Origin of the sequence: Sulfuricurvum sp., assembly GCF_028712165.1 — a bacterium.
Classification (GTDB): domain Bacteria; phylum Campylobacterota; class Campylobacteria; order Campylobacterales; family Sulfurimonadaceae; genus Sulfuricurvum.
Genome location: NZ_JAQTQR010000010.1, coordinates 1 through 49,310 on the forward strand (window position 1 = coordinate 1; position 49,310 = coordinate 49,310).

Sequence of the window (49,310 nt, forward strand, 5' to 3'; positions counted from 1 at the left end):
AGCCGAGTATTTAAAAACTGCTCATTGATGTTTTAAGACTTTCAAAAACCCGTTCAACCGATGGCATCGAACCATCCGGTTCAAAAACAGCAGTATGCAGCGCTGTATAAGGCAAATATCGGTACGGCACAGTAGAAAAGAAGATTCCCACAGTGGCCGTATTCGATGCGATCGCCATATTGCGTATTCTCGTATCATTGCATACAACCGCCTGAGAATGGGCAAGATATTCCATCATATTGTCCAAAGGGAGTGCTTCGAGTTTTTTCACATTGGCATACTGAGAAAAATCGGTCATTACATCATCCACTTTTTCGTTGATGCCGATCCCCTCCAATACGATATGTTCATATCCCGGATATTGGTGTGCCATTTTTTGGATCAAACTGCTAAAATTCCCCTTCGGCCATTGTTTGGACGGAACCGAAGCTCCCATAAAATAGACGATTCGAGACTCTTTTTTATCTGCATTTTTATACCCGTAATCAATCTCCAAGTGTTTGGGCGCTCCAAAGATATAGAGCATATGTAGCAAAGTTTCGACCTCAGGTACCAAATCCGAACGCAACAAACTGATATCGAAAAAGAGGAAATTTTTAACTCGACGATACGGAAACCCTATTTTTACTTTAGCCTTATTCAAAAAACATATAACGCCGGACAAGCCGCTATCGGTCATATCAAATAATAAATCGTGATTACCCAACTCCCGTATTTGTTTGTAGCGTGATAAAAAGGAGGTTTTTTTGCCCTCTCTTTTTTTATGTACCGTATGTACACGATCCACCAAATCCAATGGTGCACCGTAACTGTACGTGTCAATAATACTTAAAGTGATTGTTGCATTCGGGAAAAAAGCACGTGCTTGAACTAAAAAAGGGCGCAAGACCATCATATCCCCTATTGACGCATGACGGATGATCGCAATAGAACGGACCGATTCGGGAGAGATGTCCCTAGCAATGTTTTTTGCTTTTTTAGATGCCCATGCACCTTTTTCAAACCATAATTTCATTCTTACACTTTCCGTAAAGTTTGTTGCAACAGCTTAAACTGTTTTTGACTTTCAAACATTTCCATCGCTTTGAGTTGTCCCGCTTTTGCGAACTCAAAACGTATATGAGTATCATACGCAAGTCTCTCTAATTTAACGCTCAAATCATCGCTGTCAAACGTTTTAAACAACAGCCCGTTGATCTCATTGTCAATAATCTCCAACGGCCCGCCGCTGTCACTGGCGACAACACAGACCCCGCACATCATCGCTTCGATCAGAACCAGTCCGAACGTCTCTTTTTCAGTCGCCAAAACGACCGTATCGCATACCTGCATCAACGTCTGAGCTTCATTGGTAAATCCGGTGAAAACAGCGATATCACGGTATTCTTCTTGTAAGCGGAGCAGATATGCCTCATCCATCGTATGACCGACGATCAGCACTTTGGCATCGATCCCTTTTTTGGAGAGTTTCATGAGCGCTTCGAGTACCAGATGCTGCCCTTTTTGAGCCTCTATCCGCCCCACTATTCCGACTGTAAACGATTTTCCTAATCCCAACCGTTTACGACGGGATTGCTTTTCCTCTTCGGAAATAATCGCGGGTTGATCGGCACCGATGTAGAGTACTTCTACTTTCGGCCGAACCTCCTCTGGGATAAATTTTTCAATCTGTGTTTTAACCTGCTGAGTCACTGCGAGCATCATATCCAGATTTTTATACAGATATCGGTGGTAAAAATCGTTTTTGAACCGGGTCATTGTCATATGGCGCGACTGTACGACACGAGGTTTGCGTTTGGAAATCCGTTTTGCCATAATGGCGAGAGGAAGGTCTTTTGTCCAGTGCAGATGCACGACATCAATATTTTCCTGATCAATAATTTCCGCAAGGGCACGGGCACTGAACCATGAGAAAAGTGTATTACGACGTTTCAGTGGGACAAAAGGAAGTCCATGTGTTTCGTACTGTTCTCTCAATTTCCCTTTTTCATTGATAACGCTGACGCATTCGCTATGTTCACCGAGATAATGTGAAGCTCGCATCATATAAAGTTCCAATCCCCCCAAATCGGGAGAGAGACACAGTTCGCAAATCTTATTCGCCACGTTGATTCTTTTGTTCGAGATTCAATTCATAGAGCTTGATGTATTTGTAAAAATTGGTCGCCATATGGGAAAATGCGATAATAAGCCCCGCATAACCGTCCAAAAACCCCCGTTTGAGGATATAGGTACGGAAGAATGAATAAAGCCCGTTAAAAAACGCTTTGGCGGGAGAAGAGGATTTTTTGCCGACGTTATCGGTTGCGAACAGGGTCGAATAACGATCGGCTTTGATGACAAATTCCGAAATGCTCTGATAAGGATAATGGCTGAAACTGTTATGAAGCGTATAACGGCTCAGCCCTTCACTCAAAATATGTTCATGGACGTGTTTATCGCTGTATCGGGTCGTTTTGCGGTTATAGATACGGACGATTTCATCTGCGCCCCAGCAATGGCGGATTTCAGTACTCTTGTAAAAGTTTTTACGTAACAGGGTATAAACCGTTTTCGGCTCAAGCGCCAGCGACATAATCTCACGAACAATCGCTTCGTCCATCACTTCATCCGCATCAAGGGAGAGAATCCAATCGTGCACGGCATATTCCGCCGCCGCATTTTTCGTCGGACCGAAACCGATAAACTCCCCTTCTACGAGTTGGACGTTCGAATACGTTGAAGCGATTGCGGCTGTGTCGTCCGTCGATCCGTTGTTGTAGACGACAACATCATCAAAAGCTTTCAGACTCTCCAAACACGAAGAGAGTGTTGCGGCTCCGTTTTTGACAATTATTACGACGGAAACACCCATTCTTTCAGCCTTTCAGTATCATCCAACAGAGTTTTTAGTATCATATCACACCCTCTCTTAAGGACTTTTCTAACTCCTATGAATATCCGATACGAATATAATCCGGCATTTGAATCCCTCAAACCCTCGTTTGAAGCGATCCGAACCATTTTTGCCCAAGACGATCACTCGATCCACAAAGCCCGTAATGAACTCAAAATCATTGATATTCAGGGAATTAAGACCGTCGTAAAATCGTTTAAAGTCCCACATGTGATAAACCGTATCGTCTATTCTAATTTTCGTCACAGCAAAGCCTACAAATCGTATCACAATGCTCTGCGTTTGCGAGAACTCGATATTTCGACCCCTCAGCCGATTGCTCTCATCGAGTTCTTTGAGTCAGGGTTATTAGCGGACAGTTATTTCATCAGCGAATATTTTGAGTACGATTTCACCATTCGCACTCCGCTGCTTGAACCGCTAAGCGATCGGGAAGCCATTTTCAAAGCGTTTGCCGAGTACACCTATGAACTCCATCGCAAAGGGGTATGGCATCTGGACTACTCGCCGGGCAACATTCTAATCCGACGCACAGGTGACATGTACGCATTCAGTATCGTCGATATTAACCGGATGGAGTTTCGAGAAATCACCCCGATTCAAGGATGCGAAAATTTTAATAAACTGTGGGCAAGCGATGAGGAACTCGAAATCATGGGACGTGAATACGCTCGGCTCAGCGGTCTGGACGAAAATATCGCAATCCGTGAAATGCAACGGCATAACAACGCCAACAAACGGGTCAAAAACTTCAAAAAAAGGCTCAAGAAAGCAATGAAAGGCGATTTTTCAGCTCTTTCTTAACCCTCTCAAACATCTCTGTGCGTCCCTGCGGATTGAGGGGGATCATAAAGTGATGCTGTACCTCTCCGATACTTTTCCACCGCAATGCCGAAGCAAAACGGGTATCGGCGAAAAACGTAAATGTCTCGCACCCTACTGCACTGGCCAAATGGTACGTCCCCGTCGACGTACTTATAAACAGTTTAAAACTGCTCAAAAGCTTGGCAAAATCGACCACACTTCCTACTGAGCGGTATAGGACTACCCTGCTCCCGCCCAATGCATTTTTCGCTTCGTTGTACAGTTTTTCCTCATCCGGACCGAACGTCATAACCACATCAATATTCGACTCTGCCTCTGCAATGCGAACCAGCTCTATGTACTCTTTGAACGTCCAGTTGGCATCCGAGGAACCGCCGAAACCAGGGTGAAACGCTACCACCGGTTTGGTCACTCCATATTCGGCACAAAATTCCGAATAGGCTTTTTCGGCCCCCTCAAAGTGCAAAAGCGGTTTGGGAAAATCGAGTGAAATATCACTAAAAAGTGCTTTAGTCAGCTCTAAATTGTACTCAAATTCCGCCATCTTCACTTCGCTTCGGCGTTGTGTGATGCGGCGGTTGTAAAAAATTTGGGCTATTTTTGTGGCCGGGGCGATACGCAGAGGAATACGCGCTATCCATTGCGCAAGTGCAACACGGGTGTTGGAAAACAGGGTAATAGACGCATCAATTTGGGCTTGTTTGATTTTAAAGGCAAGTTCTAAAATATCATCCCCGCTATCAACGATCACCTCATCAATAAAATCACATGACTCCGCTAATGTACGGTTCAGAGGAGCTACGAGAGCGATGATACGGTTAGAAGGGTTATGATGTTTTAAAACATACAGAGTCGGCAATGCGGTGATAAAATCACCCAGTTTGTCATTACGCACTACCAAAATATTCATTGTTCACCCTTGTTTGAATAGGGTTATTTTACCCAATATCGCTATAATCTCACCATGAAAGAACCATTCGTTTGGGATCATTATTCCGATCAGCCTGCCATCATTAGAGACAAAGCATTAAAACGTGCCATGCGGCGCAGTGCTCTTCCTTCGCTGATCAAAACATTTTGTATTGCTTTGCTCACCCTGCCGGTTGCCATTCTCATGATGCCGTTTATTCCTCGCCGTTCCATCACCGCAAAATACTTTTTCGGTATCGGGGTAAACCTCGATAAAGAACCCAATACAACCCCGTATCTGATCGAAGAGCTTGGGGTCAAAAAACTCCTGATCCGCATCCCACTGTGGGACATGGAACGACTACACGAATACGTCACCTTTATCCGCTCTTTTAAGGATAAAGAGATCACCGTTGCATTGCTCCAAGACCGTGAACATATCACGAGCCCCGATATGAGCCGAGATCATTTCATCCAAATATTCGAAGCACTGAATGGGATTTGCCATACCTATATTGTCGGTTCAACCATCAACCGTGCCAAATGGGGATTTTTCAGTGTCAATGAATATCTCGATTTTTATTCGGTTGCCTATGAACTCAAAAAAGAGCGCTTTCCCCATATCAAACTGATCGGTTCCAACGTCATCGATTTCGAATACCATTTCACCGCCCATACCCTCTTCAACCTCAAACCCATCCGATACGATGCACTCGGAACTCTTCTCTACGTCGATCGCCGCGGTGCTCCCGAAAACACCCAAATTGGATTTGATTTGAGAGGGAAAATACGTTTTCTAGCTGCTTTGATGCGATTAAGTGCCAAAACCTCTGATGAGTTAATCATTACCGAGACCAACTGGCCGATCAAAAACACCGCCCCGTATGCTCCGACCAGTGAAACAGAGTGTGTAAGCGAAGAGGATTACAGGGATTATATGGTTCGATATCATCTCCTCGCATTTGCATCACAGCAAGTGGATTGCGTTTTTTGGCATCAGCTCATCGCCCCGGGATACGGACTAATCGACAACCGCGAAGGTATACGCAAACGAAATACGTATGATGCCTATAGAACTATGCTATCGCATTTAAATGACGCCGAATTTATGCGCTATCGTACGGAAAATGAGAAGCATTTACTCGTCTGTTCCACCCCGAGAGGAGAATTGCATATTTCATGGGATCTAACTTCTACCCCACTCTACACCTATAAGGCAGCTTCGTGAAAATACTCATCATTCTCCCCAACTGGCTCGGCGACGCTGTAATGGCAACCCCCGCCATCGAAGCACTGTGTGTTGTCTACCCCGAAGCAGAGCTTACATTGGTCGGTTCGTTTGTAAGTATCGAAGCGTTGAAATATCATCCCCAATGCGTACGCCATTATGTCGATGAAACGAAAAAAGGGGGCAATCGTCTCCTCAATACCCTGAGATTTGCTCGGGAGCTGGGTCGCCATGACCTCGGGATAACATTTCGCAATCAGCTCCATTCTTCCCTTCTGCTATCATGGACGAAAACACCGGTGAGTGCAGGTCGGAAGAGCTGGCATTCAAAACTTTTTCTTACCCATGCGATCAAACCGCACCACCCTTCCCATCTGGTGGAACAGTACCGCGATATCGCCCAAAGTCTGAGTTCGTCGCCACTTATCATCAAAAACCTCAAACTGCATATTCCCCTTCATCCGTATAAACGCCCTACCCTCGGAATCAATCCGGGGGCAACCTATGGAAGCGCCAAACGATGGTATCCTGAAAAGTTTGCCGAAGTAGCGCGTGCTTTGAGTGAACGATTCGACATTATCCTTTTCGGCGGCCCCAATGAAGTAGGAATGGCCAACGATATCGAAACCCGACTAAACGGTGTAAACGTGACCAATCTCGCAGGAAAAACGTCGATTCAGGAGTTATGCAGTTTTATCGGCGGATTGGATCTGTTTATCACCAACGACAGCGGCCCGATGCACGTAGCCGCGGCCTATCAGGTACCGACGGTGGCAATCTTCGGCCCGACACGCCATTTGGAAACATCACAATGGATGAATGAAAAAAGTATTATCGTGAGACATGATATGGAGTGTGCGCCGTGTATGAAGCGTGAATGCCCGCTCGGACATCACGAATGTATGAAAAGTATTACAGCAGCAGAAGTAATTGAAGCTGCTAAAAGTCTAATCTAAGCCCGAAATACCATGAACTGTTATAGGTCACATCACGGTTTTTGATGTTGGTATCGATTTTTCGGTATCCTACTTCGACCCGGCCGTTATCGATCGGCTCAGCATCCAGATGCAAACGTGTTTCCAAATACGAATCCCCGTCTTTGAAGCTCAACACCGAAGGGGCATAATAGAGCGATCCCCCCAGGTAAAACGGAAAAGGGGTATTCAAAGGGAGTAAAAGTTCCGCTTCGGCACCCAATGGAATCGCCGCATACGTATTACCGTCGAATTTGGTGTATTCTCCCTTGATGCCGAGTCCCAGTTTCAATCCTTGAACACCTTGCACCGGTCGCATCACCATAAATGAGACCTCCATAAGCGGATCCGTATTGGCAATCGTATTGCTGTTGTTGTTATCCCCGTTTAAAAAACGTGCCCCAATATAGGTGTTTTGCATCGCATTTCCCATACGGCCCATATCTAATCGAACTTGTCCTTCAACATCCCTGCTGTTCACATTTGCTTCGATTTGGTGTGCGGCGAACGCTCCGCTACTGATCAAAGCGCATAAAATTATTTTTTTTAGCATAGTGTCCCTTCATTAATCCGAGCTATTGTAGCCGTCGTGCTTTTGCCGTCCACGAACTGCACCAGTCTCAATTCCTTAGCAAATTCCGCTCCAACAACCGATTTACCCTCATAATCTCCCCCTTTGACAAGGATATCGGGAGCAATATTCTTAATGAGTTCATACGGAGTTTCATCACTAAACATCACCACAAAATCGACCGATTCGAGCGCAGCTAAAATATAGGCACGATCCGCTTCAGAATTGACCGGACGTGTCGGCCCTTTCAGGGTACGAACCGAACTGTCAGAATTGAGCCCGACGATCAATACATCCCCGTAGCTTTTCGCCTCTTGGAGATATTTGACATGTCCGACATGGAGAATATCGAAACACCCATTGGTAAAGACGACTTTTTTCCCTTCGCGTTTTAAGCGCTCGGAAAGTGCAAAAATTTCTTCTTGCGTTTTAATATGCATTTCCGAAGTACTTTGATGCAAACTGGAGGCATATTCCTCAATTTCGGCGAGTGTGACGGTAGCCGAACCGATTTTACCGACGACAACGGCTGCAGCATGATTTGCAAAAGGGGCCGCTTCATCGATGCTCAGTCCGGCACTCAGTGCAAATGAGAGAGATGCGATCACTGTATCCCCCGCACCTGTCACATCATAGACCTCTTTGGCTACGGTTGGAAAGCGCCGCATGCTTTTGTCATAAATCGCAATACCGTCTTCGGAGAGGGTGATCATCGAACATTCCAAAGAACATGTTTCTTTGAGATTTACAAGCGCTTTTTGGAGACTCTTGTCATCTTTGATCACGATCCCTGTCGCCTCAGAGGCCTCTTTTTTATTCGGTGTCAGCAAATAGGCGCCGCGGTATTTTCGGTAATCTTTGCCCTTAGGATCCACCAACACTTTTTTCCCTGCCGCTTTTGCCGTGGCGATTATCCCGCCTGCGACGGCATCGGTAATAACCCCTTTTCCGTAATCGGAGAGGATGATAATATCGCACGTATCGATGATATCAATAATGTACGAGACGATAGCGCGCTCGCTCACTTTATCAATCGACTCTTTGGATTCCTTGTCGTAACGCAAAATTTGCTGATTCGAAGCAATAATCCGGCTTTTTTTGGATGTTTTACGCCCTGTTTGCCGTATCAAACCGTTACTGTTTACACCGATATCCGAAAGCATATTGCGTAATTCTTCGCCGTTTTCATCGTCTCCGATGACGCCGGCTACACTTACTTTGGCACCCAAAGCAATTAGATTGTTGATTACATTTCCCGCACCGCCGAGAACTGTCGTCTCACGAGAGATATCGACGACCTGTACCGGAGCTTCAGGAGAGATACGTTCACATCCTCCCCACAAATAATGGTCAATCATCAGATCACCGATTACAAGAATATGAGGATGAATATCATTTAACTGTTTCATCAGAGTTCCTGCTCAAACAGACGCTTGATTTCCGGTACGTAAGCCGCAATCCCCTCTTCAAAACTAAAGCGCGGTTCATATCCCAAAATAGCTTTTGTGGACTCGATATCGGCTTCCGTGTGGAATTGATAGCGTCCGATATACGGGTTAGGGATGTATTCGCAGCTCAAAGATGTTCCCAGTTCGCTTTGGAGGATATCCACCATCGATTGAAACGATCGCGCCTTTCCGGTTCCGACATTGAAAACACCGTTCTCTTTCGGATTCATTGCGAGGACATTAGCTTGAATGATATCTTCGATAAAGATGAAATCGCGCAGAATTTGATCTGAGTTTTCAAACAGTTTCGGGTTTTTCCCCGCCAACAGCTGATGACCGAATTGTACGACCATCGATGCGGTTTTGTTTTTGAAAAATTCTCTAGGCCCGTACACATTAAAATATCTTAATCCGACAATACTGATATGATCGTATTTCTTGGTGTATTTATGCGCCAAATGATCCATCATCAATTTTGAAAAACCGTAAACGTTTTGAGGAGCTTCCCGTCCTACACGCTGTGGAGAAGGGGCATCACCATAAGTGGCTCCGGAGGAAGCATAAATCATATTGGCACCGTGAGCCACGGCGATATCGAGGAGATCTTTAAACGCGTTGACATTGGTTTGAATCATCAAATCCTGTTCTAACGCCGTGGTATCGGAGATTGCCGCTTCGTGAAAAATATAGTCAAATTGATAATCGCGTTTGAGCTTTGAAAGCAATGTACTGTCATTGATATCACCACTGATCACTTCACCCTGAAATCCCAAAAGATTTTTAAAGTGACCGAAACTTCTGAGATTACCGTTCGATAACGTAATATTCGAGCGAAAAAGATCCAATACCACAACATGAACTTCAGGATAATTCTCCTGAAAATAAAAAGCGAGATTGGAACCGATAAAGCCCGCTCCTCCCGTGATTAAAATGGTTTTTCGATTCAAATCGGCAGAACTGTAGCGCATATATATTTCCTCTAAATACAGGTAGTAGCATATTGTAACAAAGCTTCTATTAAAGGAGAGAAATGTTAGAGTGATTTAAGATTGCTAAGACTATAATGACGACGAAATTTTTAATGGAGAAAACAAATGAAAAAAATTGCTCTCGCAATGTTGTTCGCTGGTGTATCTTTGATGGCTGCCGATGGTAAAGCCCTAACTGCTAAATGTGCTGCTTGCCATGGTGCTTCTTTCGAAAAAGCTGCTCTTGGTAAATCACCTATCGTAAAAGGTTTGTCTGCAGAAGCTATCGAAACTGCTCTTAAAGGGTACAAAGCTGGTACTTTGAACAAAGCTGGAATGGGTGCATTGATGAAAGGTCAAGTTGGAGCTTACTCTGACGCTGATATCAAAGCAATCGCTGCTTACATCGCAACTATCAAATAATACCTCACTCGCCGCACTTGCGGTGAGTCTCTTCATAATTTATTCCGGTTTATATTCCCGTTTATTCATTGCTTCTTGTTTACGCTGTTGATTGGCAGCATCGTTGAGTTCCGCTTCGTCATCAAACTGTACTTGATTCATCATCTTGGTCTCATCGTCAAACTGACCGTTTTTGATACCCCACATAAAAGCCGCCAACGCTATTCCGCCTAAAAAGATCGATGCACCGAGCATCATCGCGATTACCCAAGAGTCCATAATATTCCTTTTTACACACCAAAGGAATACATCCCTTTGGTTACATTAACACTGGGTTCTCTTCGGCAGAGAGCCCGCGTGCAGTAAACCGCACTTACAATTTTACCTTTTTATTTGTAGAGCCATCGAACCCGCATCGAATTACCGACAACGAGGAGCGAACTAAACGACATCGAAATTGCCGCAATCAACGGTATCACATACCCCATCATCGCAAGCGGAATCGTAATCGAATTGTATACCAGTGAGATACCCAGATTTTGTTTAATCAAACCGTATGTCTTGCGACTGATACCGAACGCTTCCGTTAATGACGTCAACGAATCATTCATCAGCACTACATCGCTCACTTCAATCGCAATATCACTTCCATTTCCCATCGCAATAGCAATATCAGCCGCCGCCAATGCCAACAGGTCATTTACACCGTCCCCTGCCATTACAACGATATGTCCGTCCTGATGTGCCGACGCGATAAATGCCGCTTTCCCCTCCGGAGTAAGATGAGCATGTACCTCATCAATCCCCACCTCTTTTGCTACGCGATGTGCCGCCGCTTCATGATCACCTGTAAGCATCACAACACGAAGGCTGGAGCGTTTTAATATTTCTATCGACTCATGTGCCCTTGCTTTAGGAAGATCGCGAAGTTCATAGACTGCGACAAGAAGATTATCTACCGCATAATAAAAAATACTTTTATCGCTAACGGCATCCACAGCGATGCCCAGTTCTTTCATCAGCAGCGCATTCCCTCCGGCAACTACTACACCGTTTGCACGCCCTACCATACCGCGTGCAGGAATTTCACGTACCTCTTCGAGACTGGTTGAATCTACCCCTTCCTCCGTGCGTTCCAAATATTCCAGTACCCCTCTGCTGATCGGATGTTTGGATGAAGAGACAAGCGTATGCAATACATTATGATCAAACGGATGATGGAGTGTCGCATAAACCACTTCGGGACGCCCCTGAGTTATCGTGCCGGTTTTATCCAATACCACCATCGTCGCTTTTGCCATCGTCTCGATCTGAGCTGCCGATTTAAAGAGGATTCCTCTCTTTGCCCCCAAAGCCAATCCTACCAGCGTTGCCACCGGAGTTGCAAGAGCCAATGCACACGGACAGGCAATGATTATGACTGAAATCCCGACCATAAGAGAGCGATCAAAACTGTGCGGCCAAAAGAGCCATGTCCAAAACGTCGCAATTGCCAAAAAGAGAATCGTAGAGGAAAAATGCTGCGAGAGACGATTAGCAAGCTGCTCGATCGAGGGTTTTTGCGCCATGGCGTTCTCTAAGAGATTCACCAAATTCGAAAGTGTCGAATGAGCAAAATCTTTCGTTGAACGGTAATGGATCAGGGCATCGATACTCGTCGTACCGCTGATGATTTTGTCACCGAGGCGTTTAAATATAGGTTCCGATTCTCCGGTAAGGTTGGATTCATCAAAGCTCCCCTCACCAGAGATCACTTCACCGTCGATTGCTGAACGTTCACCGCTGCGGATGACGATGACATCTCCCACTTTGACTTCGTTGACATCGACGGAACGGATAGTCTCTCCCTCTAGGATACTGACTTCGCGCGGAATATGTTTTCCTATAATATCGAGCGTATCGGCAGCATTTTTGCGACTGAGGACTTCGAGAAATTTCCCGAACAGTACGAAGGTAATAATCATCGCTACCGAATCAAAATAGGCTTCCCCTTTTTCAAACACGGTTATATAGATAGAATAGAGATATGCCAGACTCGATCCCGTAACGACGAGCAGATCCATCGTAACGGCACGATTTCGTAGCCCGTAATAGGCTCCGCGATAAAAAATCCATCCGCTGTAAAAGAGTACCGGTGTTGCTAAAAACCACTCCGCCACGTTGAGAATCGTTTTGACGTCTTGGGTAATTCCCGTAAAATATCCCGCATACTGTGCAACGGCAATCCACATCATATTCATCGTTGCAAACGTCGCTACCGCCATCCGCAGGTAATAATCTTTACGCTCTTTATTCGCACGTACTTCCTGCAATGAGGCATCATACGGAAATGCGTTGTACCCGATTGCACGGATCATATCGATAATGCCAGAGAGCTTGACACTCTCAGGATTCCAGGTAATACGGGCTTTGTTGTTCGTATAGTTGATATGAGCTTCGATCACCCCTTCCATCTTATGGAGTGCTTTTTCATTTAGCCACACACATGCGGCACAATGGATCCCCTCAATCACAAGAGAAACTTGAAAGAGTCCCTCTTTCGTTGTCGTTACAAAACGCTCATGAAAAGCAGGAGTGTCAAAATTGGTGCTTGCTTCGAACTGTTCGGTCGGAGGAGAGAGGGTCGTATCCCCCATTTTGGAATAAAAACTCTCCAACCCTTCGTCTTTGAGAAGATGAAAAATACCTCGACAGCCGTTACAGCAGAAACGGTACTCTCCGTCATGGATCATTACGTCATCGCTAAATTCCAGATGACAGTGATCGCATTTGACTTTAGACATATTCAAACTTCCCTAACCCTTTATTTTTCTTCACCTGATCGTATGGACCCATAACACCTTGCATCACAATGTGAACACCGTTTTGTGCATTCTGAGCATATCCGATTGCCATAGAAAGATTGGCCGTTGCTTCGATAGGATTAATACCAAAGGGGATCATCGCTCCGGTAAAAACAATCACTTTATCCAATCCCAGACTTGCTACGTATTCGGCACTCAGATCCATTGTATCGGTACCGTGAACGACAATAATAATTTTTTCCTCCAATGAAGAAACAGTGTGCGCCAGCACTGAGCGATCATGGTTATCCATCTCCAAAGAGTCTTTATAAAGCACCCCTTGAAGCGGGATAGAAATCACCATTGATTCTATAATTTGTTCAATAGCTAGATTGTCGTTCGGAACAAACAGCTCCCCTTTGATCGGATCATACCGTTTATTGAATGTGCCACCCGTATTGAGTATCCGCATCAGAGTAGCTCCCGCAGTGAATGAATAATCGTATTGGCTTTTGATACAGCTGCTTCAGATGAGAGGAGAATATTCATTCCGACTCCCGCTTTCAAAGCGGCTTCAATATCCCGTTCATTATCACCGATCATTACCGAGGAGGCCATATCCAATTCATATTCTTTTTGCGCAGACAAAAACATACCCGGTTCCGGTTTACGGCACTCGCATACACCGTCAATACTCTCATGATGAGGACAATGGTAGATATGGGTGATCGTAATACCAAACTCTTTGAAATGTTCTACCATCCATTGACTCAAAAGAGCAAAATCCTCTTCCGTATAGTAGCCCCGTGAAATACCCGATTGATTGGTCACGACAATAATCAAATACCCCTGTTCCTGATACCTATGACATACGTCAACAATTCCCTCCATGAGTTCAAAATCTTCGATTTTATGGAGGTAATTTTTTTCAACATTCACTACGCCGTCACGGTCGAGAAAAAGGGCTTTTTTTGACACTTATGCTACTCCGCCGCCGAAAAGCTCTTTTTCAATAATATCGCAGAGTATATGCCCGATCAGAATATGAGATTCTTGGATACGCGGTGTAGCATTGGAAGGAATAATAATCGCATAATCGGCCATTGCCGCCATTTTACCGCCGTCACGTCCGACGAGCGCCACGGTAGTTACCCCGCGGTCTTTTGCCGATTCAAACGCGTTGATAATGTTTTGCGAATTTCCGGACGTAGAGATACCGATAAACAAATCTCCTTCCTGCGCCATCCCCTCGAGCTGACGTGAAAACACTTTGTCATAACCGTAATCGTTTCCAATGGCCGTAAGGTTAGACGTATCGGTAGTAAGCGCTAAAGAAGGGATCGAAGGACGGTCAAAACCGTATCGTCCGACTAATTCTGCCGCAATATGCTGTGCATCGGCAGCGGATCCGCCATTACCTGCAAGCATCGTCTTTTTTCCCTGACGATAGACTTCAACACAGGCTTTTGCTACAGTTACGATCGTATCTAAAAGAGTCTCATTCTCTAAAATCGCTTGTTTCGTCGCCGCCGAATCGGCGATTTGTTTGATGATATAGTTTTTCATCTTGATTCCTTTAATACTTGATTCCGGTTACGGAGCGGACTTTATCGATAATCGGTTGCGCCGCTGCACTCGCTTTTGCCGCACCTGCATGCAAAATTTCCCGAACTTCATCCTGATGCGCTTCAAAATAGGCTCGGCGCTCGCGATACGGACGAAAATATTCCCAAATGACATCATGGGTATAGAGTTTGAAATGACCATGCCCCTCGCCTCCGCGCTTATAACGCTCTTGCAAGGCTTGCGTCTGTTCATAATCCAAAAAGAGTTTGGCGATATTATAAACATTACAATCTTCATACTCTTTTGGTTCTTCCATCGGAACCGCTTCGGTCACGATTTTTTTGATAATTTTCGATTGAATCTTCTCTTCCGAAAAAATCGGGATCGTATTACCGTAACTTTTCGACATCTTTTGGCCGTCAATTCCCGGAACAGTAGCAACGTTCTCATCCACACGAAATTCTGGGATCGTGAAAATATCGCCGTGTTGGTTGTTGAACTTGATTGCGATGTCGCGTGCAATCTCGACATGTTGTATCTGATCTTTCCCAACCGGAACAACTTCAGAGCCAAACAATAAAATATCTGCCGCCATAAGGACCGGATACGAAAAAAGGCTGTGATTGCTCGCGATCCCTTTGGCCACTTTGTCTTTATAGCTGTGCGCCCGTTCCAAAAGCCCCATCGGAGTAAATCCCGATAATACCCAGTAGAGTTCAAGAACTTCTTTCACATCCGACTGTACCCAAAAAGTACTTTTTTCCGGATCCATTCCAAGTGCCAAAAAGTCAGTTGCTGCCTGCATCGTCAATTTGGAAAGACGCTCTCCGTCGCTAATCGTCGTCATTGCATGATAATTTGCCAAAAAAGCAAATACTTCATGCTCTTTTTGCGATTCAACCATCGGTTTGATTGAACCAAAATAATTTCCGATATGTAAATCACCAGATGTCTGGATACCCGTTAAAACTCTCACAATAACTCCTTGAACATAAAGTAATTTTACCGCAGAGTCTCTTAAGCTTCCTCTTAAGAAAAGATATGCTATATTTTTCGATAGTTCAACATAAAAGGATTCATTATGAATGTCCAAATTCGCTCTAAAGAAGTAAAACTTACTCAGCATCTTAACGACCATATTGCTACCGCTATTGAAAATTTCAAACGTTACCATTTGGACATTACGACCGTCAATGTTATGATCACAAAAGAGAAAAAAGGGGTTGGCGTTGAATTTGATATGCATATCGCTCATGCGCAACCCGTCGTTATTTCAGATGTCGACGAAGATCTCGACACTGCAATCGATATGGCGATTGAACGGGCGAACAAAGCGCTTCGTCGACTCCATGATAAAGTAAAAGACCACCATGCCACTTCACTTCGAGAAATTGAAGTTATCGAAGAAGCAGCAGAGTAAGACGATGAGTAAAATCAACATCGTCTGCCCCCATTGCGGGGGTGTCAATGCTATCCCTGTAAAAGATTCCTACACAAAAGCTGCTTGCGGGCACTGCAAAGCTTCCCTTCTCGATACCAAGCCTATCTCTGTAGATGCTTCATCGTTTGATCGATTGATGCTCAATGATGAACGACTCATAATCGCTGATTTTTGGGCACCGTGGTGCGGACCGTGCCGGAGTATGGCACCCTCCTTCGAAGAAGCAGCTCGCCAGTTCCCTCTCAAAGCGCAATTTATCAAAATCAATACGGAAGAGCAGCAACAGCTTGGCGGGCGTTTCGGTATCCGATCCATTCCGACTGTCATCGCTTTTAGAAACAATCGTATCGTCGATCAGTTCAGCGGCGCCTTGCCGGCTCCCCAAATTATTGCCTTTGTCAAAAAGAATCTGTAACAATTAATCTTTTTTCGCTATCCTTCCATTATCTCGGTTAACGTCCGCACGCAGCAAAGCTCCGCTGGACTACGCTAACGCTGAGTTTCCTTCGGCAGGATGCCCACATGCAGTTACACCGCGCTCATTTTTTCATTTAGGATTTCATTATGTATAACTGGATTTTGTGGTTTCATATCATCTCGATGGTCTCATGGTTTGCCGTGCTTTTCTATCTTCCACGCCTTTTCGTTTACCATGTCGAAAACGGAACCAATCATGGATTTATCGAAGTGGTAGAAGTCATGGAGATGAAGATTTACAAATACATCGGCATTCCTGCATTTTGGGCAACATTGCTTTCGGGAACTGCGCTGATTATCCTGTCAACACAGCACTATAACGGGGTAAATGTATTTCAAATGGGGGGATGGATGCATGCCAAACTAACTTTGGTAGCTATCTTAACTGCCTATTTCTTCTCTCTTGGACATTACCGTCTCAAACTCAAAGAAAATACAGCCTATAAAAGCGGGAAGTTTTTTCGAATGTATAATGAAGTACCCACCCTCTTATTGATGGGTATTGTTGCACTTGTTGTTATAAAACCGTTTTAACACTCAAAAGCCATACGGCTTTTGTTTTACCACATCGACCGAGTTTTATGTGTTTTCGGTTTACGGCTTTGGTTTTTCGCTTTCGCTTTAAAGAGTACCGGAGTCCCTTCAAAATCAAACTGCTCTCGCAACTGATTCGTCAAATATCGGCGGTAGCTGAAATGAAGTCCCTGCGGTTTATTCATAATCAAAGCGATGCGCGGAGGACGGATATCGTATTGTGTTGCGAAATAGAGACGAATATTCATACCGTTGATACTCGGCAGGATATGTTTGCGCATTGCCGCTTGGATCACTTCGTTCAGTTTTCCGGTAGAAATACGCTGTGAATAGTTCTCATTGATTTTGAGGAGCATATCGAAAATCTTATGAACCCGCTGTTTGCTTTGCGCCGAGATTGTAACGATCGGAGCATAACTCAAAAATTTAAATCGATCACGGACTTCGGCAATGATTTTGTCGTAATCTTCTCGCGGAGCCATATCCCATTTATTAAGGACGATCAAACATGCGAGACGGTTTTTATCGACAAACCCGGCAATTTTCTCATCCAAGTCCATGAACGGCTGTGACGCGTCGAGTACCAGCAATGCGATATCTGCCGTTTCGAGCATCTCTTCGGTACGCATTAGAGCGTATTTTTCGATTCCGAGGATTTTTCCCCGTTTACGAATCCCTGCTGTATCGATAAAAGTAATCTGCTTATCTTGGTATTCTACCGTCTCATCGATCGGATCAATCGTTGTTCCGGCAACCGAACTGACTACTGAGCGGTCTTCTCCGAGCAATGCGTTAAGAAGTGAACTTTTCCCGACGTTGACACGGCCGATAATCGCCACTTTCATCTGGTTGACATCACCCGCTTCATACTCTTTGACGATTCCGCGATAGGCCTCTTCGAGTGCTTCTATCGATGTTTCCTCTTCTTCGTCATCCTCTTCGGGAATAAAGAATCCATCATCATCTTCATCGTCGAACTCTTCATCATCCGAAGAGGCTTTCAATGCCGCATCAAACCCGTCCATCTCATCTTCTTCTGCGACATCAGGTTCAGGGGTTACAATAGAAGAGTCTGGAAGTTCTGATGCAATCCAGTTCAAAAGCGGCAAAACCGATCGGTTATGAGCGACCGAAATTCCGAAGATACGATCCGTCCCGAATTCATAATATTCCCAAAGCTTCTCTTGCATTTTGTCATTATCGATTTTATTGACAACCAAAGCAATCGCTTTTCCCATCGATTCAAGCTCATAAAAAAGCTTTTTATCATCCTCTTCCGGAAGACTTTTACCGTCTACCATAAAGAGGATAATGTCGGCTTCATGTGCCGCTTTTAGGGATTTTTCTTTAATCCGGTCGAAAAGTTCACACCCTTCATCCAATCCACCCGTATCGAGGATTTCTACCTCTTTATCCACCACAACGGCAACCCGTTTTTTGACATCTCTCGTCGTCCCTGCCTGCTCGGAGGTAATGGCATCACGCTGTTTGAGCAAACGGTTAAAGAGAGAACTTTTGCCGACATTCGGACGACCGATAATCGCTAATTTTTTCATACATTTCCTAGTGTTTATGCCAGTATGAGATAATAACCTCGTTTGGCTGTGCGCATGGTGCGTTGATAGCTACGCTTTTAATTGATATATTATTATAGCGCAGATGCCCTTATGATATGATTTCAAAATGATATACTATGATTATAAACGATTTTGTACCGATGTTCAACACTTAAGCGAACAATGCAAACCCTTTGAAGCAGATACGATTCTCGCTGTTGCACGAGGCGGGATGAGCCTTGCTCATGCCCTTTCTATGGCGTTGGATGTCCGCAATTTGCACACTATCCGGGTAGAGAGTTATGATGGGGATTCCCAACGCGATAAGGTGAGCATTTTAAGTCAGTGCGATCTCACCGGTTCGCGACAGGTTCTGGTCGTGGATGATATTGTCGACAGCGGCCGGACACTTTTCGCGCTTCTTCCGATACTCCGTTTACAAAATCCCACTTGCGAATTTAAAGTCGCAACTCTCTTTACCAAACCGACCGCATTAATGCAACCAGACTTTTCCTTACATGAAGCTACGGATTGGATCGACTTTTTTTGGGAAAGAGATTTTTTAAAAAAGGGTTCGCTATAATCCGCTCAACCACAAATATTTTACCTTTCCTCTAAGGATTTTTATGCCTAAAGAATATATTTTCACCTCTGAATCGGTCACCGAAGGGCATCCGGACAAAATGGCCGATCAGATCAGCGATGCGATTCTAGACTATATCATCGAACATGATCCAAAAGCGCGTGTCGCCTGTGAAACACTCGTATCGAACGGTTTTTGCGTAATTGCGGGTGAGCTGAAAACCACGTCGTATGCTCCGATGCAAGAGATCGCCCGTCAAGTTGTCCGTGAAATCGGCTATACCGACGCAACTTACGGTTTTGATTACCGCTCATGCGCCGTACTCAACGGAATCGGCGAACAATCTCCCGATATTAACCAAGGCGTCGATCAAGAAAGCGGCGAAATCGGTGCAGGAGATCAGGGATTGATGTTCGGCTATGCATGTCGCGAAACGGATGTGCTGATGCCGTTGCCAATATATCTTTCTCACCGTCTTGCTGAACGTCTGGCACAAGTACGCAAAGAGGGGATTATCCCTTATCTTCGTCCAGACGGAAAAACGCAGGTAAGTATCCGCTATGTTGACGATAAACCGGTTTCTGTTGAAACCGTTGTTGTTTCTACTCAGCATGCCCCTGATATTTCACAAGAAAAACTTCATGCCGATGTCATCGAAGAAGTGATTAAATACGTTATTCCCGCAGAGCTTATGAGTCCGAATATAGTTTATCACATCAACCCGACCGGTAAATTTGTTATCGGCGGTCCTCAAGGTGATGCCGGTCTTACAGGGCGCAAAATCATCGTTGATACCTACGGCGGAGCCTGCCCGCACGGCGGTGGAGCATTCAGTGGAAAAGACCCGACCAAAGTTGACCGTTCAGCTGCCTATGCGGCGCGCTACGTTGCAAAAAATCTTGTAGCATCCGGTGCATGTGACAAAGCAACAATACAAGTTTCATATGCCATCGGTGTCGTTAAGCCTATTTCTATCATGGTCAATTCACACGGAACCGCCGTTGTCCCTGAAGAAAAACTCGAAGCGTGTGTCAAAGAGCTATTTAACCTTACGCCAAAAGGGATAATTGAATCGCTTGATTTATTACGCCCGATTTATCGAAAAACGGCAGCATACGGCCATTTTGGTCGCGAACTTCCTGAATTTACATGGGAAAAAACGGATAAAGTGGACGCAATCCGTGAGTATCTCGGCCTTTAATTCTCTTTCTGTAACACTCTATCCATAATCTCTATTCAACCCCCTATTTTTTTAGGTGGGTTTAAAATTCTTCTGTTATAGTTACCGCATATTTATTAACCAAGGAGAACCCTATGGCAGTAGTCATTAATGATACCTGTATTAACTGCGGCGCTTGCATCGACGAGTGTCCGGTAGAAGCGATCGTAGACGAGGATGATAACCCAACGGGTGAAGAGATCTATTACGTATACGCTGACAAATGTGTCGAGTGTGTCGGTCACCATGATGAGCCGGCATGTGCAACAGCTTGTCCGACTGAGGGTTGTATCACATGGGATGAAATCGGTGCAAGCCCAGCTCACCGTGATGATGTAACCGCTGAAATGCGTTCGTCAAAAGCAAACGTCGTTAACTAATACACTTAGATAACCAAAGGGGTTTATTTCCCTTTGGTTACGCTCATTTCTCCTCTTTTTCTTTCTTTTCCGATCTTTAATCTTACTTAAATTATTGTTTGGCTATAATCCCGTTCTATTTTTTACACACAAAACAGGAGCATTGATGGAACAAACGTTGTCAATCATCAAGCCTGACGCTGTAGCAAAAGGCGTCATTGGAAAAATTTTAGATCGTTTTGAGACAGATGGTCTTAAAATTGCAGCTATGAAAAAAGTTCAGCTCAGCCGTCAAGACGCTGAAGCATTCTACGCAGTACACGCTGCTCGCCCTTTCTTCAACGATCTCGTTGACTTTATGGTAAGCGGTCCTGTTGTTATTACAGTTCTTGAAGGCGAAAATGCTGTTCTACGTAACCGTGACTTGATGGGTGCAACAAACCCTAAAGAAGCTGAAGCTGGAACTATCCGTGCTGATTTTGCTGAAAACATCGATGCTAATGCTGTTCACGGAAGTGATTCAGTTGAAAATGCTAAAAATGAAATCGCATTTTTCTTTTCAGGCCGCGAAATTTCGTAATTGCCATGAAAATAGCATTTAAAAAATTGGGATCACAGCCGCTTCATTTTGAGGCAAATAGTGACAATGCCTTTTTTTCGGGTGATTTAATCATGAAAAAAAGTAATCTTGCCCAATTAAACGGTACAATTACGGGGAGTATTTCAATTCCCTGCGATCTATGTGCCGAAGAGGTAGAGCGATCTTTAAATGAAGAGATTGCTTTTTATCTTAGTGATGGGATTTATGAAGGCACTGACGAAGAGTTGGATGTCGTCGAAATCGACAAATCGATGATTGATTTGGAAGAACTTCTAAAATCAGAAATCGAACTGATTAAAAGCGACTATTTTTGTTGCGAAAACTGCGAAGGAACCTCGTTAGATCGAGAGTTCTAAAACCAAATAGAAAGGACTATAAAAGATGGCAGTACCTAAAAGAAGAGTGAGTCATTCTCGCGCCGCAAAACGCAGAACTCACTATAAAATTTCTCTTGCTCGTCCAGTCAAAGACAAAGACGGCACGTACAAATTGTCTCACTATGTCAACCCGACAACCGGTGAGTACAAGTAATCGATGATTAGAATTGCAATTGATGCAATGGGCGGGGACTTCGGTCCCGAACCGATTGTTAAAGGGACACTTGAAGCACTCAAAGAAAAGAGTTTTCAACCAATTCTAGTTGGTAAAAAAGATGAGATTTTATCTTTATTACCCAAGGGCTATAAAGATAAAATTTTAATTGTTGAAGCGGATGACGTTATTGATATGAGTGATGCCGCAACGGATGCACTCAAACGTCAGGACAGCTCAATCTATAAAGCGGTAGAGCTTGTACGTAACGGTCAAGCGGACGGTGTTGTCAGTGCCGGACACAGCGGTGCGACTATGACACTTGCTACGCTTCGTCTAGGACGTCTTAAAAATGTATTGCGTCCTGCATTGGTTACGTCAATGCCGACAAAAAGCGGAAAACGAAGTATTCTGATGGATGCGGGTGCCAATGTCGACTGTAAAGCAGAACACTTATTTCAGTTTGCAATCATGGGATATTATTACGCCCATGATATGTACAAACTGAGTGAACCTCGCGTCGGATTGCTTGCAAACGGTGAAGAAGATTCCAAAGGGAATGAAATCACTAAAGAAGCCTTTAAATTGCTCGAAGGGCAAAGAGGGTTTATCGGAAATGTCGAAGGAAATAATATCTTTGACGGAAGCTGTGACGTCATTGTGTGTGACGGCTTCATCGGGAACCTGGTACTTAAAGCCTCCGAAGGGGTTGCCTCAACAATCAGCTTCTTTATTAAAGAATATATCCGAAAATCGCCGATAGCAATTACCGGAGCATTGTTGATGCGCAAAGTGTTCCATCTTCTTAAAAAAGAGATCGATTACGCTGAAATCGGAGGTGCCCCTTTAGTCGGCATCAAAGGTTGCGCTATCGTCAGTCACGGAAAAAGCAATCCGAAAGCAATTAAGAATGCTATTTTCCAAGCTATCCGTTATGTAGATAACGGCGTAAACGAACATATCGAAAATCGTTTAGAAGAGCTAAAAAAATAAACTTCGATCCCTTATAAAGGCTAACCATGTACGCTGCGTTTCGTTCTATCGGTGCTTATGTCCCCTCTAAAATTTTGACCAATGCCGAATTAGAGGTAATGGTTGATACCAGCGATGAGTGGATCACAAAACGAACCGGGATCAAAGAGCGTCATATTGCAGCTGCTGATGAGCGAACCAGCGATATGGGTGTAAAAGCGGCAGAAATGGCAATAGAGCGCTCCGGTCTTGTAAAAGAAGAGATCGATATGATCATCTGTGCAACCATCTCACCCGATTATTTTTGTATGCCCTCGACTGCGACTATCATCGCAACTAAACTCGGACTGGGAAAAGTCATGGCGTATGACATTTCAGCCGCTTGTACCGGATTTGTTTATGCTCTCAGTATCGCAAAAGCATTTATTGAATCAGGAATGAAAAAAAATGTCCTGATCGTCGGTGCCGAAAAACTCAGTGCGATTACCGACTATACGGATCGTGGTACCTGTATTCTCTTCGGTGACGGTGCCGGAGCCGCTGTTATCAGTGCAACTGAAGCTAAAAATGAAGCGATTATCGATATCCATACCGGCTCAGACGGCTCTTTTGCCGATTTGTTGATGACACCTAACGGTGGAAGCGGGTCGGCGCACGATGAGCTGGATCGTGAAGCGGCGGGATGCTTTATGCGGATGAAAGGAAACGAGACTTTTAAAGTCGCTGTACGTACTCTTACCGCCGATGTGGTGGAAATTTTAGAGCAAAATAATATTGAATCTTCCAAAATCACCCATTTCGTCCCTCATCAGGCAAACTACCGTATTATCAAAGCAGTCGGTGATGCACTTGAGCTCACCGATGATCAAGTCGTATTAACGGTCGAAAAATACGGTAATACATCAGGTGCATCTATTCCGATGGCGATCAATGATATCTATGAGTCAGGAAAACTGCAGCAAGGTGACTTAATGCTTCTTGACGCATTTGGAGGCGGTCTCACATGGGGCAGTGCTCTAGTTCCGTTTTCGGGAAAAACTATCTAAAAAATTGCTACACTATCGAATCTTTTTAAAGGTTCGACATGATTTATTCCAACCCCCTTATTTATATCGAAATTCACGACAGTGAAATCCCCTGGCTTAAAATTTTCACCCATACTCATCACAAAGAATTTTCAGAATGTGCTCGTGAAGAAAAAGAGATGATCTGGATGTGTTTGGACATCATCGAAACCAAAATGCTCTCATTTTTCAAACCTGATAAAATTAATATCGCTTCATTCGGAAATATGTTGCCGCGAGTACATTGGCATATTATGGCACGCTTTGAAAAGGACAGTTATTTTCCGGAACCGATGTGGGGGATTAAACAAAGAGAGGGAATAGTATTAACAGCTCCGATGGAGCTGTTTATAGAGGAGTTAAAAGTCGAATTAACTTCTAGGTTTGCTGCTAGCTGAGCGATTACCGCCGCTAAAGCTACGTGAACGATCTCCACGATCGTTTCCGCCACGTTCACCACTACCGCTACGCTCACCACCGGCAGCATTACGGTCATTATTACCGCGATATCCGCCGCCGCTTGAGTTACGGTCATTGCTGCCACGATATCCACCGCCGCCGCTTCGGTTACGATTGAATCCGCCGCTTCGATTCCCGCCGCGATCACCACGGTTAGCAAGATTACTAAGAATTTTCTCCAAACGTTCTGCTGCAATACCGATATTATTTGGACCTGCAACGGTATTACGTTCCATCAATACAGAGATCAATTTGTATGCAATCTGTTCTTGATCGTAATCTTCTTTCAACAAATCCAACACTTTATGCGCTTCATCATATACGTGTTGTTTTTCAATTTCACGAACCAAACGGGTCACTTGCGCTTCTTTAACATCCAATTTGCTTGGAATATACGCATGTTCCATCGTTGTCCCTACTTTTGCACGGATACGTTGAAGTTCTTTGAACTCCATTGGAGTTACCAATGTAATCGCAACCCCTTTTTTACCTGCACGCCCTGTACGACCGATACGGTGTACATAACTCTCAGGATCAAATGGAATATGGTAGTTGAAAACGTGAGTAACATCATCGATGTGCAATCCGCGCGCCGCAACGTCAGTTGCGATCAATACATCAACCGCATCGGTTTTAAGCCCTTTGATAACACTTTCGCGTTGACGTTGCTCCATGTCGCCATGCAACCCTTTTGCCATATAACCCGCAGCTGAAAGTACATTTGAGAGACGATCAACCTCTTTTTTGGTACGACAGAATACGACAGTTTTCTTCGCATCTTCCGCATCCATCAAACGGATAATCGCATCATCACGCTCTGATTCTTCAATAACATAATACTGTTGAGTAATATCGGTATTCGTCGTTTCAGATTTTGTGATCGATGCAAAAAATGGATTCACAAGAATTCGTTCCGCCAATTGCTTGATCGGGGCCGGCATCGTTGCAGAGAAAAGCAACGTTTGACGCTCAGTCGGCAAATAGCTGAAAATTTCATTGATATCATCCAAAAAGCCCATATCGAGCATTTCATCTGCTTCGTCCAAAATAACAGTTGACGGGGTAAAGCCTTTTAACATATTACGGCTCAACATGTCCAGAAGACGACCTGGAGTTGCGATAATAACTTGTGCACCGCGCTCGATCAAATCCATTTGACGATTGTACGATGAACCGCCGTAAATGGTTACGGTACGCGCACCTAAATGTTTACCGTATTTGAAAATTTCATCACTTACTTGGTTCGCTAGTTCGCGTGTCGGAGTGATAATAAGGGTTTCAATTCCCCCTTTTAAATGCATTTTATTCAATGCAGGAAGACCGAAAGCAGCTGTTTTACCGGTACCGGTATGAGCTTGTCCTACGACGTCACGCCCTTCCATAATAACGGGAATAACCATTTGTTGAATCGGACTTGGTGTTTTAAATCCCGCGAGACGGATACTTTGCATAATCTCTTCACGGAGACCGAAATCTTCAAATGTCGCGAGATTTTCTTCTGTGATTGGTGTTTCTATTACGTTCATGATTTACCTTTATATATACGCCACCGGAAAACCTATTTCCGGCCAGTTACGCTTGCCCACTCATGGGGGAGAGAAATTTTAATGAGGATAAGTTGGATTCTCATCCGCGAGGGCACCTTTGAAAAAGATTCATTAATCTCTTTAGAAGGTACCCAAATTCAAATGGAATTATAGCTGAATTATTTATAAAATAGGCTGATAACTATACATTTCCAAAAGATAAAGATAACCTTTAGTTTCAAATCGTCAAAATTTTGTCTGATTTTTTTAAACTTTTAGAACTATACTTCCAAAAAATCGATCTAAACTAATTAGGAGACAAATATGTTCAATGTAAAAATGGAAAAAGAGTGCGGCTGTTTCAAACGAAGCGGTATGGAAAGTGTAAAAACATTTGCAAACAAAGATGATGCGCTAATCGAAGCTAAAGAGTGGACCGAAGAGATGAATGAAACATTTTGTCAAAAACATAATTTTTCAATAGTCGAAGAAGGAAACGATCTCATTATTAAAGTTGAGATGAACTAAGGGGCAACACCCCTTAGAGTTTTAGATTTACTTTTTTAATCACCATTTTCTTCGACCAGATCGGATCTTTCAGATCTAATAATCCACGTACCTCATCATTGACTAATCGATACGAAACAATTACAACAACCTGATCCGCACCTGCCGATAACGGAACTGTAAAGGTTTTTGATCCTTGTGCAGGGATAGAAACACTCTCTACCGTTTTTTCAGCCAAATGGGCGATTGTAGGCTTTTTTCGTTTACTAAGATAGTGCGATGTCAGAGAAACTGTCTCATTCTTCACCACTTTAGCACCCTTCATGTATTGTGCTTCAATTAAAATCTCACGAGAACCGAATCCGCTTGGCAGCGCATGAGGCTGAGGATTTCCTAAAGTGACCTCAAGTCCTCGCGCACTTTTGCGTACATCAAGGTTTAGCGCGCCCTGCCACATACTCTCGACATGTCCGCCTTTAAATCCATGCTCACGAATAAGCCGTTTATGCGGCTGACCGTTCACATCACGCAAGGTAGCTGCGATTCCCTCTTCACGTGGACTCATATGACAATCGACACACTGTTTTCCGCCGCTTTTAAATTCCGATTGCATATCGCTAAAACGGTGCCCCTCTTCGGAGGTATCGTTAGCATGGCATACAAAACAAAGCTGATTCGGATTCGTATCCATAAAATCACGCTGCTCTACTTTGTGATAAGGGGATTTGGCATCACTGTAAGGTCCTGTCATCACACCTGATGGCATCCAACTGACACGATTAATTCCTCGTTTCGAATCGGGAAGATTATCATGAATTTGATCTATGTTATGACACACAACACAGTTGATCCCCTCTGATATTCCTGTATTATTGATTGCTTTTGTTGCGGCAGAGTCTTTGTCCAATTTTAATGCTGCGATGGCTTCATATTCAGCACTGGTAGAGGTGACTGAGATACGAGGATTGTGGCAGGCGGCACATTCGATTTTGATTGTATTTAACGATTTGCGATTATCTTTTCGGGCTACATAATCAATCGTTTTGCGAAGATACTCATCGTTGTCATAATGAGATTTTGCATGCCATGAGTTATCCCACTGCTTAACAATATGACTGTGACACGCTTTACATTTACCGGAATCTTTAAATTTATCGCCAACCTGAACCACTTCAGCAGCACAAAGACTCAACCCTAACATACTCAACAGCCATATTAAACGCATTAATACCCCTTATCGATGTTTATTTAACCAAACCATTAACCCTTTTTGTGCGTGCAGACGGTTTTCTGCCTCTTCGAAAATCAAACTTTGATCCCCTTCGAGAACCGCTTCACTCACTTCGACACCGCGATAAGCAGGAAGACAGTGTAAGAAAATGGCCTCTTTGGCTGCCAAAGCCATAAGTGCCTCATCTACGATATACCCTTCAAATGCCCGTATTCGCTGAGACTTTTCTTCTTCCTGTCCCATTGAAATCCATGTGTCCGTTGTAACAACTGTGGCACCGTTAACTGCCTCTTTGGGATCATGGGTGATCGTAATTTTCCCACCGCTTTGTTCACAAAAACGAAGTGCATCTGCAATGACCACAGGATCACACTCATACCCCTTAGGGGTTGCGATTCGTAATTCAAATCCAAGTTTGCTCGCGAGCATCAACCATGAATGGGTCATATTGTTGCCGTCACCTACATATGCCACAATCGGATTTTTATCTTTTCCGCACTCCATCATCGTCATATAATCGGCAAGAAGCTGAACAGGATGATAACTGTCGCTCAAACCGTTGATAACAGGGACTTTAGAATAACAGGCAAACTCTTCAAGCATCGCTTGCTCATAGGTTCGGATCATGACCATATCCGCCATCGAAGAGATAACACGTGCCGTATCTTTTACCGGCTCGCCACGCCCTAAATGGATATCGCGATTGGAAAGAAATAGTGCGTGTCCGCCAAGCTGATACATCCCTACTTCAAAACTTACACGGGTACGGGTGGAGCTTTTTTCAAAAATCATTGCCAAGGTCTGACCCGCTAAGCGTGGTTTTAATTCTTTGGCTTTGACCTCTTTTTTAATCTCTAAGCCAATCTCTAAAATCTCTAGGATCTCTTCTTTGGTATAATCTTTTAACGTTAAAAAATGTCTCACGTACGTCCTTCGATACAAAAAACAATCATATCATAAAATTATTTTATTAATTTAAAAGTTGTGCTACTTCTTTAGCATGGTAGCTGATGATAATATCAGCACCGGCTCGCTTGAACCCAACCATCGTCTCCATCATCACACGATTGTAATCGATCAGTCCAGCTGCTCCGGCGTGCTTGAGCATTGCATATTCACCGCTGACGTTGTATACGGCAAGAGGCAATTGAGACGCTTCGCGGATGTCACGGATAATGTCCAGGTATGCCAATGCCGGTTTAACCATCAAAATATCGGCCCCCTGCGCTTCATCGACTAAACTCTCGCGTATCGCTTCACGGCGGTTGGCCGGATCCATTTGATAAGTTGAACGATCACCGAAACTCGGAACCGATTCGGCGACATCACGGAACGGTCCGTAATATCCGCTGGCAAATTTGGTCGAATAGCTCATGATCGGAAGATTCACATATCCGCCGCCGTCGAGCGCATCACGAAGTGTTGTGATAATTCCGTCCATCATCCCTGAGGGTGCGATCATGTCGGCACCGGCACGGGCATGCACCAATGCCTGCTGAGCTGAAATCCCGAGAGTCAAATCATTATCAACCGTTTCATGTACATGATCCAAAATCCCGCAGTGACCGTGATCCGTATATTCACAGAAACACAAATCGGTCACGACAAACATTTTTGGATACGCACGTTTGATCGCTCGCACTGCCGTCGCAATAATCCCATGGTCGCACAAGGCATCGGATCCAACCGAGTCTTTAACTTCAGGGATACCGAAAAGGATGATCGAATAAATCCCTAAGGATTGAAGAAGCTCACACTCTTTTAAAATTTCGTCCAAACTCATTTGATACACACCGGGCATAGACGAAACTTCCGTTTTAATCCCCTCTCCCGGTCGGACGAATAACGGATAAATAAAATCATTGATACCCACATGGGTTTCACGAACCAATGATCTGAGATGTGAATTAAGACGAGTACGGCGAAAACGATCCATAAAAATGCTCCGATATAAATGTTGAAGTAAGTGTAGCAAGTGTTAGATTAAGAAAAGAAAATTATAATTGCCACATGAATACAGAAAACAAATTTGAAAAATCCGCCATTGCTAATCTTCCTAGTAAATATGGTAAATTTAAAATCCGTGCCTACAAAGAAGGGTGCCAAGAACATCTCGCAATTTTTACAGAGAATTTTGAGCAACAAGAGTCTCCATTGGTACGTATCCATTCTGAATGCCTTACCGGTGATACGTTAGGAAGCATCAAATGCGATTGTAACAATCAGTTGCATAAAGCTCTTAAAATGATTGCCGAAGAAGGTGGATTGATCATCTATCATCGTCAAGAAGGACGGAATATCGGTCTGCTCAATAAAATCAATGCCTATGCACTTCAAGATCAAGGACGCAATACGATCGAAGCCAATATTGAACTTGGTTTTGCCCCTGATCAGCGTACCTATGACGTCGTAGGCGAGATTTTTAAGGATTTTGCTCTAACTAAAATCCGTCTCTTGACCAATAATCCGGCGAAAGTAAGTGTTGTGGAAAATTTGAATGTTGAAATTACTGAAAGAGTCCCCGTCATTATCAATCCGAATCCCCATAATGAAGGATACCTTCGTGTCAAAAAAGAGCAGATGGGACACGATTTATGAACCATTTAAAGCAACTCTTAGCACGTCGCGATCTTACACTACCGAATGATTTTATTGAAAAAGTACAGCAGTACAAAACGCTGCTTGAAAAATGGAATAAGGTTCATAACCTAACGGGTGCTAAAACACTCCAGCAAATCGATGAATTTATCGTCGATGCCATCACTCCTATTAATTTCCTCCCACCTATCAACAAAGCGATGGACATCGGAACCGGAGCAGGATTTCCGGGAATGATTTTAGCAATGGCTATGCCAACAACCCATTTTACACTGGTTGAGCCGCTCACTAAACGTGCGAGTTTCCTACAATTTGTAAAAGCAGATTTGGGTTTGAATAACGTTGAAGTAAAAGCAGTACGTGTTGAGCAATTGCCAAACGAACCGTACGACCTCATCACATCCCGCGCCGTTACCGATACGGATATGCTGCTCAAACTATCAGAACCGTTTTGCACCAAAGGGACACTTTTGCTCTTTTACAAAGGGGAAAAAGTGTATGATGAAATCAATGAATCGTTAGATTACACCATTATAGAAGCAGAGAACCGCCATTATCTGCTCATAAAGAGATAAGTATGAAATTTTTACTGTTTGTCGGGTTTTTAGGTGCCGTGTATTTTATGTTTTTTAAGAAAAAATCGCTCACTCCACCCACTTCGGATACTTCTACGGAAGAAGCTATGATTCCGTGTGTCAAATGCGGTACCTATGTACAAGTGAAAGAAACTTTTATGCGTGATGGAAAATACTACTGCTCACGCGAATGTCTGGAGAGCTAAATGTTGTTATTCGGTCATCCCTATATCCCTTCTGAGACGTTTTATCATATCGATGCGATCGAAGCCGTACGTCTTACACCGGCAAATTCCGTTGTTACTCTATTTTTTGCCCCTGAAAATCTTGATATCATCGATTATCTGCGCCAAAACAGTGTCCGGTTTGCTCTTCATATCGAAACCGTTACGGATGCAGTCCTCGGTGAAAATCTGGGAGCGTCATATCTGATCGTAAGCCCTCAAAACGCAACTGAAATCCAGAGGGTTGCAGAACACTATCTTTTTGATGCCAAAGTATTGGGCTATGTCGATGATATGGAACATTTGGAAAATCTAATCGCTATGCGTCTCGACGGAGCGATTTTTGCCGACGCCATTATTAAAATAAATACCTAAAGAATCCATTCCCGTTTTAAATCTTTATCCAAACACGCCAAGATCTCATACCCGATCGTCCCGACGGCACGAGCGTAATCATTGGCGTTATCAAAAATTATCAGCTCATCCGTATCACTCGAAAAACTTGCACTGTCCATTGAAATACGTCCTCTAAGAGCTATCCCCTGCGGTGTTACATAGTGATTGGAAGCAAGTCGATCCAATCCGTTAGCATATCCCAGATCATATGTACTGACTACTTCATCACAACACGCTTCATATATACCGTTGTACCCTACCCTTTCTCCCGCTTTTAGCACTCTTGTAGCAATCTTGTCCCCGCACAGAGAAAGGACGCTTTTGAGTTCAGGCTGCACTAGTGTGGAGTCCATTTCCAAACATCCATACAATGCTATCCCTACACGTACCATATCATCCGTACATTCGGATGAACGAAATGTTCCGGCTGAGTTCGAAATATGAAATCTGAGACTCCATCCGTACTTTTTAGCCAAGTCAGACGCTTCTCGTTTAACTGTATCAAATATTTTTCGCTGCCAAAACCACTCGGAACTGAGTGTATCTGCAGCTCTTAAATGGCTCATGATCCCGATACAAACCAATCCTTTTTCTGCCATTGCTTCAAAAGCTTCTCCCAACTGTTGCGGAGCAATCCCATGTCGGTGCATTCCCGTATCTATTTTAAGCTCCACTCTCGTGCCGCTCGGATACGCCGATATCTCTTCAAATGAATTGATTGCATAACTGATTTTCGGATGTGCACGTGTAGCGATTTGCCCGAGAATCAAGACATTCTCAAAAAAATCTACAATCTCTTCCGCTTCCCGTTCCAACCTAACGACTGCATGCTTAACGCCGTATTGTGAAGCCTCTTCCGCAATCATCACGGCACCGTGTCCGTATGCGTTATCTTTTAAAACGACTGCAATTTTATCTTTTCCACCGACTTGGTGTGCGATAATGTCAAGATTATGAATAAGTGCCTTACGGCTAAGTTTAATAGACCCCATTGTATTCCTGCGGGTATGTAGATAATGAAATTATAGATCAAGGTTAATTAATGCGTTATTTCCCAGCCGAATTTGAACCTCAAAGTTTTGTCCAGCTCATTTTTCCCCACCCGAAAAGCGATTGGGCACCATACCTCGAAGAAGCTCGAGCATGTTTTGTCAATATCGCAACCGCCGTTGCCCGCTATCAACCCTGTCTCATCATCTGTGATGATGTTGAGCTTGTCAAAAGCTATTTCGATTCTCATGAAAATCTGATCTTTGTAACCTACCAAACAAACGACACATGGGCCCGCGACTGCAGTGTATTGAGTGTCATAGACGAGGATGAGGGAGAACCGTTATTGCTTGACTTTACGTTTACAGGATGGGGCGGAAAATTTGACGCTTCAAAAGACGATGCGATGAGCTCGTCTATCGCCCATGTCTACGCTGCACCAATGGAAAAAGTGAACCTGATCTTAGAAGGTGGAGGTATAGAGACAAACGCTAACGGCTCACTCCTCACCACGGCAGAGTGTCTACTCAATCCTAACCGAAATCCACATCTGGATAAAAAGGGGATGGAGAAAGAGCTCAAAAAACATTTCGGTGTAGAACAGATATTATGGCTTAATCACGGTTACCTCGCCGGTGATGATACCGACAGCCATATCGATACCCTCGCCCGCTTTATCGACACCGATACCATAATGTATGTCAAATGCGATGATAAAACAGATGAGCATTATGATGCGCTCAAAAAGATGGAAGAAGAATTAAAAGCTCTGCGTGACATCGACGGCGAACCGTTCAACCTTATCGCTTTACCGATGACGAATCCGACTTTTTACGATAACGAACGTCTCCCTGCTACATATGCCAACTTTTTGATTATCAATGATGCAGTATTACTCCCTGTCTATAACGATCCGCATGATATTGAAGCGATTGCCATCTGCGAAAAAGCGTTTAGAGGGCGTGACATTATCCCTATCGACTGTTCCGTTTTAATTCGTCAGCACGGTTCGCTTCACTGCGTTACAATGCAGTTTCCCGAAGACATTTCCTTACGGGTGGAATAAAAGCGTAAAGCCGTTATAGAGAAAATAGCCCGAAGCGGCTAAAAGGATGATGGTTAGAACTATTTGTTTTTTATTCATGAGTAGAAGTGTAACATAAAAAGTAAAAGCCCCAATTTACGTGATTTTCACCATAGACTTAACACTAATGTAACACTTCTTTTCTACACTTTCTTCATAAATATCTTAAGGATTTCAAGTATGAAGATCTATTCTCTTCTCTCGTTGGCAGCTACGCTCGCGCTGGCCACCGAGCCTGTCACTATTCAAAAAATTACAGTTGAATCCGATGTTGGTACATCAGACATCACTTCAACATCACTTGCTACCTCTAAATCAACAACTATGACCGGTGATACAGCTGCAATTCTCACTGATATTCCGGGAGTCAGTGTCTACAACATGGGAAGCAGAGCATCATTACCGGTTATTCACGGGTTGGCAGATGATCGTGTCAAAATAGATATCGATGGCATGACCATAACTTCAGCATGTCCAAACCATATGAATCCGGCACTCTCTTATATCGATACCTCTAAAATCCAAGCGATAAACGTTACAGCGGGTATTACACCGGTCAGTGAAGGGGGTGACAGTATCGGCGGAACTATTACCGTAAAATCCAAAGATCCCCTTTTTGCCCAAAAAGCAGGTGAAATTGTATTAGGCGGCGAAGTATCCGGTTTCTATCACAGCAATGGAGGAGCGCGCGGCGCTTCGGTAAATGCAACGGCAGCAAATGACAAAATCAGTATCAGTTACTCGGGATTCGCCGAAAAAGCCGGAGATTACAAAGACGGTAACGGTAAAATTGTTAAATCTACTCTGTATCAACAACAAAACCACTCCGCAACGGTTGCCTACAAAATTGACTCAGATGATATTGTCTCTCTTAAAATGACCAGAACAAATGCAGACTTTATCGGTTTCCCAAACGAGTATATGGATATGCTCGGCAATAAATCGACATCGGGCAATCTAGCATACAAAGGAAAAGTAGGAGCACTATTCGTTGATGCTAATCTCTATCGTCAAAATACTGATCACTATATGAATAAAATTTTAAGTGAGCGCAGTGGAAATATGCCAATGAATACGGAGGCTAAAGAGAGTGGCATCAATTTTAAAGCAACATTGCCGCTGACTTCTACACAAACATTAAAATTCGGCGGCGATTATGACCGTTACCGTCTCAACGACTGGTGGCCAGCGGATACCGTTAATAATATGCCGGGAATGAGTCCGAATACGTTTTGGAATATTAATAACGGAAAACGTGACCGTATCGGACTTTTTGCCGAAGCCAATTCACAATGGAATGAAAAACTTTCATCCGTCATAGGAGTTCGTACGGATATTGTAAGCATGAATACGGATGACGTAGTCGGTTATAACAGTACTAATAATGATCCTGTGGATGCAGCTTACTTTAATGCTTTAGATCATAAAAAACGAGATAATAATTTTGATTTCACCGCAGCTACAAAATACGAATACAGTAACACTACTGACCTAGAGCTCGGATTTGCCCGTAAAACCCGTTCACCCAATATGTATGAGCGCTATGCATGGGCCGGAAGTTCCGGAACCTATAGTAATCCTATCCGAATGGATATGCGTATGATCAACTGGTTTGGTGATGCTAACGGATATGCAGGGAATCTCGATCTTAAACCGGAAGTAGCGAATACGATAAGTGCTACATTATCCCTACACGATGCATCTGAAAAAGAGTGGGGAATAAAGCTTACCCCATACTATACCAAAGTCAATGATTTCATCGATATTCACCTTGTAAATACCGCTTCAAACATCAACTATTTTCAATTTGTAAATACCGATGCACATCTATTCGGTGCCGATCTCTCAGGATATACAACATTATGGGATAACGCTGATAACGGTAAAGGAACGCTTAAAGGAAACCTGAGCTATACGCGAGGTTTCCGAGATAATGGCGGATCACTTTATCACATGATGCCGCTTCATGCAAAAGTATCGCTTGATCGTGTTAACGGTGCATGGAATAATGGAATCGACATTGAAACAGTAGCAGCCAAAGAGTCCGTTGATACGCTTAGAAAAGAGCCGATGACCCCGGGATATGCTTTGGTCAACCTTCGTACCGGCTACGCATGGTCTAAACAACTGAATATGGACCTATCCGTCACAAATTTTTTCAATAAAGCCTATGCCCTTCCTCTTGGAGGAATCGATGTTGTAGACTATGCAGCCAGTACCTATACTCCGTTACAGGGGATGGGACGTTCATTTAACGCAGCCCTCACCTATAAATTCTAACCTTGAACTGTTTCGTCACTTCCCGCATCTTGCGGGAACTACAGTTGATTTTCTAAAAACCATCCGAAGCCGAACATCAATCCCGGAGTCTTGGCTTTCGTTTCATCCATTACGAATCCTCTAGCCTCATTGAGAGGAATCTCAATAACTTCTATCGATTCGACCCCTACACCACCGCCGTCACTTACTCTCATAGACTCATTAACACGGGCAGCATAAAGCGTTTGCACTGATCCGGCAAACCCAACAGCAGTATAAAAGGATGTTACACGTTCAATCTGCTCTATTGGGACATGATACCCGCACTCTTCGAGTATTTCTTCATGCGCAATTTCAACAAGTGTTTTCTCTTTATCGACGATTCCCGCACACAGTTCATACGTGTATCCGTCGCTGTTTTTTAAATAAACGGGTGGACGAAACTGTTTTACAACCACCAATGTTTCCCGCTCTTCATGATACAAAAGTATTGCTACACTGTCATGCACTTCAACCATATCCCAGATTTTTGGGAGATCATGTTGAACATACTCAATCCGTTTCGGCTTGACATATTCGGAGTACTCACACTCTATTATTCTTACGTTTTTGATCATGGGAGTGCTTTAAAAAGGTTTCGGTTTAAAGGTGTTAATATCGACATAATATGTGCGCTTATAATCAAAATACGGTTTTTTGACCGGTTTCGTTTGGAGAACATTTTTGAAAATACGATCCATTTTATCCCGTATCGCCATAAAGACTTTCCGCTCTTTACCGCTAAATCCTTCGGTTTTTTTCTTCATAACACTCATCGGATTAATTGCAGTACTCCCCTCATACATTCCAAAATGCAAGTGTGGACCGGATGAGAGACCAGAAGAACCAACATAGCCGATCACTTCGCCTTGTTTTACAGAGGAACCGTTATGGATACCGCTTCTAAACGATTTTTGATGCGCGTATAAACTCGTCAACCCGTTGGAATGGCGAATTTTTATGGTATTACCATACCCGCGAGACGATCCGGCAAAACAGACACGTCCATCTCCTGTCGCCAATATCGGCGTCCCCGGACGGGCACCGAAGTCTACTCCCAAATGGGCACGATAGCGGTGTAAAATCGGATGATATCGACTCTTGGTAAAACCGGAAGTAATACGTGGATTATTGATAGGGAACTTAAACAAAAATTTCTCATATTGCGCCCCTTTTTCATCATAAAAACGACCATCGGTATGACGGTAAACCGTGACCCGTTTTCCGTTAATTTCGACCATTGCACCGTGTACTTCAGGCATCGAGAACGGTTTGCCCAAACGGTATTTTTGGGTATAGACCAGCACTATCGGTTCGCCTACTTTGAACCCTCTTCGGAAATCGACTTTCCCTTTGAACATTTTGACAAATTCCGAAGCGAGATTTTTAGACCCCGTCGCTTTTACAATATCATTATAGGGAAGGCTTTGAATCGGTATATATAATATTTCAGTATTTTCCTGGCTTACAATAGGGATAACTTGGAGCTCATACCGTTTTTTAGGGGTATAGTAGATCTGTAGCTGCAATTCATCATTGACCGGTATCAGGATTTGCTGGATTAGATTTTTATCGTCCACAAGCATTTGACAATTTGCATTATAAGGGATATCTTCGGTGAGTTTTTGATCATCTTTATCAAGGTTGTAATAAAGGGATGACGGGAGTTTTGAACGCTCTAAAAATGTTAGAAAACTTTCACCGTTATTCCATTTAAACGATTTTACGGAGGCACCAAAGAGGAGTATAGGCAATAAAAGCAATAGAAAAATTCGGCCCATTCTCATCCTTGGTCAAAATACGCTTTAAGAGCGAAAAAAGAGTTAAATCATAGCAAAAATTCCATTTACAAAGATGTGTTAAGCTATAATCGTTATTAATTACTTTACCAAAAGGTTACCACGATGCGCATTTGGCTTATCACACTTATCTCTTGCGGCGTTTTGAGCGCTTCGCCTATCAGTACGCCGTTACTTGATATAGATCATGACCGTGCTACGATTACGGCAAACGATCTTAAAGAAGGAATGAGTGGATTTATTCTCCGAAAATTTGATGCAACCCACAGTACTATTATTGCCAATGCACGTGTTGAACAAACAAACCCTGCCAATGGGCGTGCTATCTTACGCCTTAGTCCCTATGACGGTATTCGTCAAAACTCGCTTCCAAGCGGCAATTGGGCACCAAAACCCGCTGACACTGCTGTTTTAGCTTATGATTATGAACGCGCACTCCTTATTGCTCCCAACGATGATTCGTACGATAGTATTACCAAAAGTATTTCCGGTATCGAATGGGTCCATCCGGATAACTATACTGCGTATCTTTCCAATGAAGGGCATCCTACTCCGCTAGTGGAAGACTTCAGTGATTATTGTACTGCCAACTCGGTAGGACTTCTCTACATCCAAAGTGCACAAACTCTCTTTACGCTCGATTGTAAAACTTTCGCTCTGTTGCAAACCACCCCGTCTTTGCAAAAAGTAGAAAAATCAGTGACCCCGTTTTATACACGTGTTCCAACCATCCGTGCTGCATGGTGGGGAAAGGGCAGTTCACGCCTGGAGAGCTATGAACCGTATTATCTGGAACAAATCGCTTTAAAAAATTCTCATAATAAAGAGCTATATGAGTTGTACAAAGCAAAATTTAGTGATAAAAGTGCACTATTGCGCAATTTCGAGATTAAGGAATAAGCGATGTTGTCCGCTCCTGCTATAGAATATTTTACCTCACTGCTCGGAAACGAGAATGTTTACAGTGATAAAGCCCACCTCATTGCGTACAGTTACGATGCAACACGGGAACGATTCGAACCGGATGCGGTTTTGTTTCCGCGCCATGAACAAGACGTAAGCGATATTTTACGTTATTGCAACGAACACCGTATTGTTATCGTACCCCGCGGTGCCGGCAGCGGTTTCACCGGCGGCGCACTCCCAAGCAGCGGCGGGATTGTATTGGCGTTTGAAAAGCACATGAATAAAATTCTCGAAATTGATATGCAGAACATGGTTGCCATTGTCCAACCCGGTGTTATCAATATGGAGCTCCAAAAAGCGGTGGAAGAAGTAGGTCTTTTTTATCCGCCGGATCCTGCGAGTCAGGAGTACTCCACCATCGGAGGAAACGTCAATGAAAATGCCGGCGGTATGCGTGCCGCCAAATACGGTATTACCAAAGACTATGTTATGGCCATGCGCGCGGTTCTTCCCAACGGCGACATTATCAAAGCGGGAAAACGGACAATCAAAGACGTAGCCGGATACAATATCACAGGGATTTTAATCGCTTCTGAGGGGACACTTGCCGTTACAACCGAAGTGACACTCAAACTCCTCTCCAAGCCGAAGATGACCAAAACCGCGATGGGAATTTTCCCGACCGTCCACACCGCGATGGAAGCAGTCTACAAAACCATGGCAAGCGGGGTAACCCCTGTTGCGATGGAATTTTTGGACAATCTCACTATCCGTTCGGTGGAGCAAGTCTATAAAAAAGGGCTTCCGATAGAGGCCGGAGCCATACTTGTTACCGATGTGGACGGAAATCTCGAAGAAGATCTTGATTTTCAACTCTCTCTTGTCGAAAAAGTATTCCGTGAAAACGGATGCAACGAGTTTAAAATTGCCCAAAACAAACAAGAAGCAAGCGATTTATGGTTTGCCCGCCGTAATGCCAGCCAATCGCTCTCCGTTTACGGGTCCAAAAAAATCAATGAAGACGTCACCGTTCCCCGCTCAGCATTGCCTGAATTGTTGGAGAGATTTGATGCTATCGCCAAAAAATACAATATCAACATCCCCTGCTTCGGCCATACCGGAGACGGTAACGTCCACACCAACGTTATGGTAGACGGAAAAGATCCTGAACAGGTTAAAATCGGTTACGAAGCGATCCGTGAAGTATTCCAAGCAACCATCGATTTGGGAGGAACGCTCAGCGGAGAGCATGGAATCGGTTTGGCAAAAGCACCGTATATGTCGATGGCCTTCACCCTCGAAGAGATGGCGTTATTTCAATCGATCAAACGGGCATTCGATCCCAACAATATTCTCAATCCTTTAAAAATGGGACTTGAATAATCGATGAATGTTAAAGCGGCACTAAGACATATCAGACTTTTTTTCCTGATGCTTTTTGATCGGGAAATTACCGTCTATGCGTCCAGTCTTAGTTTTTATACTATTTTCACGGTAGTACCGCTTTTGATTATTTCACTCAGCCTGATAGCAAACGTTCCCGTATTTGAAGACCAATACGCCAAAATTCAAGTCTTTATTTTCGAAAATATGATGCCGGTTCAAACCGCCGCTGTTGCAGGATACCTCGAATCGTTTTTCCAAAATTCGGTACAACTAGGGGTGATCGGATTTGCAACCATGATTGTCTCATCACTTCTTTTTTTCCAAAACTTCGAACATATCGTCAGCAAAATTTTCAAAACACCTAAAAGAAAACTTTGGGATGCGATTACAACCTACTGGACACTCATTACCCTCGCTCCGATCATTCTTATCACATCGATGAGTTTAAAAGCCTATTTGGTTGCACATGTCAGTGGTATTGCACTTCAAGCCCTTTCTATTTTCCCTTTTATTCTGCTTTGGGGGATTTTCTTCGTCATCTACCACATCGCTGTAAATGCAGACGTTACCACAAAGGCTGCAGCTATCAGTTCATTTGTTGTAGCTATCGTTTGGGGAGTAGCTAAAAACAGTTTCATCCAGTATGTTTTTTACAACAAAACCTACGCAACGATGTACGGATCCTTTTCATCGCTCATCTTCTTCTTTTTATGGATTTATGTTTCATGGATCATCGTTATCTACGGAATGAAGTTATGCTATCTGATAAACCGCGCTTCCCAACGTAGCGAAACCCAAAACGCCTAACGCCCAAAAAGAACCTTTCCAACGCATCGCGCTGAGTGCCAATACAATACTGAGTATTCCGACCCACATTGGAATCACCACATTTCGAAGCTCTCCTGAATCAAACATTTTGATTAAACCAGCATCAAAAAGATCAGCCCACGGGCTCATGTGCAGTGCCAATACTGACGGATAATAGAGATTGAAAATCAGATTGATCGGAATTGATCCGATATGCCACCAACTGAATGTTCCGAATATCGCCAGCGAAATCGGCAAAAGTACCAAATAGCACCAAATATTAAGTGCTAAAAATATCTGCCAAGGCTTCCAATGCTCATAATAGCGGATGAAAATAAAAATAGAGAGTACTCCGAAAGAAGAAAACCAAAAGGATAAAGAGAAAAAAAGTCTCGGAAAAAATGCGAGTAATAATCCAATTGCAATCATCAATGTTTGAGACGAAATAATCTTTATTCCCCGATCATAGAGACAATAACCTACTATGATCATCCCAAACGACCGAATCATTGCCGGATTATATTCCAAGATCGAAAGATAGGCAAAAAGCAGTCCTCCCACGACTAAAAAAAGGTCCCGATTGCCGTGGCGATAAGGAAAATAGCGATTTTGAACGAAACGATACGGGGTTCTGAGAAAGAAATAAGCTATCAAACTCAAAATCCCAAAATGGTATCCACTGATCGACAATACAGCACTCAACCCCATTGCTCCAATCAATGACTGAAACTCTTGTGACATCGGCGAGTTGACAAACAATGCCCCATACAGTTCTTTCATACTCTGATCGCTATGTTGTGATGCAATACGTCGATACCATTGTTCTTTGAGACTTAAAGAGGGATACACTTCATAGATAGCTCCTCGAGTACGAAAGCCTTTAAGATAATCCAGAAAACTCACCTTCGCCACCTGAAGCTCGAGTAACACTTCTCGCCCTCGCAGATCACGCAGATACGGACTCATAATACATCGAACATTCGCACCGTTTTCCAGCCGAAATTTAATGGAAGTTTTTGGTTTCTCCGAAATTAACCGAACTTCTTGATCGATTACTTCTGCACGTATCAGAGGATCATCGAATTTGACAAAATCTTTATATCGGAAATATTCCCAACCGAGGGAAAGAGAAGTAATGAAAAGAAGCATGATGAAAAAGAACGACCCGCTTTTGAAATCAAAAAGTTCGACCCGCTCTAATTTTGACATCAAATAATCGGCATCGATACCGTTTCATCATTGACATTCATTGTCGCACTTTTCATGTCGATACTTTCATATACGATCTGCGCCGCTCCGAATGTAGGCTTGTCAACGAAACGGGTGAATTTTTTCTGGAACATCAGTTTCACATGTCCGGTAGGTCCGTTACGTTGTTTACCGATGATAATCTCGGCTTCTTCTTCCTCTTTCTCGACGTATTTGGAGATAAATTCTTTTCCGGCATTTATCGCTTCTTTCTCCCGCTCTTTTTCCTCTTTATAAAGATAAACGTCATTACGATAGACGAAGAGGATGATATCAGCATCTTGCTCGATCGATCCAGACTCACGGATATCGCTGAGCATCGGACGCTTATCCGAACGTGATTCAAGACCACGGTTGAGCTGAGAGAGAGCTACGATAGGTATCCCCAATTCACGCGCCAACATTTTCAGCCCGCGCGAGATTTCACTGACTTCAAGATGACGATCTTTTCCCCCGGTACCGTTCATGATCTGAAGATAGTCGATAACCGCTACTTCGATCTCTGGATGACGGCCTTTGAGCTTACGGAGTTTGGAACGGAGCTGATGGATATTGATAGAGCCGTGGTCATCTACGAAGAGTTTGGAGTGACGCATCTTATCCACTGCATCGTTCAGCCGCTTATACTCTTCAGGATTCATATCCCCGACACGCAAACGCTGGAGTTGGATCGATGTTTGGACACTGAGCAGTCTCAACATCAACTGCTCCGCAGGCATCTCCAGTGAGAAAAAGGCGACTCCTTTTCCTTTATCCAGGAGATTTTGCACCATATTAAGAGCAAACGATGTTTTTCCCATCGCTGGACGGGCGGCGATGATAACGAGATCCCCTTTACCGAATCCTGTGGTCATTTTATTGAGTTCCGCATATCCGGTATCGACTCCGACGAGGACAGAATCACCCCGTGCTTTCATCTCTTCGATATAGGCTAACGTCTCATCTGCTATGGCCGGGGCATCTTTGAAATCGGTTGCCTGAGAGCTCTGGGTGATTTCATAAAGCTTTTTCTCGACCAAATCGACGACGTCTGTTCCGCTAAGTTCCTCTTCGAGAGTAACCCGTTTAATCTCCGTCGTGAGGGTCAGCAAATGACGTTTAATCGCTTTATCTTTAATCTCTTGAACGTATGCTTTGGTATTTGCGATCGGATTGGCAGTGAGGATTTCGACCATAACCCGCTCATCAAATTTCTGCTTGGCGGTCAGTTCTTTGCGAATAAACTCTTCATCGATAGGGAGATCGCGATGAGATAGACTCATCATCGCCCTGTATATCTCCTGATGTGCCGCGAGGTAAAAGTCTTCCGGCGTTAGCACCGCATCAAAATCGTCAAATTGCGCTGGATCAAAAATAATGGAACTGAGTAAAGAACGTTCAAAAGCGAGGTTGTATAACGATTCTTCCATTTACTCTTCCTCTTTTTCCATCTTTTCAACTTCTTCGACGAAACGATCCACCAGTTTGTCTTCATCGAGTCGTGCAACCACTTCACCGCGTACCATAACAAGCCCTGAGCCTTTACCGTAAGCGATAGCGACATCGGCGTGTTTAGCTTCGCCGATTGCATTGACCACACATCCCATCACTGAAAGATCAAGCGGTTTTTTGATATGTTTAGTACGCTCTTCGATCACGGCAACCGCTGAAACCAAATCGGCTTCTATCCGACCGCATGTCGGACATGAGATGATATTCGGACCCTCTTTTGCGACACCGCTGTCTTTGAGGATGGCACGTCCTACTTTAATCTCCTCTTCGAGTTCCCCCGTAATCGAAACCCGCATCGTATCGCCGATACCCTCGAGTAAAAGTGTTCCCAAGCCGATCGCACTTTTGATCGTCGCATGAAAAATTGTCCCTGCTTCGGTTACTCCCAGATGAAACGGATAATTGTTTTTTGGACGAAGCATGCGGTACGCTTCGACAGTACGCTGAACGTCACTCGCTTTGAGCGAGACTTTGATATCGGTAAAGCCGAGGTCTTCGAGATATTTGATGTTGTATTCGGCGGATGCTACCATCCCCTCCGCACTTTGCCCATAGCGCTGTTCAAACTCTTTTTCCAAACTCCCTGCATTGACCCCGATACGAATTGGAATATGGCGTTCCTGACATGCTTTTACGATTTCACGAATCCGAGACTTTTCGCCGATGTTGCCGGGATTAAACCGGATACAATCGACTACTTCGGCGGCAATAAGCGCCAATTTATAATTAAAATGGATATCGGCAACGAGAGGGAGCGAAATCTGTTCTTTGATCGATTTTAGGGCGCGTGCATCCTCTTCATCCGGCACCGCAACGCGAACAATATCGCATCCCGCAAAATGGAGACGATTGATTTGCTCCACGGTCGCGGCAACATCCGCAGTGCGCGAATACGTCATCGACTGTACCGAGATAGGGGCATCGCCTCCGATGGCAACATTTCCGACAAAAATTTGTTTGGTAGGGTAGCGTTTTATCATGAGGTGATTGTAGCTTTTTGGATGTTAAAGTTACGTAAACTCTATGGGGTCCATATCGATCTCCATCATCGGTGACTTGATATGTTTGATCGCTCGGATCAGATCGGTGCTTTTGTCGCTTCGAAGCAAAATTTGGAATCGATATTTGTCCGCGATCCGCTCAATAGCCGATGCTCCGAAACCGACAATCTGTACCTTCTCCATCCTCTGAAGTTGTGCTACCGCCTCTTCCATCGCTTCTTTCGCCTTGAGGCCATTTTTATGGGCATAAAGCAAGCGGGCAAGTTTCTTAGTTGGGGGGTAACGACCGTTGCGGATTCTCAGTTCATCGATCAAGAATTTCTCATAATCCTCCAGATACTCCCGAAAAAAATGTTCATTGAAACTCTGTACAATTACGGTCGCATTTTGCTTCCTGCCGCTGCGACCAGCGATCTGAACCAAAAGAGATAAAGCTTTTTCCCGTGCACGGTAATCGGATTGCGAAAGGAGATTATCCAGTCCCATTACGATGGCGAGGGCGATATCGTGATAATCATGCCCTTTGGAGAGCATCTGCGTCCCGACGAGCAAATCGATCTCATGGCGGTTAAACGATGCAAGCACTTTGATGAGTTTATTTTGGGTCGTGATGATATCACGATCAAATTGCTGAACTCTCATATCTTGTGAAAGTTGATTAAAATGCTCCACTGCTTCAGCAGTCCCCAGTCTCGCTGTACGTAATGCCCCGCTTTGACATTTCGGGCATATTTTCGGTAACACTTCCGTGTAATTACAATAATGACATTTCAGCGCACGGGAGTTTTTATGCTGAGACATCCCTACACTGCAGAATGGACACTCTACATGGTAACCGCATGATTCACACACCGTGTATTTAAAATTGGCTCGTGTTGGGATAAAAACAATTCCCTGATGCCCTAGCGCAAAATTCTCCAGCACAACACGGTCAATACTCGGAGTCAATGCTTCCAAAGAGGGTTCAAATACAAATGTCCGCTTGGATTCATAGAATCCCCCTCTTAAACGAAAAAACGGATATTTGGCATAACTCCCTAAACTCGGGGTTGCACTCCCCAATACCACCGGAATTTTGAGTAAATTACCGATATACACTGCCATATCTCTGGCATTGTAACGGGGACGGGACGAGGATTTATAGCTCTCATCGTGTTCTTCATCCACAACGATCAGTCCCAAATCCGCTATCGGTAAAAAGAGTGCCGAACGAGGCCCCACAATGATGTGTGCCTCACCACTATAGATTTTTTCCAACGTCACCTTTTTCTGTTTCGGAGTCATCTTTGAATGCCACAACACTACCGCATCTCCAAAGTGTGCACAAAATCGTGACTCCATCTGCGGTGTAAGCGAAATTTCGGGAAGCAGCAATAAACACCGCTTACCTTCGCTTAGAATCTCATCCATACGCCGCATATAGATTTCGCTTTTACCCGCCCCCGTATCGCCGAAAAGAAGTGATACAGAGTTGGAACGGATAAAATGCAGGGCTTGAACTTGAGGTTCTGAGAGGATAATATTAATCGCCGATAAAGATATTTCTTTACGGATAGGCTCGACATCTACGGAATAAGGGACATAGAGGTTCAGTGTTTCCCCCAAAGAACATCCATAATATTCCGACATAAACTGAGCACTCTGTATTTGATGATCCGAATAAAAAAACGATCGGATCATACCGATAGGTTGTGTGGCAAATACAGGTTGCTCACATTCGTCAATAACAACACCCTGCAGGATGCGGCTGGAGAGCGTTACTTCAACTTCTCTGCCGACGGGTAGAAAATCATCTGAATGGTAGGTGAGAGGTTCGAGAGGAGAGCCCAAAAGGGCTATGCGGTAAAAAAGCACGATATTAACGTGTTAATCGTGTACATTCATCCGCTTTATTCGTTGCATCTTCTACACAGGTAAATTGTCCATTGTTTGGATTGTAAGTAAATACAGCATCTGGATTATTATCTCGATCGTCAACATGATACGTAAAATTTAAACCATCTCCTGCAGCTTCCCATTCACCTGAGGCTTTACCCATTTTCAGAGGATAGGTTAATAAAGTTCTTGTTGCATTACTCTCAGCAGCTGTAAAATTGTTATTGATATCTGGTACAAAGTTTGTAACACCTTGCAATAGTAATCTTTGACGCTCTGCCAAAATTGCTGAGCGTATCGCTGCGACATCTGCCGTTCCTCGGGCAAGCTGTGCATCAGTAATGCTGTTCCCGATTCTCGGAAGTGCAATGGAAGCGAGTATACCGATCACGACGATAACAAAGATCAGTTCTGTCATCGTAAATGCACTGCGTAATTTCATTGGATTGCCTTAAAAAATCTATTTTTAAAGTAAGTAAAGTAAAAACAATTCACCTTGCCCTTGCTTTAACTACTTTATAACCCTCCGGACGATCTCGTCCGAAGAGAATCAAATACCTACACTTATTTAGTAGGATAAGTTACAGAAGTACCGTCAGTTTTCTTCAATGCAAAATGAGGTGCACTGCTCATGCTACCGTCCATACACATAACATCATATTGTACAGTACCGATTTTGCCGGTTGAAACAATTCCCCATGCAGCTAATTCAGCATCTTTATAACCAGTGTTTGCTGCTGGCGCTTTATAAACAACACATTTAGTAAGATCTGGTACAGTAAGATCATCTGCTTTAGCATCACCTGTTCCTACCGGAGTTTCAATTTGATCCACCAATTTTTTGCTGTAATCAATCGGTGCAGCATTTTTAATAATACCGTTAAGATTATTACTGATTGCATCTGACCATAATGCCGGTGCAACAGTACGGTTCAACGTACCAACATACGCTTTCAATTTCCCCTCTTGTGCTTGTGAAGCAACACCGATAAATTTAGGCAATGCAACTGCAGCCAAAATACCAAGAATAACGATAACGAAGATTAACTCGATCATAGTAAAACCTGAACGTTTCATGGTTTACTCCTTTGAAGTTTAAAATGTAGATTACACTCGTAACCTTAATATGATTATGAGCTTCTAATTCTTATAAAACGTTTAAATTAAACATTATTTGTCAATATTCTTACTCTTACAGCTATTTAAGATCTATATGGCATAATATTCTTATATAAAGAAGGAGAGACAATGAAAATCGCTGTACCCGTTATGGATGAGAATCTCAAAATGGCCGGAAATGCGGGACACACCCCTTATTTCGCGGTATATACCCTCAATGGCGGAATGTTTAAAAGTTTTACGTTAGAAGGGCTCCGCGCTAATCCGAAAGTAGCCGGTGAAGAACCGCACGATCATGATGAACATCACACCTGTGATCATGATGCGGATGATTTGGAACATATTCAGGCTCACGATACGATGGCAGACACAATTGACGACTGTGACTATCTTGTTGTCAAAATGGCGTGTAAAAATACGGCTAAAAGTATGAACAATGTCGGAGTCAAGCTCCAAAAATATAATGGGAGCGAAGCGCTAGCTCCTAAAATTTTAACTGAGTTGGCGTCACAATTTAAATAAATCATCACTTTAATTCTCGTTTATAAATTGAAGTCGTATAATTCGCAGCACAAATAAAGCATCCGCTTTAAATTTTCATCGTTGTACAGTACAACGATGAACCCGAAAAGGTAAAACAACACCATGATTTCTGCAGAGATTGAGACATTAGGCATAAAAAATAGTGGAAAGCTTTTCCATAACCTCAGTTACGACGAGTTAATTCGACACGAACTGGAAAAAGGTGAATGTAAGCTTGCCGACAATGGTGCAACCATGGTAGATACCGGTATTTTTACCGGCAGAAGTCCGAAAGACAAATACTTTGTCAACCAAGACCCTTCCAATCAATATATTGCATGGGGTGATGTCAATAAAAAAATTGATAAAGCGGTTTTTGATGAGCTTCTTGTCGTCGCCCGCGAACAACTCTCCGGAAAAGATCTCTACATTACAGATGTTTTCTGCGGCTCCAGTGCCAGCAGTAAACGTTCCGTCCGTTTTGTATCTGAAATCGCGTGGCAGTCTCATTTTGTCAAAAACATGTTCATTCGCCCGAATGAATCTGAATTGGAGAGCTTCAAACCTCAATTTACCGTTCTCAATGCATGTAAAGCTGTTAATGAAAAATGGGCTCATCATGGATTGAATTCCGAAGTCTTCGTCCTCTTTAGTGTGGAAGACAATCTTTGTATCATCGGTGGTACCTGGTACGGCGGCGAAATGAAAAAAGGGATTTTTTCTATGATGAACTACTGGCTTCCTCTTGAAGGCAAGCTCTCAATGCACTGTTCGGCAAATGTTGGTGCGGCTGGTGATACCTGCCTCTTCTTCGGACTCAGCGGAACCGGCAAAACAACGCTCTCAACTGACCCTAAACGTGCACTCATCGGAGATGATGAACATGGTTGGGATGATGATGGTGTCTTTAATTTTGAAGGTGGATGTTACGCAAAAGTAATAAACCTCGACCCTTCCAGCGAGCCGGAGATCCATAATGCTATCCGTCGTAACGCTTTATTGGAAAACGTTGTCTACGATGAAGACGGTGTTGTGGATTATACCGACAGCTCTAAAACCGAAAATACCCGTGTCTCTTATCCGATTGAACACATCGAAAATCATCAGCCATCATTGATGGCCTCTCATCCAAAAAATATCATTTTCCTCTCTGCCGATGCATTCGGTGTATTGCCTCCGGTAAGCCGTCTTACAAAAGAGCAGGCTATGTACTATTTCCTCAGTGGATACACCGCAAAAGTTGCCGGAACCGAGCGTGGTATTACCGAGCCGGTTGCAACCTTTAGCTCATGTTTCGGGGAAGCATTTCTACCACTTCACCCAACCGTGTATGCAAAGCTTCTAGGAGAAAAAATAGATGA

At 43.7% G+C, this 49,310-nt stretch carries 55 protein-coding genes; 28 read left to right on the forward strand and 27 right to left on the reverse strand.

The features are described 5' to 3' along the window. Positions 1-10: 10 nt before the first annotated feature. Genes PHP90_RS02770 through PHP90_RS02780 form a run of 3 tightly spaced genes read right to left on the reverse strand, consistent with a single transcriptional unit; the run spans position 11 to position 2,854 of the window. Entirely contained in the window at positions 11-1,015 is a 1,005-nt protein-coding gene (locus tag PHP90_RS02770; protein WP_299924889.1) for a glycosyltransferase family 9 protein, read from the reverse strand. A gap of 2 nt (positions 1,016-1,017) precedes the next feature. Next, positions 1,018-2,106 (reverse strand): glycosyltransferase family 4 protein, encoded by a 1,089-nt coding sequence (locus tag PHP90_RS02775; protein ID WP_299924892.1) that lies wholly within the window; start codon positions 2,104-2,106, stop codon positions 1,018-1,020. Next, complete coding sequence (locus PHP90_RS02780) at positions 2,096-2,854, reverse strand: glycosyltransferase family 2 protein (protein ID WP_299924895.1); 759 nt, start codon at positions 2,852-2,854, stop codon at positions 2,096-2,098. Before PHP90_RS02780 ends, PHP90_RS02775 begins: the two co-directional genes overlap by 11 nt. A gap of 78 nt (positions 2,855-2,932) precedes the next feature. Between PHP90_RS02780 and PHP90_RS02785 the strand changes: the two genes are divergently transcribed. After that, a complete protein-coding gene (locus PHP90_RS02785) occupies positions 2,933-3,700 on the forward strand; it encodes a lipopolysaccharide kinase InaA family protein (RefSeq protein ID WP_299924898.1) in 768 nt (255 codons plus the stop codon). Here the strand turns inward: PHP90_RS02785 and PHP90_RS02790 are convergent. Beyond that, positions 3,660-4,631 carry a glycosyltransferase family 9 protein gene (locus tag PHP90_RS02790; RefSeq protein WP_299924901.1) on the reverse strand — a complete coding sequence of 324 codons (972 nt, stop codon included), beginning with the start codon at positions 4,629-4,631 and terminating at the stop codon, positions 3,660-3,662. The two genes, PHP90_RS02785 and PHP90_RS02790, sit on opposite strands and share 41 nt — an antisense overlap. Positions 4,632-4,685: 54 nt before the next feature. On the opposite strand from PHP90_RS02790, the gene PHP90_RS02795 reads away from it, so the two are divergent. Both PHP90_RS02795 and waaF read left to right on the forward strand, forming a co-directional pair. Continuing rightward, positions 4,686-5,858: a glycosyl hydrolase gene (locus tag PHP90_RS02795; protein ID WP_299924904.1), complete on the forward strand. Its 1,173-nt coding sequence runs from the start codon at positions 4,686-4,688 to the stop codon at positions 5,856-5,858. Beyond that, the gene (gene waaF, locus PHP90_RS02800) at positions 5,855-6,814 is read left to right on the forward strand and encodes a lipopolysaccharide heptosyltransferase II (protein WP_299924907.1); all 960 of its coding nucleotides are present in this window, start codon (positions 5,855-5,857) and stop codon (positions 6,812-6,814) included. Before PHP90_RS02795 ends, waaF begins: the two co-directional genes overlap by 4 nt. Here the strand turns inward: waaF and PHP90_RS02805 are convergent. The 3 genes from PHP90_RS02805 to rfaD are packed head-to-tail and all read right to left on the reverse strand — an operon-like array spanning position 6,798 to position 9,819. Further along, positions 6,798-7,385, reverse strand: a complete 588-nt coding sequence (locus tag PHP90_RS02805) for a YfaZ family outer membrane protein (protein ID WP_299924910.1) — start codon at positions 7,383-7,385, stop codon at positions 6,798-6,800. The genes waaF and PHP90_RS02805 overlap by 17 nt on opposite strands. Next, positions 7,379-8,812 carry a D-glycero-beta-D-manno-heptose-7-phosphate kinase gene (gene rfaE1 / locus PHP90_RS02810; RefSeq protein ID WP_299924913.1) on the reverse strand — a complete coding sequence of 478 codons (1,434 nt, stop codon included), beginning with the start codon at positions 8,810-8,812 and terminating at the stop codon, positions 7,379-7,381. Before rfaE1 ends, PHP90_RS02805 begins: the two co-directional genes overlap by 7 nt. After that, positions 8,812-9,819 carry an ADP-glyceromanno-heptose 6-epimerase gene (gene rfaD / locus PHP90_RS02815; RefSeq protein WP_299924915.1) on the reverse strand — a complete coding sequence of 336 codons (1,008 nt, stop codon included), beginning with the start codon at positions 9,817-9,819 and terminating at the stop codon, positions 8,812-8,814. Before rfaD ends, rfaE1 begins: the two co-directional genes overlap by 1 nt. Before the next feature lie 126 nt (positions 9,820-9,945). Here rfaD and PHP90_RS02820 point away from each other — a divergent pair, with 126 nt between their 5' ends. Continuing rightward, positions 9,946-10,242, forward strand: coding sequence for a c-type cytochrome (locus PHP90_RS02820; RefSeq protein WP_299924918.1), 297 nt, complete (start codon positions 9,946-9,948; stop codon positions 10,240-10,242). Positions 10,243-10,281: 39 nt separating this feature from the next. Here PHP90_RS02820 and ccoS read toward each other — a convergent pair whose 3' ends face one another. The 6 genes from ccoS to trpS all read right to left on the reverse strand — a co-directional run bounded on the left by ccoS (position 10,282) and on the right by trpS (position 15,546). Beyond that, positions 10,282-10,500 (reverse strand): cbb3-type cytochrome oxidase assembly protein CcoS, encoded by a 219-nt coding sequence (ccoS, locus tag PHP90_RS02825; RefSeq protein WP_299924921.1) that lies wholly within the window; start codon positions 10,498-10,500, stop codon positions 10,282-10,284. Between the two features lie 110 nt (positions 10,501-10,610). Beyond that, positions 10,611-13,004, reverse strand: a complete 2,394-nt coding sequence (locus PHP90_RS02830) for a heavy metal translocating P-type ATPase (protein WP_299924924.1) — start codon at positions 13,002-13,004, stop codon at positions 10,611-10,613. Further along, the gene (locus tag PHP90_RS02835; protein WP_299924927.1) at positions 12,997-13,476 is read right to left on the reverse strand and encodes an asparaginase domain-containing protein; all 480 of its coding nucleotides are present in this window, start codon (positions 13,474-13,476) and stop codon (positions 12,997-12,999) included. The genes PHP90_RS02830 and PHP90_RS02835 overlap by 8 nt, the downstream gene beginning before the upstream one ends. Then, positions 13,476-13,982, reverse strand: a complete 507-nt coding sequence (gmhB, locus tag PHP90_RS02840) for a D-glycero-beta-D-manno-heptose 1,7-bisphosphate 7-phosphatase (RefSeq protein ID WP_299924930.1) — start codon at positions 13,980-13,982, stop codon at positions 13,476-13,478. The genes PHP90_RS02835 and gmhB overlap by 1 nt, the downstream gene beginning before the upstream one ends. After that, on the reverse strand, positions 13,983-14,570 hold the full coding sequence (gene gmhA, locus PHP90_RS02845) for a D-sedoheptulose 7-phosphate isomerase (RefSeq protein WP_299924935.1): 588 nt from the start codon (positions 14,568-14,570) through the stop codon (positions 13,983-13,985). Between the two features lie 10 nt (positions 14,571-14,580). Then, complete coding sequence (gene trpS / locus PHP90_RS02850; RefSeq protein WP_299924937.1) at positions 14,581-15,546, reverse strand: tryptophan--tRNA ligase; 966 nt, start codon at positions 15,544-15,546, stop codon at positions 14,581-14,583. Between the two features lie 105 nt (positions 15,547-15,651). Here trpS and raiA point away from each other — a divergent pair, with 105 nt between their 5' ends. The 3 genes from raiA (at position 15,652) to PHP90_RS02865 (ending at position 17,022) form a co-directional block, all read left to right on the forward strand. Next, positions 15,652-15,990: a ribosome-associated translation inhibitor RaiA gene (raiA, locus tag PHP90_RS02855; RefSeq protein WP_299924941.1), complete on the forward strand. Its 339-nt coding sequence runs from the start codon at positions 15,652-15,654 to the stop codon at positions 15,988-15,990. 4 nt (positions 15,991-15,994) lie between these two features. Continuing rightward, positions 15,995-16,426: a thioredoxin TrxC gene (gene trxC, locus PHP90_RS02860; RefSeq protein WP_299924944.1), complete on the forward strand. Its 432-nt coding sequence runs from the start codon at positions 15,995-15,997 to the stop codon at positions 16,424-16,426. A gap of 149 nt (positions 16,427-16,575) precedes the next feature. Continuing rightward, positions 16,576-17,022 carry a CopD family protein gene (locus PHP90_RS02865; RefSeq protein WP_299924947.1) on the forward strand — a complete coding sequence of 149 codons (447 nt, stop codon included), beginning with the start codon at positions 16,576-16,578 and terminating at the stop codon, positions 17,020-17,022. A gap of 26 nt (positions 17,023-17,048) precedes the next feature. Here PHP90_RS02865 and der read toward each other — a convergent pair whose 3' ends face one another. Next, positions 17,049-18,578 (reverse strand): ribosome biogenesis GTPase Der, encoded by a 1,530-nt coding sequence (gene der, locus PHP90_RS02870; RefSeq protein WP_299924950.1) that lies wholly within the window; start codon positions 18,576-18,578, stop codon positions 17,049-17,051. 127 nt (positions 18,579-18,705) lie between these two features. Here der and PHP90_RS02875 point away from each other — a divergent pair, with 127 nt between their 5' ends. From PHP90_RS02875 to PHP90_RS02915, 9 genes are all read left to right on the forward strand, one after another. Further along, a complete protein-coding gene (locus PHP90_RS02875) occupies positions 18,706-19,161 on the forward strand; it encodes a phosphoribosyltransferase family protein (RefSeq protein WP_299924953.1) in 456 nt (151 codons plus the stop codon). A 43-nt stretch (positions 19,162-19,204) separates the two neighbouring features. Next, positions 19,205-20,362, forward strand: a complete 1,158-nt coding sequence (gene metK / locus PHP90_RS02880) for a methionine adenosyltransferase (protein WP_299924956.1) — start codon at positions 19,205-19,207, stop codon at positions 20,360-20,362. Positions 20,363-20,475: 113 nt separating this feature from the next. Then, the gene (locus PHP90_RS02885; RefSeq protein ID WP_299924959.1) at positions 20,476-20,760 is read left to right on the forward strand and encodes a 4Fe-4S dicluster domain-containing protein; all 285 of its coding nucleotides are present in this window, start codon (positions 20,476-20,478) and stop codon (positions 20,758-20,760) included. Between the two features lie 145 nt (positions 20,761-20,905). After that, positions 20,906-21,319, forward strand: a complete 414-nt coding sequence (gene ndk / locus PHP90_RS02890; protein WP_299924962.1) for a nucleoside-diphosphate kinase — start codon at positions 20,906-20,908, stop codon at positions 21,317-21,319. Positions 21,320-21,324: 5 nt separating this feature from the next. Next, positions 21,325-21,696: a YceD family protein gene (locus PHP90_RS02895; protein ID WP_299924965.1), complete on the forward strand. Its 372-nt coding sequence runs from the start codon at positions 21,325-21,327 to the stop codon at positions 21,694-21,696. A 25-nt stretch (positions 21,697-21,721) separates the two neighbouring features. Continuing rightward, on the forward strand, positions 21,722-21,871 hold the full coding sequence (rpmF, locus tag PHP90_RS02900) for a 50S ribosomal protein L32 (protein ID WP_013461018.1): 150 nt from the start codon (positions 21,722-21,724) through the stop codon (positions 21,869-21,871). A 3-nt stretch (positions 21,872-21,874) separates the two neighbouring features. Beyond that, on the forward strand, positions 21,875-22,864 hold the full coding sequence (gene plsX, locus PHP90_RS02905; protein ID WP_299924967.1) for a phosphate acyltransferase PlsX: 990 nt from the start codon (positions 21,875-21,877) through the stop codon (positions 22,862-22,864). Positions 22,865-22,890: 26 nt separating this feature from the next. Next, entirely contained in the window at positions 22,891-23,889 is a 999-nt protein-coding gene (locus PHP90_RS02910) for a beta-ketoacyl-ACP synthase III (protein ID WP_299924970.1), read from the forward strand. Positions 23,890-23,927: 38 nt separating this feature from the next. Next, positions 23,928-24,305, forward strand: coding sequence for an HIT family protein (locus PHP90_RS02915; RefSeq protein WP_299924973.1), 378 nt, complete (start codon positions 23,928-23,930; stop codon positions 24,303-24,305). Here the strand turns inward: PHP90_RS02915 and PHP90_RS02920 are convergent. Next, a complete protein-coding gene (locus PHP90_RS02920) occupies positions 24,279-25,892 on the reverse strand; it encodes a DEAD/DEAH box helicase (protein WP_299924976.1) in 1,614 nt (537 codons plus the stop codon). The two genes, PHP90_RS02915 and PHP90_RS02920, sit on opposite strands and share 27 nt — an antisense overlap. 324 nt (positions 25,893-26,216) lie before the next feature. Between PHP90_RS02920 and PHP90_RS02925 the strand changes: the two genes are divergently transcribed. Next, a complete protein-coding gene (locus tag PHP90_RS02925) occupies positions 26,217-26,420 on the forward strand; it encodes a hypothetical protein (RefSeq protein WP_299924979.1) in 204 nt (67 codons plus the stop codon). A 13-nt stretch (positions 26,421-26,433) separates the two neighbouring features. On the opposite strand, the gene PHP90_RS02930 is transcribed toward PHP90_RS02925, so the two are convergent. From PHP90_RS02930 to hemB, 3 genes are read right to left on the reverse strand one after another with little or no spacing between them, the layout of a single operon-like run. Continuing rightward, on the reverse strand, positions 26,434-27,624 hold the full coding sequence (locus tag PHP90_RS02930) for a multiheme c-type cytochrome (RefSeq protein ID WP_299924982.1): 1,191 nt from the start codon (positions 27,622-27,624) through the stop codon (positions 26,434-26,436). 9 nt (positions 27,625-27,633) lie between these two features. Further along, complete coding sequence (argF, locus tag PHP90_RS02935) at positions 27,634-28,554, reverse strand: ornithine carbamoyltransferase (RefSeq protein ID WP_299924985.1); 921 nt, start codon at positions 28,552-28,554, stop codon at positions 27,634-27,636. A gap of 46 nt (positions 28,555-28,600) precedes the next feature. Further along, on the reverse strand, positions 28,601-29,566 hold the full coding sequence (gene hemB, locus PHP90_RS02940) for a porphobilinogen synthase (protein WP_299924987.1): 966 nt from the start codon (positions 29,564-29,566) through the stop codon (positions 28,601-28,603). Between the two features lie 74 nt (positions 29,567-29,640). On the opposite strand from hemB, the gene ribA reads away from it, so the two are divergent. From ribA to PHP90_RS02960, 4 genes are read left to right on the forward strand one after another with little or no spacing between them, the layout of a single operon-like run. Continuing rightward, positions 29,641-30,228, forward strand: coding sequence for a GTP cyclohydrolase II (gene ribA / locus PHP90_RS02945; protein ID WP_299924990.1), 588 nt, complete (start codon positions 29,641-29,643; stop codon positions 30,226-30,228). Further along, the gene (gene rsmG, locus PHP90_RS02950; RefSeq protein WP_299924992.1) at positions 30,225-30,803 is read left to right on the forward strand and encodes a 16S rRNA (guanine(527)-N(7))-methyltransferase RsmG; all 579 of its coding nucleotides are present in this window, start codon (positions 30,225-30,227) and stop codon (positions 30,801-30,803) included. Before ribA ends, rsmG begins: the two co-directional genes overlap by 4 nt. Positions 30,804-30,805: 2 nt before the next feature. Then, positions 30,806-31,009 carry a PP0621 family protein gene (locus PHP90_RS02955; RefSeq protein WP_299924995.1) on the forward strand — a complete coding sequence of 68 codons (204 nt, stop codon included), beginning with the start codon at positions 30,806-30,808 and terminating at the stop codon, positions 31,007-31,009. Further along, a complete protein-coding gene (locus PHP90_RS02960) occupies positions 31,010-31,402 on the forward strand; it encodes a hypothetical protein (protein WP_299924999.1) in 393 nt (130 codons plus the stop codon). It begins immediately after the preceding gene. Here the strand turns inward: PHP90_RS02960 and PHP90_RS02965 are convergent. After that, positions 31,399-32,415: an alanine racemase gene (locus PHP90_RS02965; protein WP_299925002.1), complete on the reverse strand. Its 1,017-nt coding sequence runs from the start codon at positions 32,413-32,415 to the stop codon at positions 31,399-31,401. The genes PHP90_RS02960 and PHP90_RS02965 overlap by 4 nt on opposite strands. A gap of 50 nt (positions 32,416-32,465) precedes the next feature. Here PHP90_RS02965 and PHP90_RS02970 point away from each other — a divergent pair, with 50 nt between their 5' ends. Together PHP90_RS02970 and PHP90_RS02975 are read left to right on the forward strand one after the other, a co-directional pair. Continuing rightward, positions 32,466-33,479: an agmatine/peptidylarginine deiminase gene (locus tag PHP90_RS02970; RefSeq protein ID WP_299925005.1), complete on the forward strand. Its 1,014-nt coding sequence runs from the start codon at positions 32,466-32,468 to the stop codon at positions 33,477-33,479. A gap of 198 nt (positions 33,480-33,677) precedes the next feature. Then, on the forward strand, positions 33,678-35,777 hold the full coding sequence (locus tag PHP90_RS02975; RefSeq protein ID WP_299925008.1) for a TonB-dependent receptor: 2,100 nt from the start codon (positions 33,678-33,680) through the stop codon (positions 35,775-35,777). 38 nt (positions 35,778-35,815) lie between these two features. Here the strand turns inward: PHP90_RS02975 and PHP90_RS02980 are convergent, their stop codons facing one another. Together PHP90_RS02980 and PHP90_RS02985 are read right to left on the reverse strand one after the other, a co-directional pair. Then, on the reverse strand, positions 35,816-36,373 hold the full coding sequence (locus PHP90_RS02980; RefSeq protein WP_299925011.1) for an NUDIX hydrolase: 558 nt from the start codon (positions 36,371-36,373) through the stop codon (positions 35,816-35,818). Between the two features lie 9 nt (positions 36,374-36,382). After that, positions 36,383-37,576, reverse strand: a complete 1,194-nt coding sequence (locus tag PHP90_RS02985) for a peptidoglycan DD-metalloendopeptidase family protein (RefSeq protein ID WP_299925014.1) — start codon at positions 37,574-37,576, stop codon at positions 36,383-36,385. Between the two features lie 123 nt (positions 37,577-37,699). Between PHP90_RS02985 and PHP90_RS02990 the strand changes: the two genes are divergently transcribed. Genes PHP90_RS02990 through PHP90_RS03000 form a run of 3 tightly spaced genes read left to right on the forward strand, consistent with a single transcriptional unit; the run spans position 37,700 to position 40,693 of the window. Continuing rightward, positions 37,700-38,494, forward strand: a complete 795-nt coding sequence (locus PHP90_RS02990) for a plasminogen-binding N-terminal domain-containing protein (RefSeq protein ID WP_299925022.1) — start codon at positions 37,700-37,702, stop codon at positions 38,492-38,494. A gap of 3 nt (positions 38,495-38,497) precedes the next feature. Further along, positions 38,498-39,883, forward strand: coding sequence for an FAD-linked oxidase C-terminal domain-containing protein (locus PHP90_RS02995; RefSeq protein ID WP_299925025.1), 1,386 nt, complete (start codon positions 38,498-38,500; stop codon positions 39,881-39,883). Between the two features lie 3 nt (positions 39,884-39,886). Further along, positions 39,887-40,693: a YihY family inner membrane protein gene (locus PHP90_RS03000; RefSeq protein ID WP_299925028.1), complete on the forward strand. Its 807-nt coding sequence runs from the start codon at positions 39,887-39,889 to the stop codon at positions 40,691-40,693. Here the strand turns inward: PHP90_RS03000 and PHP90_RS03005 are convergent. The 6 genes from PHP90_RS03005 to PHP90_RS03030 all read right to left on the reverse strand — a co-directional run bounded on the left by PHP90_RS03005 (position 40,640) and on the right by PHP90_RS03030 (position 47,385). Then, a complete protein-coding gene (locus PHP90_RS03005) occupies positions 40,640-41,902 on the reverse strand; it encodes a ComEC/Rec2 family competence protein (RefSeq protein WP_299925031.1) in 1,263 nt (420 codons plus the stop codon). The genes PHP90_RS03000 and PHP90_RS03005 overlap by 54 nt on opposite strands. Continuing rightward, a complete protein-coding gene (locus tag PHP90_RS03010; RefSeq protein ID WP_299925034.1) occupies positions 41,902-43,350 on the reverse strand; it encodes a replicative DNA helicase in 1,449 nt (482 codons plus the stop codon). The genes PHP90_RS03005 and PHP90_RS03010 overlap by 1 nt, the downstream gene beginning before the upstream one ends. Next, the gene (ispG, locus tag PHP90_RS03015) at positions 43,351-44,412 is read right to left on the reverse strand and encodes a flavodoxin-dependent (E)-4-hydroxy-3-methylbut-2-enyl-diphosphate synthase (RefSeq protein ID WP_299925037.1); all 1,062 of its coding nucleotides are present in this window, start codon (positions 44,410-44,412) and stop codon (positions 43,351-43,353) included. Between the two features lie 30 nt (positions 44,413-44,442). Beyond that, positions 44,443-46,287 carry a primosomal protein N' gene (locus PHP90_RS03020; protein WP_299925040.1) on the reverse strand — a complete coding sequence of 615 codons (1,845 nt, stop codon included), beginning with the start codon at positions 46,285-46,287 and terminating at the stop codon, positions 44,443-44,445. 4 nt (positions 46,288-46,291) lie between these two features. Beyond that, positions 46,292-46,750, reverse strand: coding sequence for a type II secretion system protein (locus PHP90_RS03025; protein ID WP_299925043.1), 459 nt, complete (start codon positions 46,748-46,750; stop codon positions 46,292-46,294). A gap of 122 nt (positions 46,751-46,872) precedes the next feature. Beyond that, on the reverse strand, positions 46,873-47,385 hold the full coding sequence (locus PHP90_RS03030) for a type II secretion system protein (RefSeq protein WP_299925046.1): 513 nt from the start codon (positions 47,383-47,385) through the stop codon (positions 46,873-46,875). Positions 47,386-47,556: 171 nt separating this feature from the next. Here PHP90_RS03030 and PHP90_RS03035 point away from each other — a divergent pair, with 171 nt between their 5' ends. Together PHP90_RS03035 and pckA are read left to right on the forward strand one after the other, a co-directional pair. Beyond that, positions 47,557-47,949 carry a hypothetical protein gene (locus PHP90_RS03035; RefSeq protein ID WP_299925049.1) on the forward strand — a complete coding sequence of 131 codons (393 nt, stop codon included), beginning with the start codon at positions 47,557-47,559 and terminating at the stop codon, positions 47,947-47,949. A 123-nt stretch (positions 47,950-48,072) separates the two neighbouring features. Further along, on the forward strand, positions 48,073-49,310 hold a 1,238-nt coding region (pckA, locus tag PHP90_RS03040), incomplete at its 3' end, for a phosphoenolpyruvate carboxykinase (ATP) (protein WP_299925052.1).

Excerpts from the sequence above, each read along its gene's own strand:
- PHP90_RS03010 (WP_299925034.1), bottom strand. The coding sequence starts at position 43,350 with ATGGAAGAATCGTTATACAACCTCGCTTTTGAACGTTCTTTACTCAGT.
- rfaE1 (WP_299924913.1), bottom strand. The coding sequence starts at position 8,812 with ATGAAACAGTTAAATGATATTCATCCTCATATTCTTGTAATCGGTGAT.
- PHP90_RS02915 (WP_299924973.1), top strand. The coding sequence starts at position 23,928 with ATGATTTATTCCAACCCCCTTATTTATATCGAAATTCACGACAGTGAA.
- PHP90_RS02925 (WP_299924979.1), top strand. The coding sequence starts at position 26,217 with ATGTTCAATGTAAAAATGGAAAAAGAGTGCGGCTGTTTCAAACGAAGC.
- PHP90_RS03030 (WP_299925046.1), bottom strand. The coding sequence starts at position 47,385 with ATGAAACGTTCAGGTTTTACTATGATCGAGTTAATCTTCGTTATCGTT.
- PHP90_RS02770 (WP_299924889.1), bottom strand. The coding sequence starts at position 1,015 with ATGAAATTATGGTTTGAAAAAGGTGCATGGGCATCTAAAAAAGCAAAA.
- PHP90_RS02930 (WP_299924982.1), bottom strand. The coding sequence starts at position 27,624 with ATGCGTTTAATATGGCTGTTGAGTATGTTAGGGTTGAGTCTTTGTGCT.
- PHP90_RS02990 (WP_299925022.1), top strand. The coding sequence starts at position 37,700 with ATGCGCATTTGGCTTATCACACTTATCTCTTGCGGCGTTTTGAGCGCT.
- PHP90_RS02985 (WP_299925014.1), bottom strand. The coding sequence starts at position 37,576 with ATGGGCCGAATTTTTCTATTGCTTTTATTGCCTATACTCCTCTTTGGT.
- PHP90_RS02835 (WP_299924927.1), bottom strand. The coding sequence starts at position 13,476 with ATGCGGATACTCAATACGGGTGGCACATTCAATAAACGGTATGATCCG.
- PHP90_RS03000 (WP_299925028.1), top strand. The coding sequence starts at position 39,887 with ATGAATGTTAAAGCGGCACTAAGACATATCAGACTTTTTTTCCTGATG.
- rpmF (WP_013461018.1), top strand. The coding sequence starts at position 21,722 with ATGGCAGTACCTAAAAGAAGAGTGAGTCATTCTCGCGCCGCAAAACGC.
- PHP90_RS02960 (WP_299924999.1), top strand. The coding sequence starts at position 31,010 with ATGTTGTTATTCGGTCATCCCTATATCCCTTCTGAGACGTTTTATCAT.
- PHP90_RS02895 (WP_299924965.1), top strand. The coding sequence starts at position 21,325 with ATGAAAATAGCATTTAAAAAATTGGGATCACAGCCGCTTCATTTTGAG.
- ndk (WP_299924962.1), top strand. The coding sequence starts at position 20,906 with ATGGAACAAACGTTGTCAATCATCAAGCCTGACGCTGTAGCAAAAGGC.
- PHP90_RS02875 (WP_299924953.1), top strand. The coding sequence starts at position 18,706 with ATGATATACTATGATTATAAACGATTTTGTACCGATGTTCAACACTTA.
- PHP90_RS03035 (WP_299925049.1), top strand. The coding sequence starts at position 47,557 with ATGAAAATCGCTGTACCCGTTATGGATGAGAATCTCAAAATGGCCGGA.
- PHP90_RS02830 (WP_299924924.1), bottom strand. The coding sequence starts at position 13,004 with ATGTCTAAAGTCAAATGCGATCACTGTCATCTGGAATTTAGCGATGAC.
- PHP90_RS03005 (WP_299925031.1), bottom strand. The coding sequence starts at position 41,902 with ATGTCAAAATTAGAGCGGGTCGAACTTTTTGATTTCAAAAGCGGGTCG.
- ispG (WP_299925037.1), bottom strand. The coding sequence starts at position 44,412 with ATGATAAAACGCTACCCTACCAAACAAATTTTTGTCGGAAATGTTGCC.
- der (WP_299924950.1), bottom strand. The coding sequence starts at position 18,578 with ATGAAAAAATTAGCGATTATCGGTCGTCCGAATGTCGGCAAAAGTTCT.
- PHP90_RS02820 (WP_299924918.1), top strand. The coding sequence starts at position 9,946 with ATGAAAAAAATTGCTCTCGCAATGTTGTTCGCTGGTGTATCTTTGATG.
- gmhA (WP_299924935.1), bottom strand. The coding sequence starts at position 14,570 with ATGAAAAACTATATCATCAAACAAATCGCCGATTCGGCGGCGACGAAA.
- PHP90_RS02910 (WP_299924970.1), top strand. The coding sequence starts at position 22,891 with ATGTACGCTGCGTTTCGTTCTATCGGTGCTTATGTCCCCTCTAAAATT.
- PHP90_RS02965 (WP_299925002.1), bottom strand. The coding sequence starts at position 32,415 with ATGGGGTCTATTAAACTTAGCCGTAAGGCACTTATTCATAATCTTGAC.
- PHP90_RS02865 (WP_299924947.1), top strand. The coding sequence starts at position 16,576 with ATGTATAACTGGATTTTGTGGTTTCATATCATCTCGATGGTCTCATGG.
- PHP90_RS02995 (WP_299925025.1), top strand. The coding sequence starts at position 38,498 with ATGTTGTCCGCTCCTGCTATAGAATATTTTACCTCACTGCTCGGAAAC.
- PHP90_RS02785 (WP_299924898.1), top strand. The coding sequence starts at position 2,933 with ATGAATATCCGATACGAATATAATCCGGCATTTGAATCCCTCAAACCC.
- rfaD (WP_299924915.1), bottom strand. The coding sequence starts at position 9,819 with ATGCGCTACAGTTCTGCCGATTTGAATCGAAAAACCATTTTAATCACG.
- plsX (WP_299924967.1), top strand. The coding sequence starts at position 21,875 with ATGATTAGAATTGCAATTGATGCAATGGGCGGGGACTTCGGTCCCGAA.
- PHP90_RS02975 (WP_299925008.1), top strand. The coding sequence starts at position 33,678 with ATGAAGATCTATTCTCTTCTCTCGTTGGCAGCTACGCTCGCGCTGGCC.
- ribA (WP_299924990.1), top strand. The coding sequence starts at position 29,641 with ATGAATACAGAAAACAAATTTGAAAAATCCGCCATTGCTAATCTTCCT.
- PHP90_RS02970 (WP_299925005.1), top strand. The coding sequence starts at position 32,466 with ATGCGTTATTTCCCAGCCGAATTTGAACCTCAAAGTTTTGTCCAGCTC.
- raiA (WP_299924941.1), top strand. The coding sequence starts at position 15,652 with ATGAATGTCCAAATTCGCTCTAAAGAAGTAAAACTTACTCAGCATCTT.
- trxC (WP_299924944.1), top strand. The coding sequence starts at position 15,995 with ATGAGTAAAATCAACATCGTCTGCCCCCATTGCGGGGGTGTCAATGCT.
- PHP90_RS02955 (WP_299924995.1), top strand. The coding sequence starts at position 30,806 with ATGAAATTTTTACTGTTTGTCGGGTTTTTAGGTGCCGTGTATTTTATG.
- PHP90_RS02790 (WP_299924901.1), bottom strand. The coding sequence starts at position 4,631 with ATGAATATTTTGGTAGTGCGTAATGACAAACTGGGTGATTTTATCACC.
- PHP90_RS02795 (WP_299924904.1), top strand. The coding sequence starts at position 4,686 with ATGAAAGAACCATTCGTTTGGGATCATTATTCCGATCAGCCTGCCATC.
- PHP90_RS02980 (WP_299925011.1), bottom strand. The coding sequence starts at position 36,373 with ATGATCAAAAACGTAAGAATAATAGAGTGTGAGTACTCCGAATATGTC.
- PHP90_RS02920 (WP_299924976.1), bottom strand. The coding sequence starts at position 25,892 with ATGAACGTAATAGAAACACCAATCACAGAAGAAAATCTCGCGACATTT.
- PHP90_RS03025 (WP_299925043.1), bottom strand. The coding sequence starts at position 46,750 with ATGAAATTACGCAGTGCATTTACGATGACAGAACTGATCTTTGTTATC.
- ccoS (WP_299924921.1), bottom strand. The coding sequence starts at position 10,500 with ATGGACTCTTGGGTAATCGCGATGATGCTCGGTGCATCGATCTTTTTA.
- hemB (WP_299924987.1), bottom strand. The coding sequence starts at position 29,566 with ATGGATCGTTTTCGCCGTACTCGTCTTAATTCACATCTCAGATCATTG.
- metK (WP_299924956.1), top strand. The coding sequence starts at position 19,205 with ATGCCTAAAGAATATATTTTCACCTCTGAATCGGTCACCGAAGGGCAT.
- PHP90_RS02885 (WP_299924959.1), top strand. The coding sequence starts at position 20,476 with ATGGCAGTAGTCATTAATGATACCTGTATTAACTGCGGCGCTTGCATC.
- PHP90_RS02805 (WP_299924910.1), bottom strand. The coding sequence starts at position 7,385 with ATGCTAAAAAAAATAATTTTATGCGCTTTGATCAGTAGCGGAGCGTTC.
- rsmG (WP_299924992.1), top strand. The coding sequence starts at position 30,225 with ATGAACCATTTAAAGCAACTCTTAGCACGTCGCGATCTTACACTACCG.
- PHP90_RS02780 (WP_299924895.1), bottom strand. The coding sequence starts at position 2,854 with ATGGGTGTTTCCGTCGTAATAATTGTCAAAAACGGAGCCGCAACACTC.